General features: G+C 58.7%; 42 protein-coding genes (1 of these 42 running past the window's edge). 27 read left to right on the top strand and 15 right to left on the bottom strand.

The features are described 5' to 3' along the window. The 3 genes in view from glgB to VMA09_09625 are tightly spaced (at most 44 nt apart) and all read right to left on the bottom strand, a layout consistent with a single transcriptional unit that may run on beyond the window. A protein-coding gene (gene glgB / locus VMA09_09635; GenBank protein ID HUA33853.1) for a 1,4-alpha-glucan branching protein GlgB crosses the window boundary here: on the bottom strand, positions 1-593 show its 5' end (the start). It extends 1,645 nt beyond the left edge of the window; 593 of the gene's 2,238 nt are visible here — the first part of the coding sequence; it begins with the start codon at positions 591-593; the stop codon falls past the left edge of the window. A 44-nt stretch (positions 594-637) separates the two neighbouring features. Continuing rightward, a complete protein-coding gene (gene treS / locus VMA09_09630; GenBank protein ID HUA33852.1) occupies positions 638-3,982 on the bottom strand; it encodes a maltose alpha-D-glucosyltransferase in 3,345 nt (1,114 codons plus the stop codon). Positions 3,983-3,992: 10 nt separating this feature from the next. Continuing rightward, entirely contained in the window at positions 3,993-5,969 is a 1,977-nt protein-coding gene (locus tag VMA09_09625; protein HUA33851.1) for an alpha-1,4-glucan--maltose-1-phosphate maltosyltransferase, read from the bottom strand. A gap of 362 nt (positions 5,970-6,331) precedes the next feature. Between VMA09_09625 and VMA09_09620 the strand changes: the two genes are divergently transcribed. Beyond that, positions 6,332-9,754, top strand: coding sequence for a carboxyl transferase domain-containing protein (locus VMA09_09620; protein ID HUA33850.1), 3,423 nt, complete (start codon positions 6,332-6,334; stop codon positions 9,752-9,754). A 49-nt stretch (positions 9,755-9,803) separates the two neighbouring features. Here the strand turns inward: VMA09_09620 and VMA09_09615 are convergent, their stop codons facing one another. From VMA09_09615 to VMA09_09585, 7 genes are all read right to left on the bottom strand, one after another. Beyond that, the gene (locus VMA09_09615) at positions 9,804-11,138 is read right to left on the bottom strand and encodes a sigma-54 dependent transcriptional regulator (protein ID HUA33849.1); all 1,335 of its coding nucleotides are present in this window, start codon (positions 11,136-11,138) and stop codon (positions 9,804-9,806) included. 5 nt (positions 11,139-11,143) lie between these two features. After that, complete coding sequence (locus tag VMA09_09610; protein HUA33848.1) at positions 11,144-12,199, bottom strand: ATP-binding protein; 1,056 nt, start codon at positions 12,197-12,199, stop codon at positions 11,144-11,146. Between the two features lie 66 nt (positions 12,200-12,265). Further along, a complete protein-coding gene (locus VMA09_09605) occupies positions 12,266-13,282 on the bottom strand; it encodes a potassium-transporting ATPase subunit C (protein ID HUA33847.1) in 1,017 nt (338 codons plus the stop codon). Between the two features lie 23 nt (positions 13,283-13,305). Continuing rightward, positions 13,306-15,471 (bottom strand): potassium-transporting ATPase subunit KdpB, encoded by a 2,166-nt coding sequence (gene kdpB, locus VMA09_09600; GenBank protein HUA33846.1) that lies wholly within the window; start codon positions 15,469-15,471, stop codon positions 13,306-13,308. A 660-nt stretch (positions 15,472-16,131) separates the two neighbouring features. After that, positions 16,132-17,943 (bottom strand): potassium-transporting ATPase subunit KdpA, encoded by a 1,812-nt coding sequence (gene kdpA / locus VMA09_09595; protein ID HUA33845.1) that lies wholly within the window; start codon positions 17,941-17,943, stop codon positions 16,132-16,134. A 494-nt stretch (positions 17,944-18,437) separates the two neighbouring features. Then, positions 18,438-18,803 (bottom strand): P-II family nitrogen regulator, encoded by a 366-nt coding sequence (locus VMA09_09590; protein ID HUA33844.1) that lies wholly within the window; start codon positions 18,801-18,803, stop codon positions 18,438-18,440. A gap of 552 nt (positions 18,804-19,355) precedes the next feature. Next, positions 19,356-19,763 (bottom strand): hypothetical protein, encoded by a 408-nt coding sequence (locus VMA09_09585; GenBank protein ID HUA33843.1) that lies wholly within the window; start codon positions 19,761-19,763, stop codon positions 19,356-19,358. 3 nt (positions 19,764-19,766) lie between these two features. Here VMA09_09585 and VMA09_09580 point away from each other — a divergent pair, with 3 nt between their 5' ends. Both VMA09_09580 and VMA09_09575 read left to right on the top strand, forming a co-directional pair. Beyond that, positions 19,767-21,110 (top strand): cyclic nucleotide-binding domain-containing protein, encoded by a 1,344-nt coding sequence (locus tag VMA09_09580; protein HUA33842.1) that lies wholly within the window; start codon positions 19,767-19,769, stop codon positions 21,108-21,110. Positions 21,111-21,195: 85 nt separating this feature from the next. Further along, on the top strand, positions 21,196-22,647 hold the full coding sequence (locus VMA09_09575; protein HUA33841.1) for an NAD-dependent succinate-semialdehyde dehydrogenase: 1,452 nt from the start codon (positions 21,196-21,198) through the stop codon (positions 22,645-22,647). A gap of 354 nt (positions 22,648-23,001) precedes the next feature. Here VMA09_09575 and VMA09_09570 read toward each other — a convergent pair whose 3' ends face one another. Beyond that, positions 23,002-27,741 carry an SBBP repeat-containing protein gene (locus VMA09_09570; GenBank protein ID HUA33840.1) on the bottom strand — a complete coding sequence of 1,580 codons (4,740 nt, stop codon included), beginning with the start codon at positions 27,739-27,741 and terminating at the stop codon, positions 23,002-23,004. Positions 27,742-28,036: 295 nt separating this feature from the next. On the opposite strand from VMA09_09570, the gene VMA09_09565 reads away from it, so the two are divergent. Next, complete coding sequence (locus VMA09_09565) at positions 28,037-29,170, top strand: helix-turn-helix transcriptional regulator (GenBank protein ID HUA33839.1); 1,134 nt, start codon at positions 28,037-28,039, stop codon at positions 29,168-29,170. Between the two features lie 2 nt (positions 29,171-29,172). Here VMA09_09565 and VMA09_09560 read toward each other — a convergent pair whose 3' ends face one another. Together VMA09_09560 and VMA09_09555 are read right to left on the bottom strand one after the other, a co-directional pair. Beyond that, positions 29,173-30,300, bottom strand: coding sequence for a hypothetical protein (locus VMA09_09560; GenBank protein HUA33838.1), 1,128 nt, complete (start codon positions 30,298-30,300; stop codon positions 29,173-29,175). Positions 30,301-30,332: 32 nt separating this feature from the next. Then, on the bottom strand, positions 30,333-32,009 hold the full coding sequence (locus VMA09_09555; GenBank protein HUA33837.1) for an NAD(P)/FAD-dependent oxidoreductase: 1,677 nt from the start codon (positions 32,007-32,009) through the stop codon (positions 30,333-30,335). A 160-nt stretch (positions 32,010-32,169) separates the two neighbouring features. Here VMA09_09555 and VMA09_09550 point away from each other — a divergent pair, with 160 nt between their 5' ends. From VMA09_09550 to VMA09_09525, 6 genes are all read left to right on the top strand, one after another. Beyond that, a complete protein-coding gene (locus VMA09_09550) occupies positions 32,170-33,321 on the top strand; it encodes an aromatic ring-hydroxylating dioxygenase subunit alpha (GenBank protein ID HUA33836.1) in 1,152 nt (383 codons plus the stop codon). A 3-nt stretch (positions 33,322-33,324) separates the two neighbouring features. Next, on the top strand, positions 33,325-34,116 hold the full coding sequence (locus tag VMA09_09545) for an SDR family NAD(P)-dependent oxidoreductase (GenBank protein HUA33835.1): 792 nt from the start codon (positions 33,325-33,327) through the stop codon (positions 34,114-34,116). Between the two features lie 31 nt (positions 34,117-34,147). After that, positions 34,148-34,798: a TetR/AcrR family transcriptional regulator gene (locus VMA09_09540; protein ID HUA33834.1), complete on the top strand. Its 651-nt coding sequence runs from the start codon at positions 34,148-34,150 to the stop codon at positions 34,796-34,798. Between the two features lie 169 nt (positions 34,799-34,967). Further along, positions 34,968-35,699, top strand: a complete 732-nt coding sequence (locus VMA09_09535; protein ID HUA33833.1) for a glucose 1-dehydrogenase — start codon at positions 34,968-34,970, stop codon at positions 35,697-35,699. A 21-nt stretch (positions 35,700-35,720) separates the two neighbouring features. Continuing rightward, positions 35,721-36,950, top strand: a complete 1,230-nt coding sequence (locus tag VMA09_09530) for a hypothetical protein (GenBank protein HUA33832.1) — start codon at positions 35,721-35,723, stop codon at positions 36,948-36,950. A 14-nt stretch (positions 36,951-36,964) separates the two neighbouring features. Further along, on the top strand, positions 36,965-37,438 hold the full coding sequence (locus VMA09_09525) for an OB-fold domain-containing protein (GenBank protein ID HUA33831.1): 474 nt from the start codon (positions 36,965-36,967) through the stop codon (positions 37,436-37,438). Between the two features lie 15 nt (positions 37,439-37,453). On the opposite strand, the gene VMA09_09520 is transcribed toward VMA09_09525, so the two are convergent. After that, complete coding sequence (locus VMA09_09520) at positions 37,454-38,128, bottom strand: hypothetical protein (protein HUA33830.1); 675 nt, start codon at positions 38,126-38,128, stop codon at positions 37,454-37,456. A gap of 205 nt (positions 38,129-38,333) precedes the next feature. Between VMA09_09520 and VMA09_09515 the strand changes: the two genes are divergently transcribed. Both VMA09_09515 and VMA09_09510 read left to right on the top strand, forming a co-directional pair. Further along, complete coding sequence (locus tag VMA09_09515) at positions 38,334-39,014, top strand: TetR/AcrR family transcriptional regulator (protein ID HUA33829.1); 681 nt, start codon at positions 38,334-38,336, stop codon at positions 39,012-39,014. Further along, positions 38,996-40,603, top strand: coding sequence for an FAD-dependent monooxygenase (locus tag VMA09_09510; protein HUA33828.1), 1,608 nt, complete (start codon positions 38,996-38,998; stop codon positions 40,601-40,603). The genes VMA09_09515 and VMA09_09510 overlap by 19 nt, the downstream gene beginning before the upstream one ends. Before the next feature lie 13 nt (positions 40,604-40,616). On the opposite strand, the gene VMA09_09505 is transcribed toward VMA09_09510, so the two are convergent. Continuing rightward, positions 40,617-41,459, bottom strand: coding sequence for a phytanoyl-CoA dioxygenase family protein (locus VMA09_09505; GenBank protein ID HUA33827.1), 843 nt, complete (start codon positions 41,457-41,459; stop codon positions 40,617-40,619). Between the two features lie 158 nt (positions 41,460-41,617). Between VMA09_09505 and VMA09_09500 the strand changes: the two genes are divergently transcribed. From VMA09_09500 to VMA09_09430, 15 genes are all read left to right on the top strand, one after another. Next, positions 41,618-42,700: an aromatic ring-hydroxylating dioxygenase subunit alpha gene (locus VMA09_09500; GenBank protein HUA33826.1), complete on the top strand. Its 1,083-nt coding sequence runs from the start codon at positions 41,618-41,620 to the stop codon at positions 42,698-42,700. A gap of 5 nt (positions 42,701-42,705) precedes the next feature. After that, positions 42,706-43,386, top strand: a complete 681-nt coding sequence (locus VMA09_09495; protein HUA33825.1) for a TetR/AcrR family transcriptional regulator — start codon at positions 42,706-42,708, stop codon at positions 43,384-43,386. Between the two features lies 1 nt (position 43,387). After that, entirely contained in the window at positions 43,388-44,842 is a 1,455-nt protein-coding gene (locus VMA09_09490) for an aldehyde dehydrogenase (GenBank protein ID HUA33824.1), read from the top strand. A 26-nt stretch (positions 44,843-44,868) separates the two neighbouring features. Further along, complete coding sequence (locus VMA09_09485; protein ID HUA33823.1) at positions 44,869-45,768, top strand: VOC family protein; 900 nt, start codon at positions 44,869-44,871, stop codon at positions 45,766-45,768. 8 nt (positions 45,769-45,776) lie between these two features. Then, positions 45,777-46,643 carry an alpha/beta hydrolase gene (locus VMA09_09480; protein ID HUA33822.1) on the top strand — a complete coding sequence of 289 codons (867 nt, stop codon included), beginning with the start codon at positions 45,777-45,779 and terminating at the stop codon, positions 46,641-46,643. Between the two features lie 5 nt (positions 46,644-46,648). Continuing rightward, on the top strand, positions 46,649-47,425 hold the full coding sequence (locus VMA09_09475; protein HUA33821.1) for an SDR family oxidoreductase: 777 nt from the start codon (positions 46,649-46,651) through the stop codon (positions 47,423-47,425). 28 nt (positions 47,426-47,453) lie between these two features. Continuing rightward, positions 47,454-48,263, top strand: coding sequence for a 2-oxo-hepta-3-ene-1,7-dioic acid hydratase (gene hpaH, locus VMA09_09470; GenBank protein ID HUA33820.1), 810 nt, complete (start codon positions 47,454-47,456; stop codon positions 48,261-48,263). A gap of 1 nt (position 48,264) precedes the next feature. Continuing rightward, positions 48,265-49,041 carry a 4-hydroxy-2-oxoheptanedioate aldolase gene (hpaI, locus tag VMA09_09465; GenBank protein HUA33819.1) on the top strand — a complete coding sequence of 259 codons (777 nt, stop codon included), beginning with the start codon at positions 48,265-48,267 and terminating at the stop codon, positions 49,039-49,041. A 31-nt stretch (positions 49,042-49,072) separates the two neighbouring features. Further along, positions 49,073-49,516 (top strand): VOC family protein, encoded by a 444-nt coding sequence (locus VMA09_09460; GenBank protein ID HUA33818.1) that lies wholly within the window; start codon positions 49,073-49,075, stop codon positions 49,514-49,516. Between the two features lie 49 nt (positions 49,517-49,565). Continuing rightward, positions 49,566-50,879 (top strand): CoA transferase, encoded by a 1,314-nt coding sequence (locus tag VMA09_09455; GenBank protein HUA33817.1) that lies wholly within the window; start codon positions 49,566-49,568, stop codon positions 50,877-50,879. Then, positions 50,876-52,102, top strand: coding sequence for a CoA transferase (locus VMA09_09450; GenBank protein HUA33816.1), 1,227 nt, complete (start codon positions 50,876-50,878; stop codon positions 52,100-52,102). Before VMA09_09455 ends, VMA09_09450 begins: the two co-directional genes overlap by 4 nt. Before the next feature lie 32 nt (positions 52,103-52,134). Beyond that, positions 52,135-55,506, top strand: a complete 3,372-nt coding sequence (locus tag VMA09_09445; GenBank protein ID HUA33815.1) for a carboxyl transferase domain-containing protein — start codon at positions 52,135-52,137, stop codon at positions 55,504-55,506. 32 nt (positions 55,507-55,538) lie between these two features. Beyond that, the gene (locus VMA09_09440) at positions 55,539-56,846 is read left to right on the top strand and encodes a hypothetical protein (protein HUA33814.1); all 1,308 of its coding nucleotides are present in this window, start codon (positions 55,539-55,541) and stop codon (positions 56,844-56,846) included. 93 nt (positions 56,847-56,939) lie between these two features. Next, positions 56,940-57,197: a hypothetical protein gene (locus VMA09_09435; GenBank protein ID HUA33813.1), complete on the top strand. Its 258-nt coding sequence runs from the start codon at positions 56,940-56,942 to the stop codon at positions 57,195-57,197. A 17-nt stretch (positions 57,198-57,214) separates the two neighbouring features. Continuing rightward, complete coding sequence (locus VMA09_09430) at positions 57,215-57,412, top strand: Thivi_2564 family membrane protein (GenBank protein ID HUA33812.1); 198 nt, start codon at positions 57,215-57,217, stop codon at positions 57,410-57,412. Positions 57,413-57,671 lie beyond the last annotated feature (259 nt).

Genomic DNA, 57,671 nt, shown 5'->3' with positions numbered 1-57,671 from the left:
TGAACATCGGGAATGAATATTTCCCAGATTCCGGAACTGCCCAGTGACCGCATCATGTCGAGGCGCCCATCCCAGCCGTTGAAGTCGCCGACTACGCTCACGCCGGCGGCGCTCGGCGCCCAGACGGCGAAAGCTGTACCGGTAACTCCGTCCAGCATGAGGCTATGAGCCCCGAGTTTTTTCCAGATACCCTTGTGCGAATGCTCCGCCCACAGATAGAGGTCGACGTCGCCCAATGTCGGCGGAAATGAATACGGTTGCCGAATACTAACGATGTAATCGCCGGGATACTGAATCTCGAGTTGATAGCGCGGTATCTGCCGCAAATCGGTAAGCGTCAACTCGAAGAGCCCCTCTTCGGGGCGTTCGCTCATTTCGCGTGGGTCTTGCCCTTCGATCAGAAGCACGACACGTTGGGCGGCCGGACGAAACGCGCGAAAGACTACTCCGTTATTAGTGATATGAGCGCCCAGAATCGAATGCGGATCGCTATGCGTTAGCGACAGAAGCCGAGCCAGCTCTGTTTCGGCGATCTGACCGCCAGGCGCGGCGGCGGATTCCGGACCGCGCGGCTGTCTTCTGAACAAATTCATTATTTGTTCGGTTGTACTCATTGACTAACTCAACAACCTGTCGTTCAGGCCGTAACTGGAGCGGAACCGATCAATTGCTTGATCGCGAATAGCGGAACGATCAGCCAATCGGGCCGATTATTCAGTTCGTAGCCGAGTTCATAGATCGCCTTCTCCATCGTAAAGGCGTCGAGCAGCACCCGCAGCTCGTCGCGAGTTTCTGGAACCAGCGACGAAATGTCGTTTGCAATCTTTAGATAACCCTGCAGGAAGGACCACGAGGCCCATCGCCACCAGAACGAAGCCCATGGCTCCATTCGCGCGAAATTGACGCTTCCCAGGGCTTTGCTTTTGAGCTCTTCGGTCAAGGCCGTGAAAGCGGCGTAATGATACGAACGCAGCATGCCGGCGACGTCGCGCAGCGCCGCGCGTTTGTGACGGCGCTCGCTGATTGGCCTTCCTGGCTCGCCTTCGAAGTCGATGATCATGAAGTCCTTGCCAGTATGTAGCACCTGACCGAGGTGGAGGTCGCCGTGCGTGCGAACCCGGCTGACGCTGATTCTGGTGTTGAGGAATTTTTCGAATGGCTTGATGAGATCGCCCTGCCGGGACGTGATTGCGCGGAGTTCATCCTGATCTTCTTTTGCCATTGTGCGCCCGACGCCGTTTGCGAGCCGGAGCACTTGCGACAATTGGTTGCGCATCGACTGGTAGGCCGACCGCCGATACAAAGTCGTGTAAGGTTCCGGAGCGAAATCCGGATCGACCGTGGAGGAGCTGAGCGCGATATGCAGTTCCGCGACGCGTTGGCCCAGCAGCCGCGCAGAGGCGAGGTAGGGTGCCATCAACTCGGCGGCCAAAGGATCGGGTTCGCTTTTTTCGAGCATTTCGATGGGGCTCTTGTCCGCGCGGGGAGCGTCCTGGCGAGTCGCCGCGACTTCAAAGAAGCGCCGCAACTCACCGAGCGTGAATTCCCATGTATCACCCTCATTGGCAACGAAACTCTGAAGCAGCGCCAGCGTGCGCGGCGCCGCGTTGGAGGCGCGGTACTCAATCCAACCTTCGGTTCGCGGTGCGTGCTCGAAATGCGCACGTTCGGTAAGAAATCTGCCTACCTCGAGATCGGGATTCAGGCCATTATCGAGCCGCCGATATAGCTTCAAAATATAACGATCGGAATAGACAATCGAGTTATTGCTTTGCTCCACGCGCAGCAAATGAGAATCTAGCTTGCCCGAGCCATTACTCACATGCTCGTGCGTGCGTGTCGTCTGGCCTGCCAACTGACCCAGCCGGCCGCGATGCCTGCGGTGACGTTCGACGAGATCGAGCAGCGCTTGCGCGAGCGCAGAATCGACAACCGCATCATATAGAATGGCTTCGCTTCCATCATTTGAACTGGCGAGTTCCGCGAGCACACGTTCCGGTGAATTGGCACGGATTTCATTGACGCGATCGCCGGCGGCGATTGCGAGAGGAAGAAGGTATTGCTCGCTCTCAGCGTTCAGGTATTCCACTTCGATCAACAAGAGCTGCGGCGAACCCAATTCTTCGCCGAGCGGAAGGACATCCTTGATTGAAGCACTTTTCAGAATTCGAGCCTTTGACCGAAACCATCGGCAGTGGGGCAGGTAGAGAGGCAACGCGCGTTCCAGCGCCTCTCGCGGCGAACCTTGCAGCATTCCCTCAAAATCAGCGCTGACATCGATTCGCGGCGGGGCATACGGTGCCAGGCCAGTTGCGGCGGATGCCTGCGAAGCTTCCAGAGCGAACCAGACGAAAGCATGGGGCCCGAGGGTCAAAAGATACGGTAAGTCGCCAATCGCCGGAAACGGAGTGCGGCCGAACAGCTCGACCGGAGTCATTCCTTTATATTGGGCGAGGTCGAGTTCCACGTACTGAACAAACCTTGAGAGGTTCGCGACCACCAGAATTCGTTCGTTCTCAAAGCCGCGGATGAACGCGAGGACGTGAGGGTTGTGCGGACTGAGGAACTCCATCGAGCCGCGGCCCAGCGCCTTGTGTTCCTTGCGCAGGGCGATCAGGCGGCGCATCCACCACAACAACGAATGACGATTACTTTCCTGCGCTTCCACGTTGATCGTCTGGTAGTGGTATTCGTAGTCGATGTTGACCGGCAGGATCAGGCGCTGGGGATTCGCGGTTGAAAAACCGGCGTTGCGGTCGGCGCTCCATTGCATCGGCGTTCGCACGCCGTCCCGATCGCCAAGATATACATTATCGCCCATTCCTATTTCATCGCCATAGTAGATAATCGGCGTACCCGGTAGCGAGAATAGGAGGGCGTTGTTCAGCTCCATCGTGCGGCGATTGTTGCCGAGCAGCGGGGCGAGGCGCCTGCGGATGCCCAGGTTAATCCTCATGCGCGATTCCTGCGCAAACGCGCGATACATATAATCGCGCTCCTCGTCGGTGACCATCTCGAGGGTCAATTCGTCGTGGTTACGCAGGAACAATGCCCACTGGCATGACGGGCCAATCTCAGGCGTTTGCGCCCAAATGTCGGTAAGCGGATAGCGATCTTCCATTCGCACCGACATGAATATTCGCGGCATCAGTGGAAAATGGAAAGCCATATGACATTCCTTGCCTTCGGCGAGGTAGGTAACTGCGTCCTCAGGCCACTGATTCGCTTCAGCCAGCAGCATACGATTGGGAAATCGCTCGTCTATGTATTTCCTCAGTTCACTGAGAAAGGCGTGGGTCTCAGGCAGATTCTCGCAACTGGTTCCTTCTCGCTTGAATAGATATGGAACGGCGTCGAGCCGCAGCCCATCGACGCCCATGCCAAGCCAGAAGGAGACCACGCGGAAGATCTCGCGGCGGACTGCGGGGTTGTCATAATTGAGATCCGGTTGATGCGCATAGAAGCGATGAAAGTAGTATGCCTTTGCAACCGGGTCCCAGGTCCAGTTGGAGGGCTCGAAGTCCTGGAAAATTACTCTCGCCTCACGAAACTTCTCGGCGCTGTCGCTCCATAGATAGAAATCCCGATGATTGCCCGGAGCGGAGCGCCGCGCTCTCTGGAACCATCGGTGCTGATCCGACGTATGATTGAGAACCAGTTCAGTAATTACTCGAAGGCCGCGCTCGTGTGCCTCGCGCAGAAATGCCCTGAAATCGCGAAGTGTCCCGCAATCCGGATGTACACTGGTGTAGTCCGATATGTCGTAGCCGTCGTCGCGCATCGGCGATGGATAGAACGGGAGCAGCCACAGAGCGGTGACTCCGAGTGAACGTAGATAATCGAGCTTGCTCGTCAGGCCGGCGAAATCACCGACCCCGTCGCCGTTCCCGTCGTAAAACGATCGTACGCGAAGCTCGTAAAAAATCGCATCTTTGTACCAAAGAGGCGGCGGTCCACCGTTATTCGAGTGATTGCTTGGCATCGGTATGGACTCACAAGCGCTGTTCGATGCGGAGTATGTGACCCGGCTGCTGGGCGGGATCGAGGCGAACATAGTTGCGCTCCGACCAGTCGTAAGTAGCGCCAGTCAGAAGATCGCGAACGCGATAACGTGTTGAAGCGGATAAAGCCGGGGGAACGACGGCCGTGCAGATCTGGACATTGACGGGATCCAGGTTAACGGGCATCAACAATACGTTTGTCATGTCGGCGCTGGTCTTTGCGTAAAACAGGATCTGATCGTTGTCAGTGTCGAGAAAAGTGAGATCGACCAATTGCTGGAGCGCCGCATTGTCGCGACGGATCCGGTTCATCCGCGCGACAAATTCCTTGATATTGTTGGGCGCATTCCAGTCTCGAACCTTGAGCTCGTACTTCTCGGAATTCATGTATTCTTCGGTATTTGGCACGGCCTGGCTCTCGCACAGCTCGAATCCGCTGTAGATGCCGTAAGAGGACGAGAGGGTGGCCGCGAGGAACAAACGGAGCTTGAAGGCCGCCGGACTTCCGCTCTGAAGGATCGGCGGCAGAATATCAGGAGTATTGGTGAAAAAGTTAGGCCGAAGATAGTCGCATACCGGGCTCTCAGTGAGTTCTCTCATGTACTCAGTGAGCTCGTATTTGCTATTGCGCCAGGTGAAGTAGGTATACGACTGGGTAAAACCCGCTTTGGCCAGAACCTTCATCAATTTTGGGCGAGTGAAGGCTTCGGCCAGAAAGATCACTTCGGGATGTTGGTGCTGGATCCGGGCGATCAGCCATTCCCAGAAAGCGATCGGCTTGGTGTGAGGATTGTCGACCCGGAAAATATGGACGCCGTGGCCGATCCAGAAATCGACTACCCGGAAGAGTTCCTGCAGAAGTCCGCGCTGATCGTTGGTGTCGAAGTTTACAGGATAAATATCCTGATATTCTTTCGGAGGGTTCTCGGCATACTTAATCGAACCGTCGGGCCGCTTGCTGAACCATTCCGGATGCTCGCGGACCCACGGGTGGTCAGGAGAGGTCTGAATCGCGAAATCGAGCGCGACCTCGATTCCCAGTCGATTGGCGGCCGAAACGAAGCGGTCGAAATCGGCCAGCGTACCCAAGCCCGGATCGATTGCGGTATGGCCGCCGGCTTCATTTCCGATTGCCCACGGGCTTCCGACTGCGTGCGAGCCGCCATTCAATGAATTCCCCGGACCTTTGCGGTTGGTGCGTCCTATCGGATGAATCGGAGGCAGATAGAGAACGTCGAAGCCAAGATCGCGCACATAGGGTAGGCGACCTTCCGCGTCGCGAAACGTGCCGACCCGTCCAGGATCGTTCGACTGCGATCTTACGAAGAATTCGTACCAGGCACTGAACCGCGCCTTCGGACGATCAACGACGAGCTCGAGCAAGGGCTCCGATCGCACGTCACCGAAGCGATCGCTCACCCGCAGTGCAATGTCGGCGAGGCGCTCATCGGATAAAATGTCGAGAGCGCGATCGCGGTGTCCATTTTGTTGAAGCTTCCGGATCGCTGACTCGACGATTTCACGATCGGCGCCGTTTGCGTGCCGCACGATCGCACCCAAATAGTCGATGCCCTCGAGCAGGTCGGAACGTAGATCCCGGCCCGCGTGGGCCTTCTTGATAAAGTCCGCAAGCCAGGAGCCGAACACGTCGGTCCACGCTTCAACGGCATATACGTACCGCGTGTTCTCATTTGGTATGAATCGTCCGCGCCAACGATCGTCACCGATCGATTCCATTGGCGCTTCGAAAAAAGATTCATCTTCTTTGCGCCGCCAGCGCACGGAGGCTCGCAGGAGTTGATGTCCCTCGCGAAAAATGTCCGCCTCAACAACGCAGGGTTCGCCCACCACGCGCTTGACTGGATATCGACCCCCATCTATCGAAGGCGTGACGTCTTCGATGATGATGTGCCCGACACGCCAGTTTCCGGCGAGCGGCGGCAGATGACTCAGATCAATCGAAGACATCCGCATCCACCCCAAACACTGAACATTGCAAACCTTTGGTGTCTGGGTGGGTATGAACAGCAACCGATGTGCCGACGCGTACTCCGGGCGATTTGCGACTCAGCCTTACTAATTGCGATTTATTTTTCAGTGAACAATGAAGATTTTTCAGACGTGGACTTGCAGGAAGACGTAGCGCTGCAAGCCACGCGCGAAATATTGTCGAAGAATTAGGCCCTGACCGACTGCGGACTCAGCCTTGCAAGTTCGCAATAGCTGGGGGTATTCGTTCTCTGCGCGGTTGGTGGCCGTACTCAACATCGTTCGCAACTGCCGATCGGCGCTTACCGATTCAGCATTTTTGATCGCTTGGGAGCCAGGCTTTGTTCAAACGTGTATTGATTGCCAATCGAGGTGAGATCGCGATTCGAGTGGCTCGCGCCGCGGCCGCGCTCGGCATGGAATCCGTCAGCGTATATGCCCCGGCGGACGCTCTATCGCTTCATACTCGCGTTTCAACTGAATCGCGTGCCCTTAACACTTCGTTAGCGACCAGCGATCCGGTGAGCGCGTACCTCGATGTTGAAGCTTTGATCGAGGTTGCGAAGGCGAGCCGCTGCGATTGCGTGCATCCAGGCTACGGATTCCTCTCGGAGAACGCTGCGTTCGCGCAGCGTTGCCTCGAAGAGGGGATCGTCTTTATAGGACCTCGTCCCGCGACGCTCGCGCTGTTCGGTGACAAGACCAAAGCCCGCGAGCTCGCGCGATCGGTGGGGATCCCGATCATACCCGGAAGTCCTGGGGCGCTCTCGGGCGCGGAAGAGGCTGTGGCGATCGCGAAAAAGCTCGGCTATCCGGTGATGCTGAAAGCCGCGGCCGGAGGCGGTGGACGCGGGATGCGCGCGGTAGCGGGCGCGGGCGAGATGCCAGCGGCGTTTGCGCGCTGCCAGAGCGAGGCGCTCGCCGCGTTCGGCGATGGGTCGGTATTTATCGAGAAACTCCTCGCGCGTCCCCGCCATATCGAAGTTCAGATCCTGGGCGATGGCCACGGCAACATCATTCATCTATATGAGCGCGACTGCTCAGTGCAGTTGCGTAATCAGAAAGTTATCGAGATCGCGCCGGCGCCGAAGCTCGAGGCCGGACTGCGGCGGCGCGTCCACGATGATGCGATCCGTCTTGCCCGCGCCACCGAGTACGTCAACGCGGGTACGGTTGAATTCCTGATCACTCCGGACCGTGGCGAGCATTTCTTCATCGAGTGCAATCCACGAATCCAGGTTGAGCACACCGTGACCGAGCAGGTGACTGGCATTGACCTGGTCGAAGCGCAGTTCCGGATCGCCGCCGGCGAGTCGCTGGATGCGCTCGGAATTCGCGATCAGGCCGCGATAGAAGCGCCGCGCGGTTATGCAGTGCAGGCGCGCATCGTCGCGACCGGAAGCGGGGCACTGACGGGTTACAAAGAACCGACGGGCCCCGGAGTGCGCGTCGATTCGTGCGGCTACCTGGGATACGCGCCGCCGCCGCAATTCGATCCGATGTTCGCGAAGCTCATCTGCCAGTCGAACTCGACGAACTCCTTCGCGTCCGCGCTCGATCATACGTTGCGCGCGCTCGATGAATTCCACATCGCTGGCTTGCCGACGAATGTGCGCCAGCTGCGCGCGATTCTCTCGAGTTCGGAACTGCAGGCGGGGGACGCGCGAACCAGCTTCTTCGCCGAACATCCCGAGGTCGCGACCGCGACGGGACCGGCGCCCCTGGCTTCAGCCTCGCTCTCACTGCTCGAACAGCAGGCGACGGCGCTCCGCGGAGGCAAGGGCGCAAGTGCGATCTCCTCGTCACAGCCTGCGAAGGGACTGACCGTGCCCAGTGGCGAGGAAGGTGTTGCGAGCCCGATGGGCGGGACCATCATCGACATCCTGGTAAAGACCGGCGCCACTGTTGAAGCGGGTGCGACGCTGATGATCGTCAGCGCGATGAAAATGGAGACCGCGATCACTGCGCCGTGCGCAGGCGTCGTGATGCAGGTCAGTCCCGACGAAATAGGTGTCGCCGTTACTGTCGACCAGATCGTCGCGACGATCGCGCCAAGCGCACGCGGAGCTGATGCGGACACGCCGCGGCGCTATGGCAACGATACGTGGGCGCCGATGCTCGCCGAGGTGCAAGCGCTGCAGGCGATCGCACATAAGCGCTTTGCGCCGGACTCCAACGATCCCGGCGTTGTGCGGCAACGTCGGCGCGGCAAACTCACCTGTCGCGAGCGAATCGACTTGCTCCTCGACCCCGGCAGCTTTCGCGAAGTCGGCAGCCTCGCCGGCTTCGCAGACTATGATGCCGAAGGCCGCGTCAGCGGTTTCACGCCGGCTAATCATGTTGGCGGGTGGGGAAAAGTACACGGCCGAAACGTTGTGGTATGCGCCGACGATTTCACTTCGCGCGGGGGCCACGCCGACGGCGCGATCGGCGGCAAGAGCATCCATCTTGACAGGTTGTCACTCGACCTCCAGTGTCCGTCGGTGCGGCTGCTCGACGGCTCCTCCGGCGGGGGCAGTATCGCCGCGATGGTTCCGAAGCAACACAAAGCCGGCGAGAGCAGCGCGCAAGAAAGCTCGGGCACGATCGTCGCGGGCCGGCCGCGGGTGTCGGGCGAGGGCGGATCGTTTCTGCCGGGTCATCTCGGGAGCAGCATGTATGTGACGCAACTGGCCGAGGTTCCGGTGGTGAATCTGCTGCTCGGGAGCGTCGTCGGCATCGGCGCGGCGAAGGCCGTGCTCGGTCATTTCTCGGTCATGGTGCGCGACATCGGGCAGCTCTTTGTTGCGGGGCCTCCGGTGGTGAGTCACGCAATGGGCTACGATATCAGCAAGGAAGAATTGGGCGGCTGGCAAGTTCACTGCCGCAACGGTTCGGTCGACAACCTTGCCGAGACCGAGCAGGAAGCGGTCGCGATGACCAAGCGCTTCTTGTCGTATCTTCCGTCGAGCGTGTACCAGGCTCCGCCGGTGCTATCTGTCGATGCGAGCGATCCGATCGATCGCCGCGATGAAGAACTGTTTACGATTATTCCGCGCAAGCGGACGACAACGTTCGACATGCGCCGTGCGATTCGGCTCATGGCCGATCGCGATTCGTTCTTCGAGATCGGTCCTCTATGGGGTACCGACCAAATCGTGGGGCTGGTGCGCTTTGGCGGTTATCCGATGGGCGTGCTCGCGTCTGATTGCCGCCATATCAACGGCGGCGCCATGACGGCCGACGGATGCGACAAGCTGAAGCGACATCTCGACCTGTGCGACCTGTTCCATTTGCCGATCCTGAATCTGATCGATAGTCCCGGCTTTGCGGTCGGCCTCGAACATGAGATCGCGGGCACGATTCGCAAGGGCGGCGAATGGATGGTGGCGTATGCGCAGGTCGCGGTGCCGATCTTCACCGTAATCATGCGCCGTAGTTTTGGCGTTGCCGGCAACAACTTCGCGAGTCCCCGCAGCGGTGCCAGCGCACGCGTGGCTTGGCCCGCCGCCGATGTCGGGGGAATTCCACCTGAAGGCGGGATCGAGGCGGCCTACAAACGCCAGCTGGCCGAAGCCGCCGATCCCGCGGCGCTGCGCGCCGAGATCAACGCGCGCATCGAGAGCGCGCGGGGTCCGGTCGGTCCGCTCAATCGGTTCCAGATGGAGGAGATGATCGATCCACGCGATACGCGGCGCTGGATCTGTGAATGGGCGGAAAATGCCTATCGCATTGTTTCCCAGCCGGCATTGCTGGCGCCGCGCGCACTACAGTTCAGGCCCTAAGCCGCTGCAATGAGAGAGTGAGGGGCTGAGTATTGCGTCCGGCGCGCTGCTAATCGAGATGATAGCGGCGCCGCTTACGCCATAGCGTTGCGATACCTATTCCGAGCGTGGCCGCGGCATCTTCGAGCGTGGGGGCCAGCGCCAGCACGCGGCGAATATGTTCCTGCTCGATCTGCTCGAGGGTAGCGCTTTCCGGCGAGTCTCCCATCCTGGCAGTGCCCGGCTGAAACAGGATATCAGGCAGATCCTCGCGTCTCAGCGCCGTGCCGCGGCTGAGAACGACGGCGCGCTCGACCGCGTTGCGCAGCTCGCGAATATTCCCGGGCCAGGAATAGGCGACCAGCGCTTTGCGCGCGTCTTCGGAAAACTGCAGCCCCGGGCGGCGATTCCTCGCGGCCGCGCCCGCCAGGAGCATTTCGGCGAGCGGAAGAATATCCTCGGGTCTTTCGCGCAGGGCAGGTACTCTCAAATTGATAACATTCAATCGGTAATAAAGGTCGCTGCGGAATCTGCCTGCGCTGATTTCCTGCTGGAGATTGCGGTTGGTGGCGGCGATGATTCTCGCATCAACCTGGATAGTCTGTTCGCCGCCCACGCGCTCGAATCTTTCGTCCTGAAGGAAGCGCAGAAACTTGGTTTGCAGTGTCCCGGGAAGCTCGGCGATTTCGTCGAGAAAAACCGTGCCGTTGTTGGCAGCTTCAAGGCGCCCCGGCTTGTCCTTGATGGCACCGGTGAAAGAGCCCTTCATGTGTCCGAACAGCTCGCTCTCGAGCAGATTCTCGGAGAGAGTTGTACAATTGACAGTGACAAACGGCCGTTCGCGCCGCCGGCTCCACTCGTGGATTTGTCGTGCGAGGACGTTTTTGCCCGTTCCGCTCTCGCCGGTGAGAAGGATAGTTGCGTCGCTTGACGCCGCCGCGTAGGCGGTTTCGATCAGTGTGCGAAATTGCGAACTTTGCGAATTCAGCAGCGGGACGCCGTCGATCGAATTGCGCAGCGTCTGATTCTCGGAGCGTAACTCCAGAACCTCGAGCGCGCGATCTACAGCATGCTCGATTTCGTCCAGTGAAAAAGGCTTGGTGACATAGTCATAGGCCCCCGCCTTCATCGCCGCGACCGCGTTCTGAATCGTGCCGTAGGCGGTCATCAATATTACTATCGTGCGCGGAAACCTGGCCTTGATTTCCTTGAGCAGTTCAAGGCCGTTCATTTCCGCCATTCGCCAGTCACTCAGAACGAGATCGGCGCCGCCCGCGCGATTGAGCACGGAGAGCGCTTCGCTGCCGCTGGCGGCGGTCAGTACTTCATACTTTCGCGATTCGAAGAGGTGATGGAGCGCGTCACGAATGTTTTTTTCGTCATCGACGACGACCAGCCTCGCCATCGACTTCATCGGGAATGGGGCAGATCAACTCTAACGCTGCTGCCCGCGCTCGTGGTCTCAAAAAACATCCGGCCTCCGTGTGCTTCGACGATTTCCTTGGCGATCGCGAGATCGATAACCGTCAGTCCACTCTTGAGCTCGTCCTGCCAATGCTCGTCTTGTTCGAAGACTAATTCAACCAGATCGCGCGGGATACCCGACCCAGTGGCGGAGATCGAAAGCCGAGCCGTTGACCCGGCATGGATGGCAGAAACTTCCACAGACCCGCCCTCGGGAGTATAGCGCAGCGCGTTCGCGATTAAGTTCGATACCACCCATGCGAGCTTCATAGGATCGCCAAAAGATTCGAGTCCCTCATCGATGTGCACGTGAAACGCGATCTCTTTTTGCAACGCCTGGAGGGCGAACTTCTTCGCGACTGAAGCGACCAGCTTTCCGAGCTGAAACTTCGAGTTTTTGACGGTGATCGACAACGTTTCGTCGCGCGTCACATTGAGCAGGCCATCGGACAAGTCGCGAATGCGCTCGAGATCCTCGGAGACAGTATCGATAATCTGATGCTGCTTCGGATCTACGGTTTCGCGTTGAAGCAGTTCAATTCCAAGCGAGAGCGAGGTAAGAGGAGTTTTCAATTCGTTCGACAGTGCCGCGATAAGGTTAGTCTTCGCCCTTTCCTTGTCACGCAAGTAAGTCACGTCATGGAGCGTGACAATTGTACCGAAGGCGCCGACATCATCGATGCAGAGTGGCGCCGGTTTCAATATATACACGTGATCGCGCCCGCGGAGATGAAGGCGGACTTCGGCTTGCTGTTCGCCCGGAGGATAGGTAAGCGCGTGTGCCAGCGCCTCGCGGACGCGGACATAACGAAGATTGGTGTTATCGAGTGCGAAAAAGGACCGGCCGATTGCATCTCCCTTCGGAATATCCAGTATCAGTGCGGCAATCTCATTTAGGTGAGTTACGGTTTGCTCGAGGTCGAGAACTATTGCACCGACGTCGAGGGTTTCCAGAATCGCCGTGGTCCTGCCTTCTTCACCAGGGGCAGCTATGGCATCCATCTAGCGAACCTCGCCGGTAGCGTTTTGTAAGCCCGGGCCTGGAGACGGCCCGGGCGTGTCGGTAATCTATTGAGGTTGTCCGTAGCGTTGCCTGAGCGCGAGGTTAAGCTGCAGAACGTTCACGAACTTTTCGCCCACCAATCCGCCCAATGGCGCGTCGGAATCCTGCTGGAGCAGCGCCTCAATCTCACTTCGCACCTGCTTGGGATCGCGCTTGGTATCGGATGCCCACTTCTGAGAAACGCGATCGAGTTGATACTCAGCGTTGTCCAGGCTGATGTGGGGATCGAGGCCTGAACCTGACGCCATCACCATGTCGGCGGGAATATCCTGGAGCGGCGCATCGGCGTGTTCCTGGCGCCACATATCGAAGAAAATCGATTGAATGTCAGAGCCGGTCGCGACTGGCTCGATATCAGTCACCGATTTGCCATCCGCGCCAGTCTTTGTGACCGACGAGGGAAACTTCCCGGGATTGTCCTTCGAGAAGGTTTCGAAAAAGAGCACCGCAAGATCCGGCGCCTTGGGGTCGGGCGTGCCGGGATTGTCCTTTTTCCATTGCGCGACATCCTTCGGATGTATCTTAGTCCAGTCGTCGACGTAGCTGGCGTGCGTCGGGTCCGCGCTCACCCATCCGGTGGCGAGCTCGTTATGGGCGTCAGCCCATTGCGCCACCAGGTGCGGCTGTCCGCCGAACTTGTCCTGTTGAAACCAGACTTCGATGTCCGGCGCGACTGGCTGTCCCTTTTTGGGACCATCGCTGTAGGTAACGATCGGGCCAAGGGCGCGGGCCACGCGATCGCGTAGTGCGTAATTCGACGCTGACAGGTTGGAAGGGGCGGATGCGGACGCATCATATGAGGCAGCCGAAGGCCGAGGCTGGAAATACTCGTCCTTGGTAAAAGGCTGCGCTATCAGGAGCGAGCCGATCGCCTTGCCATCGGGTCCCTTTATGATGCTGCCGTTGGCCTGAAACGGAAAGAACACCTGGCCGATTACCCACAGTACCGCAGGATAGATTATGCAGACGGTGGGGATTACGAACAGGAAGAGTAGAAAGCTCTTTGAAAAATAGCGTGACATGGCTTTATACCTGAATTGTTCTCCTAAGAGATAAGATGGCCTGCGACCATAATCATGTCGATCAGCTTGATTCCGACGAAGGGCAGGATGACGCCGCCGAGGCCCCAGACCAGCAGATTGCGGCGAAGCAACGCGTCAGCACCAAGCGGTCGATAGCTAACTCCGCGCAACGCGATCGGAATGAGTAATGGAATGATGATCGCGTTGAAGATAACGGCCGACAGGATCGCCGAGGTCGGCGAATGCAAATGCATAACGTCCATCGCCTTGAGCCACGGCAGCGTACCCGCAAACAGCGCGGGAACAATCGCGAAGTACTTGGCTACGTCATTGGCTATTGAGAATGTAGTCAGTGCGCCGCGCGTCATCAGGAGCTGCTTGCCAATCTCAACCACCTCGAGGAGCTTGGTCGGATTGCTATCGAGATCGACCATGTTGCCCGCCTCTTTGGCGGCCTGGGTGCCCGAGTTCATCGCGAGGCCGACATCAGCCTGGGCCAGCGCGGGCGCGTCATTGGTGCCGTCGCCCACCATCGCGACGAGCTTGCCATCCGCCTGTTCCTTGCGGATGTAAGCAAGCTTCGATTCGGGAGTGCATTGCGCCACGAAATCGTCGACGCCCGCCTTGTGGGCGATGGTCGCCGCGGTGAGAGGGTTATCGCCGGTGATCATCACGCTCCGCACGCCCATCCGGCGCAGACGCTCGAGGCGCTCGCTGATGCCAGTTTTGAGGACATCCGAAAGCACCACGACACCAGCTATGTTCGCGCCGTCGGCCACCACCAGGGGAGTCGCGCCCTGGGAGCCAATCGCCTCGACGGCGGTTTTGAGCTCCGACGGGATCGATCCGGATTGACGTTCAACAAAGCGAATAACCGCATCCGGCGCGCCCTTGCGAATCTGGCGGCCATCGGGAAGGTCGATGCCGCTCATCCTGGTCTGGGCCGTGAACGCGACGAACTGTGAACCATTCGGAGCGGTGACGTCGCTGGGTGTCCCGCCACGATCGAAATGAAGTTTAACGATAGTCTTACCCTCGGGAGTTTCATCGGCGATCGATGCGAGCGCAGCTAAACGTCCGAGTTGTTGCGCAGTATATTTCCCTACGGGCAGGAAATCGGTTGCGTGACGATTGCCCATGGTGATGGTGCCGGTTTTGTCGAGCAGAACCGTATCGATGTCGCCGGCGGTCTCGACCGCCTTACCGCTTTTCGCGAGGATATTTGCCTGCAGCGCGCGATCCATCCCCGCGATACCAATTGCGGCCAGGAGTGCACCGATCGTCGTGGGGATAAGGCAGACCAGCAGTGCGACGAGAGTAGGCACATCGGTGCCGAGGCTCTTCAGCGATTCCGTGATGCCGAGATAGCCCATCATGTATATTTCGGCATTGAGGGCCATCGGCCACAGCGGCACGACTACGATTAGAAAGATCAGGGTGAAGGCCGTCAGCACGAGGCTGAGTGCGATTTCGTTGGGTGTGCGCTGACGCACCGCGCCTTCGACCAGAGCGATCATGCGATCGAGGAAGGACTCGCCGGCCGCCGCAGTGATTTTGACGACGATACGATCCGACAGAACGCGCGTACCGCCGGTTACCCCGGAGCGATCGCCGCCGGACTCGCGAATCACCGGCGCCGATTCACCGGTGATTGCCGATTCGTCGACCGAGGCCAAACCCTCAATGATTTCGCCATCGCCCGGTATGACCTGACCGGCTTCAATGGCCACGCGGTCGCCCGGCTTCAGATCGGCCGAGGAAACCTCTTCGATCATATCCTTGCCTTTGAGCCTGTAGGCAGGGGTGTCCTTGCGGGCCTTGCGAAGCGAATCGGCCTGGGCACGTCCACGCGCTTCGGCCAGGGCGGTCGCGAAATTTGCGAACAGGACTGTCAGCCATAGCCAGAAGTCAAGTGCGATGAAGTAGCTAATCGGCACCTGACTCACGGATTGGCTGACTGCCGCTTGAACCACGAAGAGCAGCGTCAGTACGGCGCCGATTTCGACCACGAACATGACCGGGTTGCGCCATTGAACATCGGGCCGCAGCATCAGGAAAGCGTCTTTGATCGCCGGCCGCACCAATTCCGGAGCGAACAATGCCTGAGCACGCGATCGGCGCGGTGGCACCGGCATCGGCGGCACGATGTTGATTTCGGGTGGCGTAGGAGTTTGTTTTACAGCTTCCATTCGAGGCTCCATTGATACTGAAATCGCGACTAAGTCCCTAGTAACTTTCCGTCAAAGGGCAGGGGCCCCGGGTGATCGGCTGCGGTCCGATGCCGCACTTACTGCTGCTGTTAGTTGTGGCACTGTCAACCAAGTTACCTCGCGCGGGATGGCCGCCGGACTTAGAACCACTCCGGCCGTACAAGCGCTACGGTCAAATAGATAAATAAGAAAGCGGAGACAGCGGCTGTGACGTAAATCATATTTGACCTCCTAGATTCGCTCGCACGCTGCGAGGAAAGCGAAGCACAGCGCCATAGTCGTGATGCCCAGTCCGAAAGTGAGTGGGATCCAGGTCCAGAGATCCATCGTGTTAACTCCTCCAAATGGCTATACAGCCGTCGACAATTAAAAAAACAATGTAATAAATGAGGGAGCAATTAATGTGCCCCGGCAAATCCGCCGGTAAAATAAAGGTATAATTGCGTCATTCTTTTCCAACCTTACAACCTGCATGCAACGTCGTTTTTCAATTTGAAACGATAACGAACAGGAGTTGAGGGGCGCGGACGGCTCCGAGGTATTGTAAGGGCCCATGTGGCGATGAATTCGATTTCACGAGCCGGGCGTGTTGTTTGGACACGCCCGGCTCCCGCGAATGCAAATTGGAAAGGATCGAGGCTATCCGCCAAATGGTAATGGACCCAGATGCTCGGCAACGGGACCCAGCGCTGCCACCGGCAGAAATAGCAGCGCGCCGATAATCACGATCGTTCCCATCAGAAGGAACGCGAAAGTGGGAGTATCGTCGCGCATCGTACCCAATCCGAATGGAGCGGACTTTTTCGCGCCCATCCCGGCCGCCAGTGCGATCGGTGCGATAATGGGGATGAAGCGGCTGATGCAAATGACTATTACTGTCGCAATATCCCAGGCCTGACTAGTGGGCGCGGGACTCGGATTATTGTTGAGTCCCCAAGTGTCGCCCAGGCCCTCAAAGCCCGAGCCATTGTTGGCCGACGCCGAGGAAAACTCGTACATAATTTCCGAGAAGCCGTGCGCGCCAGGATTGAATTCGGCCTTTTGACCCCAGCTCGTCGCGGCGAAGATCCCGGTCGGCCACAGGATCATGATCGGGTGAATCAAAAGGCCGATCATCGCCAATTTCATTTCTCGGCCGCCGATTTTTTTGCCCAGGTATTCGGGTGAGCGTCCAACCATCTGGCCCGCGATGAAGACCCCGATGATCAGAAAGACCAGCATGTTGATCATGCCGACGCCTTTGCCGCCGTATATGCAGTTGACCCACATTCCGGCCATTGGCGACACCGCCGCCATCGGATTGAGGCTGTCATGGGCGCAATTAACGGCGCCGCAGGTGACATCGACCGTCATCGCGGCGAAAGTCGCTCCGGCCGCGGTTCCAAAGCGCATTTCCTTGCTCTCGAGATTGCCGAGATGCTGATCGACGGGTAGCCCGGCGACGGCGGGCAGCACGACAGGTTTCTTTCCGGATGCGCTTTGAATTTCGAAATGTCGTTCCTGCGGATGAGCAGTTATTCCGGGGTTCGGCTTGTAGGTATCGAAGTAAATCGACCAAACTACAGTGACGATCATCAAGACCATCATTACTGAGAAAATAATCCAGGCGTGTTTCAACTTTCCCAGCATTCGCCCGTACATCAAGACCAGGGCCATCGGAAACAGCATCATCGCGACGCTTTCGAGAAAATTCGTGAGCGCGGTCGGATTCTCGAACGGATGGGCCGAATTGGCACCGTAGAATCCGCCGCCATTGGTGCCGAGCTGCTTCATCGGAATGAAGGCGGCGAGGGGGCCGAGGACAATAGTCTGCGGCTTGGCCTGACCATTATCGAGCGTGCCCATCGCAGTCGGTTCGAGCGTCTGGACAATTTCGGCGCTCTTGAAGGTCATCGGCATGCCCTGCTGGAGGCAGACCAGAGAAAAGACGAATCCGATCGGCAGGAACATATAAATCATGACCCGCCACATATCGATAAAGAACGAGCCGACCTTGTCGGGGCCGAACTTGAGCGCGCGGATAATTGCGGCCAGCGCGCAGAAGCCGATCGAGGCGGAAAAGAAGAAATTCGAAATCATCACGAAAATCTGGGTGAAGTTCGAAAAATGCACGTCACCCGACCAGTGCTGGAGGTCGGTGTTGGTACTCAGCGACATCGCCGCATGGGCCATCGTGGTGGGCGCCAACATCCCACGATGCAGCTCGTTGAGCGGCGTCAGGGGCTGAATTGCCATTATTATATAGCTGTAGGAAAACAGCAGGATGTTGAAGACCAGCAGCGCGACTGTATATTGCTTCCAGTTCTGATTGCCGGTATCCAGTCGAGCTTCGAACCATTTCAGCACGGCCGGAGGGTTATACTCGCCATTCATTATCCAGGCGAGGTAACGGCTTAGTGGGATCGCGAGCAGCGCAGTCGTAATCAGCATCGAAATAGGTAGGAGCCACATAGTCGAATCTTTTGTCTCCGTTATGCAGGCCTATTGGCCAATCGTCGAATGTTAAGCAAGTTCGATGCTGCGATAAAAACCTCACCAACACAGGGGTTGCGATTCAGGCGCCGTGCCGCGCGGCGCCTGAATCCGCCGCGATTGCACACACATTGGCCACCAATGATAACTAACAGTTCACAATGAAATGGTAAGTGTGATGAACGAGCGAGTGAAACCAGGAGCGGACTCAACTGGACAATTCAAAAACAAATGCGAGGAGCAGGAAGCGCGCCGAAATCTGCCGCCGTACATCGCTCAACCGATCATTTGTGATGATGGAGCGATTTGCGGTGGTGCGGGTGATGCTCGGGCGAGTCACCTGTATCGCTATCCAGGTAAAAAATGATTACAACGAAAATAGCTAGTAGGGCTGGAGCAATCAGCATACTAATCAACCGATACTATGCCGGAGCGATGAAAGATCGCTCCGGCATAATTGCCTCGGACGCTGATCAATGAAGGGCGGAAGCTGCACTCTCTCGAGGCGCCACGGGCGCGAGGTCGAGGGCTTGACGCTCCGTATATGGAGAGATCGGATCGAGCCGAAGGATCATGATCGACTCCGGGTTAACGCTCGTGAGCAGCGTGCGAGCGATTTTCTCGGCCTCGGTATCGGCGACGTTGAGGTCGACCTTGAGCCTGTCCACGAGATCGACCGCGTATTCATGACCGCGATAGAGGCGTTGACGATTTTGGCGTTGCGTTGACGGTGCCCGACGAACCTCGGTGACATCGAAGTCGTCCAGTTGAAGCGCTCGCGCCGCCTCGGTGAAGCGGTCGAGAGTGGCGTTTTCGATAACAATCTCAATTCGTTTCATACTCACAACTCATCCTGCCGGGTGAAGGGCCGGCTCCAGTAAGGCAGAGAGCATGGGACGTGCCGGAGCGAAAATGGGCGCTTTCGCTAGATTGTTCGCTTCGCCCGGCCTCGGAACACTTCGTTTTGAAAGGGGCTGAGCTTTCATTTTGAAAGGTCGCTCAATCGCGGGAATGCCGCGGAGGGTGCCGGTATCCTCTGTCGAATGAAAAAATGCCGGAAAAATCACGACTAAGTGGCAACTAAAAGAATGATTGCGATTTTCGCGGCGCTGGTGCGGAGGTTGCTGTTATGTGACTCGGGAGAGGATCAGTTCGCAGAGAACCTGGTTCGAACATCAGATGGCCAAACCTAGTGTCTATAGACGATGTCAAAGTCTCAGAACTGGTCCCAAGGCCGGGCGTCAAAGGCGCGTGCTGGTGGCATCGCGGCAGGCAGGAACAGGTCCAACGATTCTTCGCAGGTCAATAGTCGCAGCGATAGTTCGACTGCTTACGCCGCGAACTCACGGCCTGGTTTTTCCGAGTGCGATCGCTCCCCAGGACTTGCTCTTCTAGCACAAACCGTTTTCGGTCAAATCCTCGCCTTCAATATCAGTTATGAGAGTAGGCATAAGCTTATGAAACGAATAGAAGCAATAGTGACACGGGCGGCTATGTATGATCTGTGTAGATGCGCCAAGCAACTCGGCATCTTTGGATTTGACTTGTCTGAAGATCATTCGAAACAAGCCGATCGCCGAAGATCGGAATCGAACCGAAATGACGTCAGTTCCCGGCTGGTGGTAGATTTTGCGGTCCCGGATGAAGCGACTAAACCAACAATTCATGCACTCCTCGAATCCGTCCATCCCGAAAGTCTCGCGATTTACAAGATCGATCAAAACGCCAACACCGACCGCCGGCACATCTGAGATTTTTGCCAGCGTCCGGTCTCGCTCCTGCGTGGCTTCGTCGCGCACTGAATGGCGATGACCGGGCTCGACGAGATCGCGATCGTTGCTCTGCTCGGCCTGCTTACGACCTCGTCGTCGATCGCCGGCGCAGCGATGGGACTCTACGCGCCGCTTTCGAAGCGGATGCTGGCCTGCGTCCTGGCCTTCGCCGCGGGCGCGTTGATCAGTGCGCTGGCCATCGATCTAGCATTCGAAGGCGCGACCGAATTGCATCAGCAGGGGTTCCGCGCCAATGAAGCCTGGGCCTTTGTCGGGAGCGGCTTCGCCCTGGGTGCGATAATCTACTATTTCACTTCGTTGTTTCTCGATCAGAAGGGCGCGGCGATACGCAATCCAACACGATTTCGCGAATATGCTCTGGGCGTGAAACAGAAGGACGCGAAAGATACTATCCGGTTGCTGTCGAAGTGCGATCTGCTACGGCATTTGCCGCCTGAAGAGATCGAAAATCTATTGCCCTGCGTTCGCCCCCGGCATCTGGAACCGAATGAGATCCTGTTCCGTGCCGGCGACACTGGAGACGCGCTTTACATAGTCGCGCACGGGAAGGTGGAGGTCCTGTCCGCGGCTGAGAACGATCCGTCCGGGAAGGTAGTGCCCAGTCAGAAGCTCGCTGAGCTTGGCGAGGGGAAAGCATTCGGTGAAATGGCGCTGCTCAGCGGATTGCCTCGTACGGCGACGATTCAATCATCCGCGGAAACCGAGCTGCTCGAAATCGGAAAAGAAGATTTCGACAACCTTCTTAAGAATGACCACCAGTTGGCCAGCGCCGTGCGGCGGCTGAGTCACGAGCGAGCAATCAGCAACTTGAGCTCGGGCGGCTCCAACCCGTCGCGCTGGGTGCGGGTAGCGACGAGCAATCTCGATCATGTCAGCCGCGACGAAGCGGCCAAAATACTGGCTGAAGCTGGTCATGGAGCTGGATTGGCTATCGTACTGGGAAATATTCTCGATACGATTCCCGGATGCCTCGTGATCGGCGCGAAATTCGCCGGTCTGGCGACTATGTCGGTGACGCTGATCGTCGGAATGTTCGTGGGCGGAATTCCAGAAGCCGCGGCGAGCGCCGCGATGCTCAAGCGGGCCGGCTACAGCGCGCTATCAATCTTCGCGTTGTGGTCGACGGTCCTCGTCGCTGGAATGGTCGCGGCAGCTTTTGGAAAGGCATTCATAGGTTCAGGCTCCCACCTTGCAATCTTCTTCCAGGCGCTCGCCGGTGGCGCGGTGCTCGCACTCGTTGCGCATGCGATGATTCCCGAATCAATTCACGAGGGTGGATCCTTGATCGTCCTGCCGACAGTCGCTGGTTTCATATTCGCCTTGTGGCTCGCCCTTGCTCAGTCATTGACTTGATCGGTCTTCAGCTCTGTTGACCCGACCCGCGTATGATCGATTAACATTTCGACGGTCAGCTCCGAGGGAGCCCAGGAGAAGTGTGATGGTTCTTCGCGACAACGAGTTGTTGCGCCAGCGATGCTACATAAATGGAAAGTGGATCGCGGCGGATGGCGGTTCAATATCCGAAATTCAAAATCCTGCAAACGGAGAAACGCTAGGGACCGTACCAACTCTCGGCGCGTCCGAGACGCGAAGCGCAATTGCAGCGGCAGATGCGGCCTTCCCGGCTTGGCGCGCGAAGACCGCCAAGGAACGTTCGACGATCCTGCGCCGATGGTTCGAGCTGTGTTTGCAGAATCAAGAGGATCTCGCGACGATTATGACCTTGGAGCAGGGCAAACCGCTCGCGGAGGCGCGCGGCGAGGTCGCATACGGCGCCGCATTCATCGAATGGTTCGCCGAGGAGGCCCGGCGCATTTATGGCGATGTGATCCCGGCACCCAGTCGCGACCGCCGGATTGTCGTGCTCAAGGAGCCGATCGGCGTCGCGGCGGCGATTACGCCATGGAATTTTCCGATCGCGATGATCACGCGCAAGGCCGGGGCGGCGCTGGCCGCAGGATGCACAATAGTGATCAAGCCGGCGCCAGCTACGCCTTACTCGGCGCTGGCTCTCGCCGAGCTCGGGGATCGTGCCGGCTTGCCGGCGGGCACTCTCAACGTCATCACGGGCGATGAGATCGCGATTGGGCGCGAGCTGTGTGCCAGTCCCGTTGTGCGGAAACTTTCGTTCACCGGTTCAACTGAGGTTGGGCGCATTCTGATCCAGCAATCCGCGCCGACGATCAAGAAGCTCTCGCTCGAGCTTGGCGGTAACGCACCCTGCATCGTGTTCGACGACGCCGACCTCGAGCGCGCGGTCGCGGGAGTCATGGCCTCGAAATTCCGCAACGGCGGTCAGACCTGCGTCTGCGCCAATCGCATCCTGGTGCAACGAGGAATCTATGATCGTTTCGCGGCGAAGCTCCTCGAAGCAATCAAGGCCCTTGTGGTTGGCAACGGAATGGATGAGGGCACGACCATCGGGCCGCTGATCGACCGTGACGCCATCGAAAAGGTTGAACGTCACATCGCGGACGCGGTTCGTACTGGTGCGCGCATCGCCCATGGCGGCCAGCGTCATCCACTCGGCGGCACCTTCTTTCAGCCAACCCTGCTGCTTGACGTTCCGCTTAGCGCCCGTCTGATGAAGGAGGAGACCTTCGGCCCGGTCGCACCGCTTACCCCCTTCACTGATGAAAAAGATGCAATCACGATCGCCAATGATACTGAGTATGGGCTGGCCGCGTATTTCTATAGTCGTGATATCGGACGGATATGGCGAATTGCGGAAGCGCTTGAGTATGGAATGATCGGAATTAACGAGGGCATCATTTCAACCGAAGTGGCGCCATTTGGCGGTATGAAGCAGTCGGGTATCGGCCGCGAAGGGTCAAAGTACGGAATCGAGGAGTATCTCGAAATCAAGTATTTGTGTATGGGAGGCATTTGATTCCCGCCGTCACGAGATGGCATTAACTACGCATTGCATAACCAGGAAGGCAGCCGCGCGAGCCAATCGCGCAATATTCCTTCAGTGGTGAGAGGTTTTGAGCGCAGCTTAAATGGCCCAGGTGGCCGGCGACGCCACTTGTCACGGATATAATTCGACTTCCGAGGTGAGTGATGCATCGTAAGTTACTTTCGCGGCAAGCGCTTTCGCCATCGGCCTGATCGCCTCTAGTGCGCAGACTGCCGACGTATCAACGCTGCTAAACAAGTCGAAGGTCATCAATACGCAGAAGTATAATCGGCGAAAACTGCCAGCTCGAAGGCGGGCAATAATCAGCTCCGGTTCAAGCCGATTCTACCTGACTGTGATCGTGCCGAGATCGATCGGCAGACCGCTCACTCCCACCGGAACTTCATTTTCCGTGACTGCTAATAGCGTTATTTTCTGAGTCGAGGATTCCGATGTGGCTGGAGCGCCGCTCGATCCGCCGCATCCGGCGAGAGCGGCCGAGAGAACGATGAGCGAAGCCACCATGAAGGTGGCGCGCCGCCGAGTTCTGATGCCGAGCGGGAGGATCGCGAAGCCGAACATCGCGAGCGCAAGTGTAAGGCTGGTCTCCGAGCTGAATCTGCTCTTGCTGTTGAAGCTGGCGATGCCCGCGAGCCTCACGTTGTCTAGACTGCCGAGCTGATGCGGCGCGATCGTGCCGCTCAACTCGAAGCTCAGGGATATTCCACCGCCTGACGGAATAGTCAGTGGCGGCGAGAATGTAAACACAGTCGTCGAAGTGATATCCGGTACAGTTACGGTCGTGCTGCCAACTTGATTAACGCCGAGTGATGCCGTCAATGTCAGCGAAGTGAAAATGCCGGGCCGGCTCACCGATACCGTAGCCGACGACACTACCTGCTCGCCAGTATCCGAGGGTGAGTACTGAAAGGTGCCAAGATCGCTCGACGATCCCGGCGAGACGACGCTGCTACCTTTGTCGATTAAAGCGGCATCGCCGCCCAGTGCCGAAGTCGGAGTCGAGGTAGGAGTTGGGATCTGCGTCGGCCCTGTAGAAGAAGTTGCAGTGGGCGTTGGTGACGGACTGACTGTCGCAGTTGCCGTGGCGGTCGGCGACGACGAAGCAGTAGCAGTCGGCGTTTGCGTTGCGGATCGCGTTGGAGTTGCAGTCGCTGAAATAGTTGGTGTCGACGTCGCAGTTGCGCTGGCAGATGAAGTCGCAGTGGGCGTCGTACTTCCGGTCGCGGTCGCTGTCGCGGTGGGAGAAGGAGATCCAGTGGCGGTCGACGTCGGAGTTGGCGTCTCTGTTACTGCTCCCTGCGGCGCGAGTACCCCAAAATACCCATTGTACGCATCGAAAGTACATTGGTGGCATTGGTTCTGAAATGCATCGGCCGTGACTTGTAAAGCTGCCGACGCTGTGCCACCGGCAATGTAGATACTTGTGTCAAAGGGAACGACGGCGGAGCCAATAGCTGATGCCACTGCGAAATCCGTCGCGTTATCAAGGCAGCTTGAGAATACGAGTTGATTGGCCGGCGCCGTGTTGGGGTTCAGTTCTGTGACAAACGAACCGGGGCACGGATTGAAAGCATCGGCGGACAACGGGAAAGTATCTGAGTCCGAAATTCCTGAAACGACGATATTTCCCGAGGATGTCACTCCGATCCCGACGCCAACTTCCGAAGGATCCGCGATGCCGAGATACGGGTCCGAGGTTCCTCCGAGATATGTCGAATATATGAGTCCGCCAGCGGTTGGATTCAGCTCGCTGACGACGGCGCTCGTGCGCTCGTTGACGCAATCCGGGCATGTGCCCTGGTATCCGTTTTTGACCGGGTAATCGCTGGCAATCGAACCTCCCGTGACGTAGGCGTCGCCGGCGGAATCAACAGCCAGGCGTGCCAGGCTCGTTATCCCAGTCGAGCCGGTTAGCAGGGTCGAATATACCAGTGAACCAGCTCCGCTCTGCGTCGTATCGAACTTGGCGACGAAACCGCAGTCCGCGGCCGCGCACGGGCCGGTATTGAGGACACCGGTTGTTGTCGGTAAGTCACTCTCGTTGCTGGTGCCCGAAATATAAGGTTTGCCCTTCGAGTCGACCGCTAAGCCGATCGAACCGGTCAGCGGTTCATTTTCCGCGGCAGCGGCTGCTGAAGTGGCAGTGGTGCCGCTCATAAAACTCGAATAAACGAGCTGATCCGTAAGACTTGGATTCAGCTCGGCCAGGAAAGTTGAATTGCACGGACGGTCGGAGTCAACCAGCGCCGGACAGTTTGACTGGAATGCACTTGTGGTTGTTGGCAGGTCGGTTGCGTCCGTGCCGCCGGTGAAAAAGATATTGCCGTTGTTATCCAGCCCGATTGCTACTGCCGATGTGACGTTGGTAATTTCCGCTGAGATTGGGGTACCCGCGACACTTCCAAAATAAGTGGAATACAGGAGCCCATTTCCATTTGGGTTCAGTTCGGCGACATACCCGTCGGAGCCCGCCGGAGAATTTGCGCAGGCAGGGCAAGCCGACTGATATGCATTAACGAGGGGAAAGTGGCCAGTGGTCGATTCCGTGGCGCCGGCGATGTAGGCATCACCCAGGCCGTCGATCGCGATACTGTTGCCGCTGGTCTTCGCGTTGCCGCCCAGATACGTCGAGTAAACCAGAGTGAAATCCCCATTTCCTGCGGGAGCAAACTTCGCAACGAAGGCGGCGCCCGGACAATTCGACGTATCGCCGGGGCATACGCCCTGGTCGGCCGATGGCAATCCGCCCACCACTGGAAAATCAATTGAGTTGGTATCGCCTACGATAAATGCGTCGCCATTGTTGTCCACGGCCATCGACGTGGCGACCTCCGGTGGTCCGGGCGAGAAGTATTCCGGACGGCCACTGCCGCCGACGAACGAGGAATAGAGCAGAGACGCGCTGCCCGATGCCGCGGGATTGAGTTCGCTGACGAAGCCCGTGCTTCCACTGCCGGCGCATGCGACGCAGGTGGCATCCAACGCGTTGCTGCTGACCGGGAAATCGGAGGATCCGGTGCTGCCGGCGACATATGCATCACCATTGGAGTTAGTTGCAACCCAATAGCCATTCGAGCCATTAGATCCACCCAGGTATGTGCCGTAGTCGAGCGCGGTGCCGGTGGAATTGAGCACGAACACGACATCGTTTTCGTCGCTGCAGCCGTTGGGGCAGGAAGTCACCAAACCATTCGGTGTAGGGAAATCCGAGAAGCCGGTCGGGCCCGCAACGATCGCATTGTGATTCGAATCGACAGCGATGCCGGTATTCTGAGCAAAGTAGCCGCCCGTGTAGGGGAACGTCGTGCCGGCTACGTAGGTTGAATAGACAAGTTGATTCGCCGGAGTCCGCGTCAAGTCCATCTTGGTGACAAAGAAGCCGCAGTTAAATGCCGACGCGTTCGGACATGCAGCTTGAAACGCACCAGTCGTGGTTTGGATCGTGTTGGCACCGCCCGGGATCCCCGCGACGTAAACGTCATCGTTGGAATCCACTGCGATGCCGCCTGTCTGCGCATCGTTGAACAGATAGCTCGAGTACACGAGCGAGTTGGTACCTGACTCGCTCGGATCGATCAGCGAAATAAATGAAGTATTGCAGAAAGGACTTCCGCTACAGGTCGACTGAAATGCGTTCGCCGTCACAGGGAAATCCGTCTCGCCTGCGAACCCGGTTAAGTAGGCTCTGCCGCTACCATCAACTGCGACCGCGTATCCACTGTCATCAACTTCGGAAGTCTGGGATCCGCCGAGGTATGTCGAATAGATTAGCGATGCATTACCCGATTGAGTTGGATCGAGAACAGCAAGGAAAACTTCACCGTTTGGGCATCCATTCGCGCAACTCTGACTATATGCAGTCGAGGTAACCGGAAAACTTCCGCTTTGGGTTATCCCGGTCAAATATGCACGCTCGGTCGCGGGATCGACCGCCATCGCGTTTACGATGTCCTCGTTGTTGCCGTTGGAATTGCTGCCTCCAACGAAAGTTGCATACACGAGTTGATTTTGTCCGCTGAGCGATGGATCGATCACTGCGTATGCCGGAGACTTGCAGTTTTTGCCAACCTGCGGGCAGCTTCGCTGAAAAGCGTTGGCGCTAACTGGAAAGCCGCGGCTCGAGGCATTAGTCGCAAGATGGATGCGGCCCTTGGAATCGACGGCGATCGACGCTGTCTGAAGATTACCCGCGGTCAACTGTCCGTCGGCGGGAAAATAGCTTGAGTAAATGAGTTGGCTTGCCGCCGGCGCATTTGGGTTTATCTCGCTCACATAGATCGACGCCGAATAGGGCAACTGCGGCGTGTAGGCATTCGCGGTGACGGGCAGATCGAGCGAATACGTGCCGCCTGTTAGGTAAAGATTGCCCGACGAATCAGTTACGATTCCCGTCGCGCTGTTGCTGTCGTATCCGTCCTGGGTATGCGCTCCTGTGCCGCCAAGATACGTCAGGTAAGTGATGACGGGATCGATTACGAGAGCGCGTGCGCGATCGTAGTCGGCAACCTGGAAGGCGAGTTGATAGATGCCAGGCTTCCGGCGCCTAAGAAGGTATGAACCATCGACCCGATGCCGCATACCATCGATGGTCTGATAAACGACGGGCTTCAGCAGCCGCATCTCCCGCCCACGCGTTGAAATCGCGATACTGCCATCGCGCTCGGCGCGCGCCGAGTCTGCGCCTTCGATTGCAAGCTTGATCGCGCGCGGATCCGCGCCGGGCTGTAGCACGAAATCGCATTCGAGCTGTCCCTCGCTGCCGTACCAAACCAGATCGACACCACGCCAAACCTGCCGCTCTCGGACCTTCGCGTAGGTCGGAATGTCGGTATGCCAGTTCGCAGGATCGCGACCCATGAAATAGTTGACCCGCGCCCGCATCGGGTCTTCGCCGCGCATAGCGACGTGCGCATTTCTGCCTATGGGCCGCAGATGCAATACCGCCGAACCGATCTTCTGGTTGTGTGAACCCGGGTGGCGCGATGCCGAGCGAACCAGCCGCAGGATCGTGTCTTTGTCCGTCAGGAACAGCGCCAGGTTGCCGCTGTGGGCTACGAAGCGCACCGGGCGCGCGGTCTGTCCACGATTTGGTTCGAAGTGAAGAGGAACGGCGATTTTGACGCGATCACGCGGAGCTGGATGCGAGCGCGCAGCGACCTCCATACCAGGCGCGAGGACAGGGTCGCGCCAGTGGGCCCCAACCCTCAAAGCGAAAAGCGATGCAACAAGAAATAAGGCGAGTGTCCACGCAAAACGAAACCGATTTCGCGCAATCACAAATCAGACTCCCCGTTTCCGACCGCAGTCCCCTCAATTTGGGCAGAAGAAACGCGATTGCGTTGTTCGTTACAATACGCAAATGTACGTAAATCCCCGAATTCACATGCATATTTCGCGCATTGATTTCGATCGGTTCGTCAAGCTCCTGCCGGATTTTTATGTAACGCAGGACCTCGAATCGCTGCCGCGGCATTTGATCAGCCTCGTGCCGCAGCTGATTGCGGTCGACACTTGCGGCTACAACGAAATCAATATCGAGCAAGGCCGAATCAAGGTTCGGATTGAACCCTCGCCCGAATACTTCGGCGTGAAAGATTTCAACGCCACCGCGCGCGCAACCTTGCACGAACATCCATTAGTCGACCACTACGGGCGCACGAGAGACACCCGCGCGCTCAAATTATCGGACTTTGCGTCGCGCCGAAGTTTGCGCCGTCTGCGCCTCTACAACGAGATTTTTCGCCCGATGGGAATCGAGTACCTGATGACGGTGTCTGCCAAGACCGCGCAGACGGATGACCATATCGCGCTTTCGCTCAGTCGCGAGCGTAGCGACTTCTCCGAACGCGATGGGCAGATGCTCGAGATGCTGCGGCCGCATTTCCTGCAGGCGTTCCTCAACGCGAAAGCGGTGAGCGCTGCGCGTCAGGATCAGCAGGAGACTCAGGAAGCGTTGGAAGGTTGCCTGGGCGCAACCACGATCCGCGTGCGTGACGGCCAGATCATAAGCGCCTCGCCACGCGCGATCGATCTGCTCGAGAAGTACGCGGGCGCGATGTCGCCGGCGAATCGTTTGCCCGACGTGATCGCGCGCCGCTGGCGCTACTGGCAGGAGTCGCTCGCCGACAGACACTGCTGGCCGAGTCCAATTGCCCCGATGACGATAAAAGGCGCCGAAGGCGCGCACCTCATCGTGCGGATCTTGCCGCGGCGTTCGGAGGGTTACCTGTTGTTGTTGACTGAGCAGACCGAGCGCGACAACCCGGCGCTACTCGCGCGGCATCTCGGTCTATCGCCGCGCGAAGCCGAAGTATTGCTCTGGGTGGCGCGCGGCAAAACGAGCGCCGAAGTCGCATCGATCATGGATCTCAGCCGGCGCACCGTGGACAAGCATCTCGAGCGCATCTACCCGAAGCTCGGCGTCGAATCGCGCGTCGCAGCCGCGTCGGTTGCATGGGATGCCCTGCGCAGGACGAGCCGCGGCGGTATCTGAGGCTAGCCCTTTGCGCCGTCGACGAAATCCGTGAAACCTGCAGGAGCATAAGGGCCGAAGACGACTTGCTCGAGCACGCCGACGCCCTTGCGCTTGCCATCGCTCGCGCGCACGACCTGCTGGACGTGGATATTCTCCGGCGCCAGCAGATTCAGTTTTTGCGGATCGAACGATTCGCTGCCGATCGCCATCTCGCCTTTCCACATCCCCTGGCCCCATTCGGGATGAGCGTAGCCGAGCCCTTTCATCTGAAATCTCAGAATCGGTTCGAGCGCGATCGTGCGGCATGAGCCGTCGAGCTCGACGAGATCGATCTCGGCGGATTTGGCCAGCCGCGTGCCCGGCACGTATTTCACGCGATGACGCGCCGTGGCCATCCGCAGATCGCGTCCGTCCTGAACCGCGGGCACTTCAGCTTCGCTGGCATAGAGCGGCGCGACGATTCCCTCGCGAACCAGAGCCTCGCCACGAGAGCCGTCGAAGAAGATTCCGTGCGTGATGTGATCGTCCCAGAAAAGCGGCGCCCACAAAAAGAAGATGCCGCCTGGAACGGAGGGTGCGCCGCCGGTCTCGCGCTCGCCGACATTGCGCACGCCCCACGAGCGATCCTTGGTCGCGCGGCAGACCCGCTCGTCCACCTTGATCTCGCCGTCGGGATGGCTAATCGAGCCGCTCCAGCGGCCGAACTGATCGAAGCGCGTCGCGTCCATCGCGCGGCGCGTGCCGGACCATAGAATCTGGCGTCCTTCCTGGATCGCGGCGGTGCGCGCCGAGAAAGTCACGTCGCAGGTGATGCCGCTTTCGTTTTTGTCCAGCACCACTCGCGTCCGGCGCATCGGCTCGATGACTTCCATCCGGAACGGACCGACCTGCATCTCGGTGCGCTCGAGCGGCGCGCGGCGCGAGCCGAAAAAGCTATGCTGCCGGCCGCCGCGCGTGACGACGCTGAAGGCGCAGTCGAGAATCCCGCGATGCGGATACACCGCCATCCCGATGCCGAAGTAGTAGGAGCCATCCTCGGCGTAGCCGTTGTACCAGGTGCGATCGTAAACGTTGCGGTCGCTGCTCGCGGGATGCGCGATCGGTTCCGGAGTCTGGTGAATCGGAAAGTCGTCGAGCTTGTTCAGCATAGCCGTCTCCTCAGTCCATTCGCTCGAGGAATCTACTCGCCGACGCTCTCCGTTTCGAGTCCTTGACGCTGTCCGAGCAATGAACCCGGCGTGAAGTCGATGCCCTTGTAGTTGTTCCTTGCGACTTCGTTGATGTTGCTGACGTATTTCGGCGCGCCGCCATTGTAAACGAAGTAGCGGATCTTGCCGTGCTCGTGGCCCGGCACGTTCGAATTGTAACCCGTGAACCACGATTTCGCCTTGCGCATGAGCATCGCGGAGTACATCTCCTTGACGTGCGCCGCCCAGCGCTCTTGCGCTTCGAGCGCTGCGTCGGCGCGAACATAACCGTGCTCCCTCATGTACTTGAGCAGGTCCGTGCACCAGCTGACGCCGGTCTCGATTCCACGCGGATAGTTCGTCGAAGCCGACCCGCTCTGCGGTCCCGAGGGCATCAGGAAATTCGGGAAGCCGTGCACCATCATGCCGAGGAACGTCGATGGACCGTCGGCCCATTGGTCGCGCAGCCTGGCGCCGCCGACGCCCTGGATGTCGATATGATCGAAGGCGCCCGTGATCGCGTCGAAGCCCGTCGCGTACACGATGACGTCGAAGTCGTAGTCGCGCTCGGTCGTGCGCAGTCCCGTCTCGGTCACCTCGACGATCGGCGTCTCGCTGATGTCCACGAGATGCACGTTGTCGCGGTTGTACGCTTCGAAGTATCGCGTCTCCATTGGCACGCGCTGCACGCCGAAACCGTGATCGCGCGGGATGAGCTTCTCCGCGGTCGCCGGATCCTTCACGCGCTGGCGAATCCTGTCCGCGACGTAGGCGGAGAATTCGGCGTTCGCTTTCTCGTCGGTGAAAATCTCGCGGAAGTTGCGCAGCCAGATTGCAAATCCCGGTGAGTTGTAAAGCTTGTCCCACAGCGCTCGCCGCTCTTCGGGCGACACCTCGTAGAAGCCGCGCCGGTCGGGCTCATGCTCGAAGCCGCCGGGCGTGCGCGCGCAGGTTTTGAAGATTTGATCGTAGCGGGCGCGAATATCGGCCATTTCCGTCTCGGAGATCGGCCCATTGTTGAGCGGCGCGGACCAGTTGGGACGGCGCTGAAACACGGTCAGATCGCCGACCTTGTCAGCGATCTCCGCGATCACCTGGATACCGGTGGCGCCGGTCCCGATAACGGCGACTTTTTTGCCCGCCATTTCGACCGGCTCGTGCGGCCAGTGAAATGTGTGGAAAGAACGGCCCTTGAACTTCTCCATGCCCTTGAAGCGCGGTGGCGTCGGAATCGAAAGCAAACCGACTGCCATCACGACGAAACGGCATGTCAAGTCGCGGCCGTCGTTGAGATGGAGGCGCCACTGGTCGGTGGCCTCGTCGAAGCGCATCGATTCGACCTTGCAATTGAACTGCATGTATTTGCGCAGATCGAATTTGTCGGCGACGTAATTCAGATAGCGGAGGTTCTCGGGCTGGCTCGAGAAGCGCTCTTTCCAGTGCCATTCGTTGAGGAGTTCCTTCGAGAACGAGTAGCCGTAGGTGTAGCTCTCCGAGTCAAAACGTGCGCCGGGATAGCGATTGGCGTACCACGTGCCGCCGAGATCGCCAGCCGCGTCGAGCACGGTGGCGTCGACGCCGAGGTCCGACAGCAGCTTTATCTGATAGATCCCGGCAACGCCGGCGCCGATAACGATCACTTCGTAATTGGTCTTGGTTTTGTCGCTCATGGCTGGCTCCCGCTCTTCGTCTGTCGCCCGGCCGTTGCCTGGGCGCAATTCCACCGGCTATCCAAGTCTCTTAAAAAATATCTGCTCACACCATTGGAAAAAAGTCAAATCCTGTTTAGAATTAGGTTTACCTCAATTTAGCGAAGGAACCGATCGCCCGATGAAGCCCGAACGACAGCGCGCCTTGCTCGACAAGTACCTGCAATTCAAAACCGGCGAATGGAGCGACGTCGCCGACTCATGCATGCGCAACCCGGCCAGCGCCTACGTCGATCCCAAACGCTTCGAGTGCGAGATGCGGGTGTTGTTTCGCGAGCGCCCGGTTCCGGTCGGGCTTAGTTGCGAATGCAGCGAGCCCGGCTCCTATCTCACCGCCAATGTTGGCGGCCTTCCGATCGCCGTCGTGCGCCAGGGCGACGGCACTCTGCGCGGTCTCGTCAACGCATGCCGTCATCGCGGCGCGCCGGTCCTGAGCGGCAACGGCGGCGGCCTCAAGGCTCTCGTGTGCCCCTATCACGCGTGGAGCTACAAGCTCGACGGCACCGCGCTCGGCCGCCCGCAGGAATGGGGCTTCGATGATGTGCCGCGTTCCGAGTGCAATCTGTCCCAGGTCGCGGTCGCGGAGCAGTACGGTTTGATTTACGTCCAGCCGAATGCGCGCGGTCCGATTTCAATCGACAATGTGCTCGAAGGAATGCAGACTGAGATCGCCGAGTACGATCTGCCGAAGTATTCCCATTTCGAAACCCGCAGCCGCGAGTGGAACTTCAACTGGAAGTTGATCCTCGACACTTTCACCGAGAACTACCACATCCCGTCGCTGCATCGCCGCTCGATCGCGCCCTACTACGACGATCGCCATTCAATTTGGGATACCTACGGCCTGCATCAGCGCACCGTCAACTTCCGCCGCAGTATCGACCGCGAGCTCGAGAAGCCGCAGGCCGACCGCCTCATCCTGCCGCACACGACGATCGAATATTTCCTCCTGCCGAACGCGCTGCTCACGCATCAGCTCGATCACCTCGAACTGTGGCGCGTGACTCCACTGGCAGTTGATCGCTGCATCGTTTCGACCAGCCTGTATGCGCCGGAGCCGGTCACTTCCGATGCCGCGAAGAAGCACTGGAAGAAAAACCTCGACATGCTGCTGCAGGTTACCGAGACCGAGGACTTCCCGATGATGGCGAATATCCACGCCGCGCTCGCGTCAGGCGCGCTGAAGGAAGTCATCTACGGCAGGATCGAGCCCGCACTGTCGTTCTTTCACCAGTCGCTCAACCAGCTTGTCGAGCAGTCCGGAGAAGCTTGAGCGGTGGAGCTGGGACTTAGAGATAAGGCCGTTATTATCACCGGCGGTGCGTCGCATATCGGCCAGGCGATAAGTTTCGCCTTCGCATCCGAGGGCGCGCGTATCGCGATCATCGACAAGGATGCCGCCCAGGCGGAACGCACGGCGGTCGACGCGAAACGTCGCGGCGCGCCGCTTGCCATCGTCGTAAGTGCGGACCTGACCAATCACGATGCCGCCGCCGACGCATGCCAGCACGCGATGCGCGCGCTCGGTGGTGTCGATGTCCTCGCGGCGAACGTCGGTGCGAACTGGCCGAAGTTCTTTCTCGAGACTCCGCCCGAGAGCTGGGACCATCTGCTGCATCTGAATCTCGGCGCCGCGATGTCCTGCGTGAGGGCGGTGTTGCCGCGAATGATCGAGCAGCGGGGCGGATCGATCGTCGCGACCGCCTCGACGGCCGCATTCGGCGAGCCGCGGCAAAGCGTCTATGCCGCCGCAAAAGCTGGAGTCGTCGCGTTTATGAAAACGATCGCGCTCGAATACGGCCGCCACGGAATTCGCGCAAATCTGGTCGCGCCCGGGCTCGTTCTGCCGGACGAAAATGAAGAGTTAGGAGCTGATTCGATCTGGCGCGATCGTGAGTCGATCATGAATGATGCGCAGACCGAGTATGTCGTTCGCAACACGCCGCTGCGCCGGCTGTCGAAACCGGAAGATATTGCCAAATCGGTTTTGTTCCTCGCCTCGGAAGTAACTGGCCGCCAGCTCACCGGTCAGATGCTGACGGTGTCGGGCGGCTTCGCGATGCGCTGATCGCAATGCATGTGGGAGTAGGAGGGATCGCATGGCGGTGAAAGCAGCGCGGGCGTATGCGCACGCGAAACGTCCGCAGATGAGCTCGAAGGGCGAGCTCAAACGCAAGCAGATTCTCGACGCGGCCGCGAAGGTGCTCGCGCGGCGCGGATATATCGGCACGCAGCTTTCCGAAATCGCCGCCGAGGCTGGAACCCAGGCCGGCAGCCTCTACTATCACTTCGAGTCGCGCGAAGAATTGCTCGAAGAGGTTCTGCGCGAGGGCGTGCGGCAATCGTTCACGCATTCGCAAAGCGTGGTGGATAAATTGCCAGTCGGGCGCACCCCGCTCGAGCGTCTGTGCGCCGCGGTTTCTGCGCATCTCAGGTTCCAGCTCGTCGAGAGCGACTACGCGCGCGCGGCGGCCCACTCGACCGGCCAGGCGCCGGAAGACGTATGGAAACGGGTCAACGAGAGATTTCGCAAGTACGGCAAATTTTTCGATGACCTGATCGAGGCGGCGATGAAATCCGGCGAGCTCGATCCCAAGGTAAATCGCAGTGCGCTGAGGATGCTCATAATTGGCGCCGCGAACTATGCCCCTGAATGGTACCGCCAGACCGGCGCGCTCGACGTCGATCAACTTTCCGATCTGCTGGTGCGGCTGCTCGTCCGCGGCGTTGCAGCTGGCTCCTCGCGCTGACGCCGTATGTCTTGAACCGCTAACAACAAGTCATCTGGCATTGCGAACGATTTGCCGATAGCGCAAGCGCTCGCGGTTTTCGTCTGACCAGTGCTAGAGAGGCTGAGACTGTTCGGTTCGCAATTATGGAGCGATCCGCAATCACGCTCGTGTGCGTGGGGAGATATCGATGGGCACTCTTGATGGAAAAGTCGCGATCATTACTGGCGCCGCGCGCGGCCAGGGCGAAGCCGAGGCTCGACTCTTTGTGGCCGAAGGTGCGCGCGTCATGTTGACCGACGTTCTGCCCGAAGGCGACGACGTTGCGAAGTCGCTCGGCGATCTCGCGACGTTTTCAAAGCACGACGTGAGCAATGCGGCCGACTGGACGCACGTCGTCAACGCGACCAAGGATCGCTTCGGGCGCCTCGACGTGCTCGTCAACAATGCCGCGATCTACCGGATGCGATCGCTGCTCGATACGACTGACGAGGACTTCGACGAAATTACCCGCATTAACCAGCGCGGTCCTTTCCTTGGTATGCGAACCGTGGCGCCGGTGATGCGCGCGAGTGGCGGCGGTTCGATCGTCAACATCTCGTCAGGCGCGGGGCTTAAGGGTGTGCGGAACATGATCGCATACGCCACCAGCAAGTGGGCCGTTCGCGGCATGACCAAGTGTGCCGCGCTCGAGCTCGCGGCAGATGGAATCCGCGTGAACTCTATCCATCCGGGCGTGATCGAAACTCCGATGCTCAAGGGCAATCCCGACGCCCTCAATCAGGCGATGGTGCGCGCGACGCCGATCGCGCGCATCGGACAGCCTGAAGATATCGCGCGGATGGTGCTGTACCTTGCTTCGGACGCCGCCAGCTTCATCACGGGCGCCGAATTCACCGTCGACGGCGGCGCAACGGTCTGACGACTAACAGCGAGGATCGAAATGGGTGCGCTCACTGACAAATACTGCATCGTTGGGGTCGGCGAGACTCCGCATATGCGTCCGTCGAATCGCACGACGCTTTCGATGGCCTGCGAGTCCGTCAGCAAGGCGATGGCCGATGCGGGCCTGAAAGCATCGGACATCGACGGCATGACGAGCTACCAGGTGGGAGATTCGACGAGCTCGGGACATGTCGCGACCGCGCTCGGGCTGCGGCTCAACTACTGCCTCGATATCGTCGGTGGCGGCTCGAGTACTGAGGCGTTGGTCGCGCATGCGATCGGTCTCATCGAAGCGGGCTACGCGAAAACGATCGTATGCTTTCGCTCGATGAACGGGCGCTCCGGACGCCGCATGGGCGGCCAGATTCCGGGTGGTCCGATTCCGGTCGCGACTGCTGACGGTGACAATCAGTTTTACATGGGATGGGGCTGGACCACGCCCGCGCAATGGTTCGGTATGTCCGCGATGCGCTATCTGCGCGACACCGGATGCACCACCAAGGCGTTCGCCGAGATCGCGGTTGCGCACCGTTATCACGCGAGCCTCAATCCCAAGGCGAGACATCGCTCGCCAATCACGATCGAGGATCATCAGCGCTCGCGCTGGGTGGCGAAGCCGTTCCGCCTGCTCGATTGCTGCCAGGAAACTGACGTTTCTGCCGCGATCATCGTGACCTCGCGCGAGCGCGCTTACGATCTACGTCAGCCTCCTGTGTTTATTCTGGGCGGATACGCGCGCACGATGGCGGATAATCCGCAGTGGAACTACTCGCGTCCCGTGCTGCATCACGTTGCCGGAAACTATGGATGGAAGCGCTCGTTCGGCATGGCCGGGATTACTCACAGCGATGTCGATTTCGTTTCATGCTACGACGCGTTCACTTTCACGACGCTGATTCAGCTCGAGGCGAATGGCTTTTGCCGGCCGGGCGAGGCGGGCGATTTCGTCAAGGGCGGGCGTCTGCAAATCGATCATGAGCTGCCGAGCAACCTATCGGGTGGCCATCTGTCGGAAGGCTATACGCACGGCGTGCAGATGGTGATCGAAAATGTGCGCCAGCTAAGGCATCGCGCCGATGATGCCTGTGCAGGATGGCCCGACGGCAAGCATACTTACGATCGCGATAAGGGATGCCGTCAGCTACGCAAAGCAAGGATCTGCTGCGGCATGGCGTGGGGGACGGAAACGATGGCGAGCTCGCTGATTTTGCGCGGGATGACGGCGTAAGAGGAGTCACAACAATGGCGGTAACAATTGACTATTCGAAGCTGCGTATCCTGCCTAATCCCGATACCCATGAATGGTGGGCGGCCACGCGCCAGAACAAGTATCTCGTGCATCAATGCAGCAAGTGCGGTCACAAGTGGTTCCCGCCGACGATCCCGGCGTGCAGCAAGTGCATGTCGATGGACATCGGATGGTTCGAGACCGCCGGCACCGGGGTCATACACAGCTACATCGTCGTGACGCAGCCGATCGTCGGCGCGTTTATTGAAGCGGTGCCATATGTGGTTGCGATCATCGAACTCGACGATTGCAAAGAGGAAGACGGCACCGTCACTCGCGTCGCCGGCGTGCTAACCAACGATGAATCTGAAGTAGCTATTGGTCTGCCATGCAAGGTGATATTCGAGCCGACCAACGACGCAAAAATAGTGATGCCCCGCTGGCAAATAACCGGCACCGCCGAAAATACCTGGCGATTCAGCGAGTAGCACGAACGGGACTGGTTAGTGATACAGTCCTACTACCTGGATATTGACCAGCGCGTTCCGATCGTCAGTGAATACGTGGGTGACGCCGATGCCCAGGTTATCGGGCTCGCGCTCCAGCGAAGTCACACCGTAGAAAATCTGCTCGTCCTTGGCCTGCGAGAGGACTTTCGTGACGATTGTAAGGATCGACGTTCCCATCGCGACTGCGGTTCCCGCGATCGGATTGGCTCCCGTGACAATGGTCTTAAGCGCGGTCATGGCCGCTTGGCCCTCCGTGCTTTGCAGCGCCGCCTGGATCGCCTGCGCCACGTCGCGTTGATGCTGCAAGCTCCGCATCACCAGCACATGGATATCGAGGAAAGAGGGAATCGCGCCTAGCGATCGCTCCACGGTGAAGCCCGGATCGGCGATCGGAAGGTCATCGCCGTTGAAGATACCATTGAAAATTCCGGGCGAGCCTAGTTGCGCCGGCTGCTGACTCTGGTCGCTCGCGACCAGGATTATTGGGTATATGTCAGCGGGTTCCTTTCTTCCCAGCAGATCAGTCTTGTGATTGTTCTGTATCTGAATCTTGGTGGCACGAACGATCACCCCCTTCAGATTGTCGAGCGGCGCAGGACCCGCAGCTTGAGCTGATACTGCGGCTCGCGGTGGCTGGTAAACGGTATCGGGAACGAGTACTGAGGCCATTGCGAATTTCCCTTTGCCTCTCCCACTTTCGTGATAACGGCCACGCTCCGGGAGACGACGGGCGCCAATATCTCAATTCGGCGCTGGAATGACAAACAGGAACGAGAGGTCCGGATAAAAAACTATTTCAGGGTGAAGCTTCATTCGTGCCTTGACAGCCGTTTCTCATGATGCAATCAATCACTTGATTGATTGAGGCAGAGGGATGGGACGCGCAACCGCATCGGGAAAGGCCGCCACCAATCGCAGCGATGCGATTGTGCATGAAGCGTTGCGTTTGTTCGCCGAGCGCGGCCTGCATGCGGCGTCGATGCGCGATATCGCACGCGCAGTCGGGCTCACTGAAGGAACGCTCTACCACTACTACGCGAGCAAGGCCGATATTGTTGCGGCAATCGTCGAGCGCACCTTTTTTTCCGCTGACGAAGTGAGTGCGACGCTGGCCGACAACGCCGAGAGATCGCTTTCCGAACAACTTCTCGCAATAGCCGATTGGTTCTATGCCGTACTGAACGAGTATCGCGTCGTCACCGCGTTTTTTATGAGCGAGGCCTCCCGCCTCTCGCCAGACTCGCCAACGATAAAACTCGCGGCGCGCTTCGCTGCCCTGTTCCGCGGGCGCGTCGAGCGGCTGGCACTGCACTTGGCGAAACAGAAACCTGGCGGCGATCCCCGGCTGCTGGCGGCGCATTTCTTCGACTCGCTGGGAGGGTTCTGGATCATGGAAACGATCGTGGCCAAGAAAGCTCCGTCGGCGGCGAGATGGCGGAGCTACGCTGAATCGATCGTCGGCTTGATCGTGGCGAACTGCGCATCAACCGGCGCCGCCGGCTCGCGCTGCGTCAGATCGAAATCAAGGAGACCGCAATGGCGGACCAAATGGTGAACGAGACTTCCGTATTTATTGTCGGCGGCGGGCCGGTCGGTCTTTCGATGGCGCTGCTGCTCGGCCGCTTCGGAATCGATTGCGTGGTGGCTGAAAAGAGTCCCACGACGACGGATCATCCGAAATCGCGCGGATGCCTGGTGCGGACGATGGAGCTCTTTCGTCAATGGGGCGTCGAAGCCACGATTCGGACGCGCGGCCTGCCCCACAACTCCGATGTATTCGCCTTTGTCGAAAGCGTCGCGGGCAAGGAGTATGGCCGCACGATTCCGGAGCCGGACCTGGGACAGTCACCGACCTGGAAGTCTATCGTCGCGCAAGACGCGGTCGAAGAGGAAGTACTGAAAGCAATCAAATCGGCAGGGCGCGCCCGCGTTTTGTTCTCAACCGAAGTCAGTTCGGTAGTGGACGAGGGCGAGCGGGCCAGTGTCAAAGTCCGCTCGCTCAAGACCGGCGAAGAAACGAAGTGGCGGGCGCGTTATGTTATCGCGGCCGACGGCGCGGGCAGCCCCGTCCGGCGCGCGGTGGGAATCGAGATGGTCGGTCCGGCGGTGCTGGCCGTGATGGCCAACGAATACTGGCGAGGCGACCTCTCGCGCTTCGAAGCGGCGCGCAACACCACGGCGTTTTTCATTACTTCGAAAGAATCGGGTTCGGTGCCGTCCACTATTCTCAACACCAACGGACGCGATCGCTGGCTGACGATATTTTCGCTGGGCGCGGATGAGAATGCGCTCCCGCACAATGATCAACAACTTGTCGAGTTCATCAGGCGTCAGACCGGGGTGGCCGACCTCGGCGTGGAAGTGATCAGCCGCTCGGTATGGAGGATGAGCCGGCAGGTCGCCGCGGAGTTCAAGCGGGGCCGGGTGTTCCTCGTCGGCGACTCGGCCCATCGCTTTCCGCCGACTGGCGGCTTCGGCCTGAACACCGGCGTGCAGGATGCTCACAACCTGGCGTGGAAGATCGCCTTCGTGCTGAAGGGCTGGGCGTCGGAGACGCTGCTCGAAAGCTACAACCTCGAGCGCAAGCCGGTGGCGGAATCGAACGCCGATTTCAGTATCGGTAATTCAATTCGCTTTCCGCTGGCCGCCGAGGCGATCAAATCGGGTAACGCCGACCAGATCGCGTTCCGAATCAACGACGTCAACAACCATCTGCACAGCACCGGCCAGGGCCTCGGCTTCAGCTACGAACAAGGGGCGGTAATCCAGGATGGAACCGCGGCTCCCACCCATGACACTCGCCATTACCATCCGACGGACCGGCCGGGCTCGCGATTTCCGCACATATGGCTCGACCTCACGCGCAAAACCTCGACTCTCGATTGGTTTGACAAACAGTTTAGCGTGGTCGCGGGTCCGATGGGCGGGGAATGGATGGAGGCGGGTCGGCGCGTGGCCGACAAAATCGGCGTGCCGCTCGGATTGCATACGATGCCCTCGGTGAATCCCGAAGACGGCTACCAACTAGGTCTGCGCGGAGCGGTGCTGGTGCGGCCCGACGGCCACGTCGCGTGGCGGATGCCGTGGCTGCCGAGCGATCCCGATCGCGAGCTCGCGCAGGCACTGCGCGCGCTGCTGCACTGAAGCCGATGTCGCGCTAGCGCGGCCCGCGCCAGACGACGGGGAAGACTTCATCGTCATTTGCAGGCGCGCCGGGCTTGAGGCGCGAGACGTCGCACACTTTGAAGATCGCGTCGTCAACGCCTTTGCGCGGATCCCAGATCGCGTCTTCGCCAAGCCATCGTGTCGACAATGCTACGCGGCGCTGCGTTTTGGATCGATTCCCGCCTGATGCGTGGCAGGTGAGCGCATCGAAGATCAGCGCATCCCCCGCTTTCATGTCGAATGAGATGATGTCGTATTTGCCGGGCGTCGCGCTGAAGTCTGGACAATCTTCGCCGGTTCCTTCCTGCAGCCAGTCAGCTCCCTCGATTTTTGAGTAGAGCGGCTTGTACCATTTACCCCAGCGATGCGATCCGCGCACGAATTCGAGGCCGCTCGTTTCGCGATTGCAGTCCGTCGCGGCAATCCATATCGAGCAGATCTTGCCGCCCTTGAATGGCCAGTAGGGCAGATCCTGGTGCCAGAAGAATACTTCCGCGGTCTCAGGCTCCTTGATGAAGAGCTGGTCGAAAAAGATTCGCACCTGCGATGCTCCCATGGCTTGCGCTGCGAGCCCGGCGACGCCCGACTCAAATACGTAGTCGTGGAAGAACGGAACTGAACGATAGAGCATCCGATCGTTGTAGAAGCGGCCGTTCCCCGCCTTGCTCTTGATATTCATGGCCCAGCGGCTCGGGTGGGCCAGATTTTCGTCGGCCGCGGCCCTGATTCGCGGCAGCCACGAGGGATCGATCACGGAGCGCAGGCAGGCGACGCCGTCGCGATGAAACTCAGAAATCTCCTGCGGCGTCAGATCGCGATACGGTTGCATTCCCATGGCCAGGCACTCCTGTAGTAAAGAGTTGAGCAAGGGCGAAGAGATGCGCAACGAGGAGGTCTAACGAGTTTTCTGACCCACGTCCAGTCTTGACTGCGGTCAATATTCGCAGTAACAAAAGCCGATACACGCCAATTGCTAAGACCGGAGGCCGAGAGATGTTTCTGCGCAATTGCTGGTATGCGGCCGGATGGAGCAAGGACTTCGCTCCGGGACAGCTTTACCCGTTATCGATTATCAACGAGCCGATCGTCGTGTATCGCAAGGAGAACGGCGAGCCGGCCGCGCTCATCGATCGCTGTTGTCATCGGCTGGCGCCGCTTTCGCTGGGCCGCCTCGAGGGTGACGATCTGCGCTGCATGTATCATGGTCTCAAGTTCGCGTCTTCCGGCAAATGCGTCGAGATTCCCGGCGAATCGAAAATTCTCCCGCAAGTGCGCGTCCGCAGTTATCCGATTCGGGACAAGCATTCGATCGCGTGGATCTGGATGGGCGAGCTCGAACGCGCCGACGAAGCGTTGATTCCCGACTTCGTCGGCGTGGACGATCCAAACTGGGTCATGCGTCCCGGGCGGATGGACTACAAGGCCAACTACACACTTATTAATGAGAATCTGCTCGACCTGTCGCACATTGCGTTTTTGCATTGCCAGAGCCTGGGTGCGAGTCTCACGCCCGAAGGCACTGGACCAACCACAGTAACCAAACTCGAGCGTGGGGTCAGAATCCAGAACTGGCTAATCGGTGGAGAGCCTCCGGGCAAGAGCCAGAGCACCCGCGGCAAGCGCACCAACGTCTGGCAGACCTACGAATTCCTCGCGCCGGGCATCTTTCTCCTGGGGGCGGACGTTTATCCAGATGGCACGGCCGAGAAATTCGATCAAAAGGAACCTGATGGGATCGGCGTTGTACATCGACAGTTCACCTGCCAGGCAGTGACGCCGCTCACCGACAGGACCACTTGCTATTTCTTCGCATACGGACCATGGGCGAAAGAGCCTGAGCTGAAGGAACGGCTATACGAAGTCGGCGTCAAGGCATTTAACGAAGACCGCATGATGATCGAAGCGCAGCAGCGTAATATCGATCTCTCGCCCGAAACCAGGATGGTGAGGCTGTCGATCGATAGTGGCATTGCTCAGTTTTACCGGGTGATGGACGCGCTCATGCGTGCAGAGGCCAGCTCGGCAACCTCTACGAGCTTCACCGCATCAGAAATCGCAGCGTCGGCGGGTAAGTGAAAACGATGGCCGGAGCGGCGCAGGTCATAGAACTGGGACGCGCGGAGCGCAACAAACGCGAGAAACGCGAGCGTCTCATCCGCGCGGCGCGCGAGTTGTTCCGCACCAAGGGGTTCGCTGCGACCACGACTAGCGAAATTGCCGAGCTCGCTGACGTCGCGAAAGGCACGCTCTTTTTTCATGCAGGCTCGAAGGAAGAGTTGCTCGTCATGATGTTCCAGGAAGACATGGGACGGACAATCGAGCGGGCCTTCGCCATGATCAAAGGCGAGACATTTTACGATCAGATGATGTACGTCTTCCGCGCGATGATCGATCAGAATCGGCGCGACCTCGAGTTAGCGCGGATCTTCGTCAAGGAACTGCCGTTCGTAAAGGGCGATCGTCACGGCGTCGCCGCGACCGCACAAGACTTCTTCGACAAGATGAGCCTGCTGATCGAAGAAGCCAAGAAGCGCGGCGAAATCATCAAAGACGTTGACTCGCGGTTGCTCGCTCACAACTTGTTCGCACTTCACTATGTATTCACGCTGTTATGGCTTGGAAGCGGCGAAATTTCTCCGGAGGGCCGTTCTCCTTCGATGGGGGAGATTCTGGCTCTCGAGCTCAAGGGGTTCATGAAAAGCCCTGACCGTCAGCGGGCAACGGGTAAAACATCAAAAACCAGGAATCAGGCGAGGTCCTAATATGAGCAAGGTCAAAGTTGCGGGCGTCGAAGTTTCGACCGATCATTTCATCGACGGCAAGCGCGTCGAATCCAGGCGCAAGTTCCCGAACTGCTCGCCGATTAACAACAAACATATTGCTGATGTGAGCGCGGGGGCTGCCGACGAAGTCGATGCCGCCGTCTCCGCGGCGCGGCGTGCCTTTCCGCAATGGGCGGCGCTCGGACCCGAAGGACGTCATCCGATTCTCAGTCGATTTGCCAAAGCGATTCAGGATCATGCACAGGAAATCGCCGCCGTCGAAACTGAAGACAACGGGTCATTGCTAACTGGCAATGCCGCCCGGATGGTCCCGCGCGCAGCTCTCAATATCCAGTTCTTTGCCGATCGGGCGCTGAAGCTGAACGATGAAAAAATCGATTCGCCCGAAGTAGTCAATCATGTTCGATTCGATCCCGCCGGCGTCGCCGCGCTCATTACGCCGTGGAATGGACCATTCATGCTGACGACATGGAAGGTAGGTCCATGTCTGGCCGCGGGTGACACCGCGGTCGTGAAGCCGCCTGAATGGGCGCCGCTGACCTGCTCGTTGATGGCCGATCTTGCGACTGAGGCTGGAATTCCTCCCGGCGTGCTTAACGTAGTGCAGGGAATTGGCGAGGAGGCAGGCGCCGCACTATCTGCGCATTCCGATATCGATCGCCTCAGCTTCACTGGTTCGACCGACACCGCTCGGTTGATTGGCGCTTCGTGTGCGAAATCGCTCACACCGGTTGCCTTCGAGCTCGGCGGCAAGTCGCCGTTTATTATTTGCGCGGATGCCGATCTCGATGCGGCTGCGCAGACCGCGGCGGGGCAGTATTTCAACGCGGGTCAGGTCTGCCTTGCCGGTACGCGGCTCCTGGTCGATGCGAAAGTCGCCGACGAGTTTCAGGCCAAATTCCGCGCCGCCGCATCGCATATGACCGTCGGCGATCCGCGCGACAAGAACACTCGAATTGGTCCGCTTATCACGCCAGAGCACTACAAGCGCGTGGAAGGTTTCGTCGAGCGTGCCCTCAAAGCCGGGGTGAAGCCGGTCTGGGGAGGCCATCGCCACAGCGCCGGCGAACTATATTTTGAACCGACGCTGCTCGAAGGCGTGTCGCAGGAACAGGAGATCGTGCAGCGCGAGGTATTCGGTCCCGTTCTTACCTGGCAGACGTTCCGCGACGAGGACGAGGCAATCAAGCTCGCCAACGGAACCAGCTACGGTCTCGCCGCGACGATATTCAGCAAAAATGAAGAGCGCGCGATGCGCCTTGCGAAAAGCGTCGTTGCCGGGACTGTTTGGGTGAACTGCTTCTTCGTGCGTGAGCTTGGCGCACCGTTCGGCGGCAGCCGCAATTCGGGAATCGGCCGCGAAGGCGGCAACTGGAGTTTTGACTTCTATTGCGATGTGAAGAACATCGCGGCTATGAAAGGTTCATTCGCGTAAATCGTCCAGCGCGAGGAGGGAATGAGATGGTCCAGGTAACTGAGCTCGGATATATCGGATTCGGCGTTAAGGATCTCGAAGCGTGGAAGAAGTTCGCGAGCAACATCCTCGCGATGGAGGTAGTCGAAGAAGGCGAGAGCGATCGCTGCTACCTCAGGATGGACTATCAGCATCATCGCGTCGTCCTTCATTCTGATCCGTCGGATGACCTGATGTATCTGGGGTTTCGTGTCGCGGGCCCGGAAGAGTTCCGCGCGATGCAGACCCAGCTGAGGGAGGCCGGCCTCAAGTTCAGGCTTGGTGACGAGCGCGAAGCTACCGAGCGCCAGGTGCTCGAGGTGATGAAGCTCGAGGATCCGGATGGCAATCCGATCGAGATCTTTCATGGGCCTCACGTCCAGTTTTCAAAACCATTTCATCCCGGGCGCGCGATGCACGGCCGATTCAAGACCGGTTCAGGCGGCGTAGGTCACTGTATAATTCGCGAAAAGGATACCGACGCAGCCTATCGCTTCTATTCCGCGCTCGGTATGCGCGGGAGCGTCGAATACAAGATTCGCCTCGGCGATCGCACGCTGGCGCTGATGTTCATGCATTGCAACGATCGCGATCATAGTGTCGCCTTCGGAGTGCCGGGCGCGACCAAGCGTTTTAATCACATGATGATCGAGGTGGAAAACTTCGACGACGTTGGTCTCACTCACGAGCTCGTGCGGCGTGAGAAAATTCCGGTGCATATCACGCTCGGCAAACACTCCAACGATCATATGTTCTCTTTCTACTTCGAGACGCCGTCGGGATTCATGCTCGAATATGGTTACGGCGGGCGCGCGGCTACTTACCAGTCCGAATACTATTCGCAAGATATGTATGGTCACGCGCCCGAAGCGGGCGGATTCGGTCCGCCGCCTAAGGAACGCCGCTAGGCTGCATAGTGTCGTATTGGGTGAATCTGCTCGACTGCGAAACGCAATTCCTGAAGGGGCGCTATCGCACTCGGATCCTCGAGGCGGGAGAGGGATTTCCCTTTGTGCTCCTGCACGGGATGGGCGGCCATCTCGAGAATTTCGTCAACAACATTCCCGAATACGCAAAACATTTCCATGTCATCGCGATGGATTTTCTGTGGCATGGACGATCGCAGACTGCGGGTTTCGACGAAGCGGTGTTGCCGCCGCTGGTCGATCAGCTTCGCGATGTGCTCGATACGCTGAAACTCGACAAGGTTCACCTTGAAGGCCAATCGCTCGGAGGATGGGTCGCGGCACTATTCACGCTCAAGTACCCGGAGCGCGTAGAGAAGCTCGTGCTTACTACGGCGACTGGCTATGTACCCGATGAGGGCGCGATTCCCGGATACAGACGTCCGAACGCGGCGGCGACAGTCGATCAGGCGCTCACAGTATTTGACGATCCCAGCGATGCAAATATCCGCAAACGCCTTGAAGTAGTCGTTTTCGATAGTTCATTGATCAGCGACGAGACCGTTGCCCTTCGCGCAAGGATCTATCGCGATCCGGCCGTCAATCGAGTGCTGCGCGAGGTGATGCGAAACTATCTTGCCGGAGAAGGTCCCGCGCGAAATTCGATTACTGACTCACTTGCGAGGCAGATAAATCGCCCAACGTTGGTGTATTGGGGTGACAAGAATCGTCCGGGACCAGAGGTTGGCCAGCGTCTGGCGGCAATGATTCCAGGCGCGAAGTATCACGGTGCCAGCGATACCGGCCATTGGGCGCAGTTCGAGCACTGCGAAGAACATAATCGCGTTGTGCTGGATTTTCTTCTCGATCGAGGCTGAACGATATGGATCTGGGAATCAGCGGGCGAAAGGCCCTGGTGTGCGCTTCGAGCAGAGGATTGGGCCGCGCATGTGCCGAGGCGCTTGCGAAGGAAGGCGTCCACGTATTCATCAACGGCCGCGACGAGAAACGGCTTGCGCAGACGCTCGAAGAGTTCCGCAGCCTTGGCTTGCAGGCGACTGCGGTAACGGGCGACGTTACGACCGATACGGGTCGTAGCGCGTTGCTCGCAGCCTGCCCCGATCCGGACATACTAATCAACAATAACGCCGGGCCTTCGCCGCGCAGCTTCGTCGAAATCGATCACGAAGACTGGCTAGCCGGTCTCGAGGCCAACATGATCGCGCCGTTACTGTTGTTGCGGGCATTGTTACCGGGAATGAGAAAGCGGCAGTTCGGAAGAATAATCAATATCACGTCCGCGATGGTTAAGCTTCCTCATCCCAGTATGGCGCTGTCTTCGGGGGCTCGCGCAGGTTTGACCGCGGTTATGAAGGGCCAGTCGGTCGATTGTGCCCGCGACAATGTGACTGTTAACAATCTGTTGCCGTACATAATAGATACGGACCGGCAACGATGGCTGGCGCAGCGGCGCGTCGACCAGGAAAAGATCAGTTTTGAGCAGGCTCGCGCCGATCAGATCCGGGGTGTGGCGGCAAAACGAATGGGAGAACCGCGCGAGTTCGGCGCGATCTGCGCGTTCCTCTGTAGCGCGCACGCCGGATACATCTCAGGCCAGAGCATCCACGTTGATGGCGGATCCTATCCGGGATTGATCTGAGTCAGTTGCAGCGGCAGGAGAACATCTGATGGAACTAGCCACTATCGCGCGGATTGCAGGAGAGCTGCACGAGGCTGAGAAGAATCGAAAAGTAATCCGGTTCTTATCAGCCCAGTTTCCTGACATGACCGTCGCGGATGCCTATGCAATTCAGAAGGCATGGGTCGATATAAAACTCGGCGAAGGACGCAAGATAATCGGCCACAAGATCGGGTTGACCTCGCGCGCGATGCAATCGATGGCGAATATCAATGAGCCCGACTACGGCGTGCTGCTCGACGATATGCTCTACCACGACGGCGCCGAAATACCGGCGAATCGTTTTATAAGTGCAATGCTCGAAAATGAGCTCGCATTCGTTCTTGGCAAACCCCTAAAGGGTCCCAATTGCACTATATTCGACGTGTTGAACGCGACTGAGTATGTAATTCCGGCGCTCGAAATTGTCGATTTGCGCACGCGCGTCGACGATCCTGACACCAAGCGGCGCCGATGGGTCGTTGATACGATCGCCGACAACGCCGCCAACGCCGCGCTAGTGTTGGGCGGGCGTCCGATCCGGCCGCTGGATATTGATTTGCGGTGGGCGGGGGCTCTTTGCTATCGCAACGGAGTGATCGAGGAATCTGGTCTCGCGGCCGCGGTCCTGAATCATCCGGCGAACGGAATCGCATGGCTGGCAAATAAGCTCGCGCCGTTCGACGAGCGACTCGCAGCGGGCGAGATCGTGCTTGCGGGATCATTCACGCGCACCGTGGCTGTACGTGCCGGCGACGTGTTCCACGTCGACTACGGTCCTTTGGGATCGATTTCGTGCCGCTTCGTCGGGGAGCGTTGAAATGGACGTACCGGTTAATCGATTCAAGCGCGCGATCCGCGAGGGAAAAGCGCAAATCGGGCTGTGGCTCGCGCTCGCCGATCCGGGTGCGGCGGAACTCTGCGCGGGAGCGGGTTTCGACTGGCTATTGCTCGATGCTGAGCACGGCCCCAACGATCTGCGGACCCTTCTGGCGCAGTTCCAGGCGATCGCGCCATACCAGAGTCATCCGATTGTGCGGCTGCGCGTGGGCGATACGCACATGATTAAGCAGGTACTGGAGATCGGCGCGCAGTCGCTCTTGATACCGATGGTCGAAACCGCTGAACAGGCCGCCGCCCTGGTTGCGGCGATGCAATATCCTCCCGCCGGAGTGCGCGGCGTGGGCGCGGCGCTCGCGCGCTCGTCGCGATGGAATCGGATGCCGCAGTACCTCAAGCAGTCCGGCGACGAGATGTGTCTGCTGGTGCAGATCGAAACTCTGCGCGGTGTGGAAAACGCCAAGGCGATCGCCAATACCCCCGGCGTTGACGGTGTCTTTATCGGACCGTCCGATCTGTCCGCGTCGATGGGCCATCTCGGCAACCTGATGCATCCCGACGTGCTCTCCACGATCGAGCGGCTGATGGGCGAAATTCGCGCCGTGGGAAAAGCGCCCGGAATATTGACCGGCGACGAAAAGCTCGTGCAGCGCTACATAGAGCTCGGATGCAAGTTCATCGCGGTCAGCGCCGATACGCTACTGCTGGCGCAGAGTGCCGATCGCACTGCGGCTCGTTTCAAGGAGTTTGTGCGCTGAACGCAATCGCTTCCGCAGCAGGTGCATAGACATGGAAGTCAAAGAGCTTGGACACATTGTGCTCTACGTCAGGGACGTGGAAGTCTCGCGCCCCTTCTATCGCGACGTGCTGGGTTGGAAAGAAATCGTTCATGGTCCCGGCGTGGCCGCCTATTCGTCGGGCCGCACCCATCATGAACTGCTCCTGATTCAAGTCGGATCGGAAGCCGCGCCGATCCCGCATCGGCCGCGCGTGGGTCTCTATCACTTCGGACTCAAAGTCGGCGAAAGCGACGATGAATTGCGAGCCGCGATCGCGCGCCTGCGTGAAGCCGAGGTGGCAATCGTTGGGATGTCCGATCACGGTGTAACGCACAGCGTTTATCTGCTCGATCCCGACGGCAACGAAATCGAGATCTATATCGACGTGCAGCCGGCCGCGTGGCGCGACGATCCGGAGCGGGTTCAGATGTACACGCGGCCGCTCCGAATCTGATTTGATCGCGGACTTGATGGCAGGCCATGACTTCGAGTAGCGGATAGCTATGGGTAACTCGCAAGCGAATAGCAGGCGGGCTCTCGACGGTATCCGAGTAATCGATCTGACGTGGCTGCAGGTCGGACCGCAGGCGACGCGCCTGCTCGCGACCTTCGGCGCGCAGGTGATTCGCGTCGAATGGCGCGAGCGCAAGGCCATCGACTTTATTCGTTACAGTCCACCTTTCGCGCCCGACAATGCGCGTTCCGATGGCGGTCGAAGCCAGGGCGTGACGCGCGGCCATGGCATAGCCGGTAACGTTGACCGTGGTGCGTACTTCAACAACACCAACCCCGGCAAGCTCGGCATCACGCTCAACCTGAATCATCCCAAGGGCCGCGATCTGTTGCGGCGCCTGGTGCGCGACGCGAACGTGATTTGCGAGAACTTCAGTCCGCGCCAAATGGAGAAGTGGAATCTCGATTACAGCGAGCTTCGCAAGATCAATCCCGGCATTATCTACATACAGACGACCGGCGTGGGTAAAGCCGGTGTCTACCAGGATTACGTCAGCTATGGGCCGACAGCGCAGGCGTTCTCCGGCTTGACGTATCTTTCGGGTCTTCCCGAGCCGCATCTTCCCGCCGGCTGGGGGTACTCCTACCTCGATCATTCGCCGGGATACTTCGGCGCGATCATGTTGATGGCCGCGATTCGCCGCCAACGCGCCAAGGGTATCGGATGCTACATCGACATGTCGCAGTCCGAGACCGGCCTGATGCTGTCGGGGACTTCCATACTGGAACATCAGATCACGGGAAAACCGACTCAGCGTTACGGGAATCGAATGCCATTTCTCGATTGGGCGCCGCACGGCGCCTATCGATGCGCTGGCGATGACAATTGGATCGCGATCTCAGTTCAATCCGATGAGCAATGGTGCGCATTGGTCGAGGAAATGGGATCGCCGGCGTGGGCGCTCGAAACTCATTTCGCGACTGCCATCGGCCGCAAGCAGTATGAGGATGAACTCGACGAAAAGCTTACGCGCTTCACGATAGGCTGTGATCGATACGATTTGATGGAGCGATTGCAGAGCCGTGGAGTTCCAGCCGGAGTAGTGCAGAAAGCTCCTGATCGATTTGACCGCGATCCGCAGCTCAAGGCGCGCGATTACTACGTCGATCTGCCGAGCAGCGAAATCGGCACCTGGCCGGTTGAGGGGTTTCCCGCCAAGCTCTCGCGCTCGCCGGCCAATGTTGGTGGAACCACGGGGCGCGCGGCGCCGAAGCTCGGCGAAGACAACGAATTCGTCTATCGGAAACTGCTCGGGCTCGGTTCAAACGAGATAGCGGCACTCACCGAGGAGAGTGTGATTTGATCGACGACGGCAATCTGAGTAATTCGCTCGCCGATCTGTCGATACTCGAGATCGGCGATCAATCCGGCGACTACGCCGGAATGCTGCTCGCTGGCCTCGGTGCGGAAGTAATCAAGATCGAGCCGCCGGAAGGATCACCATCGCGAAAGATCGGCCCATTCGCAGCGAGCGGCGACGATCGCGAGCGCAGTCTCTATTTCTGGCGCTACAACCTCAACAAGAAGAGCGCGGTGTTCGAGGTTGACGATCCTGCGGCCCATTCCATTCTTGCCACTTTGGCATCGAAGGTTGATATTGTCCTACTGGCAGGCGAGTACGAAACCGTCAACAAACAAGTTGCAATCTGGCGCCAACTCGTGGCGACCAATCCGCGCCTGATAGTATGTTCCATTACTCCGTTCGGTCTCGATGGACCGTATCGCGCGCTCAAGGCGACCGACCTTGTTCAAATGGCATTGGGCGGGATCATGGCGGTGTGTGGCTACGATCCCGATCGCGACGGCCACTACGATACTCCGCCGATCGCGCCCGCGATGTGGCATTCGTATCACCTGGGTGGCGAGTACGCGGCGGTCGCGCTCATGGCGGCGGTCAATTTTCGCGAATTGACGGGCGAAGGCCAATTCATCGATCTCTCAATTCATGAAGCAGTGAACACCTGCACCGAGGTGGCAATTCCGACTTATGTGTACAGCGGCCTGGTGGTGAAACGGCAGACTGCCCGCCATGCGGCGCCGAATGTCACGCGCGCGAGGCTTTCCAAAAGTGCCGATGGAATTTTGATGCTGGCGAATCTCAGTCCATTCGAACGCGAGCAGCGAGCATTGGCTAATCTCGCCGACCAGGTCGAGATCGGTCACATACTAGGAACCCCGGAATTTGCCCAGCTCGAGAAAGACGATCGGACGGCTGCGGCAATATACAGAAATGACCTGCTCGAGGAAGTTGTCGGAAGCCTGCCGGCAAATGAGATTTTCACGCGAGCGCAGGCGCAGGGACTCGCCTGGTCGCCCATTCGCCGGCCCGAAGACAATCTCAATGATCCGCACTTTGCCGCGCGCGGAAGTTTCGCGGCGATTCATCAAGAACAGATCGGAAAGGATCTGCGTTATCCAAATACAGTCGCGAATGACGGACGCGCGCCGCACTTTTCCTATTCACGCCGGGCCCCGCGTCTCGGCGAGCACACCGGCGAAATACTCGCTCGTATCGCCACCAAATAGTGTCTGCGACAGCCGACGTTAAGTGAGATTCGATGAACGGAAAGACCCTTCTCATCGCGAATCGCGGTGAGATCGCGATTCGGATAATTGAAGCGGCCGCCGCGCTGAGCATGCGCACGGTCGCAATTTATTCCGAAGATGACGCCAACTCGCTGCATGTGGTCCGCGCCGACGAGGCCCGGCGAATCTCAGGCACTGGTGCAGCGGCATATCTCGACGCGGATCAGATCGTTGCGCTCGGGAAAGATGCCGCAGCCGATGCGATCCATCCAGGTTACGGTTTTCTCAGCGAGAACGCAGCGTTTGCTCGCAAGTGTATCGACGCAGGAATCGTTTTCGTTGGTCCGTCGCCGGAGATGCTCGAGTTGTTTGGCGACAAGGTCAAGGCGCGCGAGCTCGCTCATCGATGCGCTGTTCCTGTACTTGGTGGAACCGGCGGCGCAACCAGCCTCAGCGACGCTAAAGCATTTTTTCTGGCTGGCGATTCGAAGCCGGTTGTCATCAAGGCGCTCGCCGGCGGCGGCGGGCGCGGGATGCGAGTCGTTCGGAACATTGATGAGATCGATGAAGCATATCCGCGCTGCCAATCGGAGGCGCGCGCCGCGTTTGGAATCGGCGACGTCTACGTCGAACAGTTGATGCCGCTGGCGCGTCACGTCGAGGTGCAGATTCTCGGCGACCGCGCGGGCAACGTGATCCATCTGTGGGAACGCGAGTGCACGGTTCAGCGCCGGCATCAGAAGCTGATCGAGATCGCGCCCAGCCCGAGCATCGACGAGTCGCTGCGCAACCAGCTTCTCAACGCCGCGATCAAAATGGCGCAGTCCGTGCGATACGAGACGCTCGGCACCTTCGAATTTCTCGTTGGCCGTGACGGCGCCTTCGCCTTCATCGAGGCCAATCCGCGTTTGCAGGTCGAGCACACCGTCACCGAAATGGTAACCGGCGTTGACCTGGTCAAGGCGCAGATCGAGCTCGCATTCGGTGCGACGCTCGATAGTCTCGATCTTGGACGCAACGAAATTCCGAAGCCGCACGGCTATGCAATTCAACTTCGTATCAACGCAGAATCGATGAAGGCGGACGGGTCGGCGCGTCCGTCGAGCGGCACCCTCAGCGTGTTCGAACCGCCCAGTGGGCCGGGCATTCGCACCGATTCGTTCGCGTATGCCGGTTACGCGACGAATCCCCGCTTCGATTCGCTGCTCGGCAAGCTCATCGTACATTCGGCCTCGCCTGATTTCACGGTTGCGATCGCAAAAGCGTCGCGCGCCCTGAGTCAGTTGCGAATCGATGGTCTCCCGACCAACGCTGCTTTTCTGCAGGCCGTGCTTGAGCATGCGGATTTCAAGGCAAATCGCATCCATACCGGATTCATCGAGGAGAAGATCGCCGAACTGACCGCGAGCTCAGCGCATCGGCGGATGTTCTTTGATCGCGCCGCGACCCGAACGACGGTCGGCGCGAAAATCGATCAGATCGATCCGCTCGCCGTTCTCGATCACGGAAAATCCTCGTCCGACAATCTGGCTTCGACGCAGCCGCGCGGCGCGCCGGACCTCGCCAGCTTCGACGCCGCCGGGCCTGATGGCACTACCGCAGTCCGCTCACCGATGCAGGGGACAATCGTTTCGATCGACGTCAACGAAGATGACGTGGTGACTGCGAGTCAGCAACTCGTGATTATCGAAGCGATGAAGATGGAGCACGTTATCCAGGCGCCGGCGAGCGGTATCGTGCGCCGCATCGCGGTGGCAAAGGGTGATACCGTTCCCGAAGGATGCCCGCTGCTATTTATCGAAGAGACCGAGGTCGACGCAGCGGCGGCCTCAAAGTCGATCGCGGTCGATCTCGAATACGTACGGCCCGATCTGGCCGAGGTGATGGCGCGTCACGAGCTGACGCTCGACGCGGCTCGACCCGAATCAGTCGCGCGTCGTCGCAAAACGAATCAACGAACCGCGCGCGAAAATATCGAAGACCTCTGCGATCCCGGATCGTTTGTCGAATATGGCGCATTGGCTATTGCGGCACAGCGGCGTCGCCGCACCGTCGAAGACTTGATCAAGAACACGCCGGCCGACGGCTTTATTACGGGGCACGCCACGATCAATGCCGATAAGTTCGGCCCCGAGCGCGCGCATTCAGTCGTGATGGCATATGACTTCACGGTCCTCGCCGGCACCCAGGGCCATCTCAACCATCGCAAAACTGACAGGATGATCGAGTTCGCGCGCGATTTCGGACTTCCCGTTGTGCTGTTCGCCGAGGGCGGCGGTGGTCGTCCCGGCGACACCGACGGTCATTTCAACACGCGCACGTTTCACGATTTCCCCAAGCTCAGCGCGCTTGTGCCCCTGATCGGGATCGTCTCGGGGCGATGCTTCGCCGGCAATGCGTCGATGCTCGGATGCTGCGACGTGGTAATCGCGTGCCGCAATTCGAATATCGGCATGGGCGGTCCGGCGATGATCGAAAGTGGCGGACTTGGCATCTTCCGTCCCGAGCAGGTCGGTCCGATCGATGTTCAGGTGCCGAGCGGTGTCGTCGACATCGAAGTTACCGACGAAGTTGAAGCGGTCAGCGTCACGCGGAAATATCTGTCCTATTTTCAGGGCTCGCTCGATTCTTATGAATGCGCCGATCAGCGCTTGCTAAGAAGTATAATTCCGGAAAACCGGCTTCGCGGTTACGATCTTCGAAGTGTGATCGGCACTTTGGCGGACACCGATTCCGTGCTCGAATTGCGGCCGCACTTCGGGCGCACCACGATCACAGCATTGGTCAGAATTGAAGGACGTGCGATTGGTATCGTCGCCAACAATCCTATGCATCTGGCGGGAGCAATCGACAGCGACGGCGCTGACAAGGCCGCCCGGTTTATCATGCTCTGCGACGCATTTGACATCCCGCTTGTTTATTTGGCTGACACGCCCGGAATCATGGTTGGGCCGGAAATAGAAAAGACCGCGCTCGTGCGCCACTCATCGCGGATGTTCCTGGCGGGCGCCAATGCACAAGTGCCCTTTCTGACTATTGTACTTCGCAAGTCGTACGGCCTCGGCGCTAACGCGATGCAGGGCGGATCGCCCGACGTCCCGGCCGCGATGGTTTCGTGGCCGACGGGAGAGTTCGGCCCGATGGCTTTGGAAGGGGCCGCCAAGCTTGGCTATCGCAAGGAACTCGCGGCGATCGCCGATCCTGTCGAACGCAAGAAGCTGTTCGACGAGATGGTGGCCAAGATGTATCGCGGTGGCAAAGCGCTCAACAATGCGTCTCACTTCTTCCTTGACGACGTGATCGATCCGGCAGATACGCGGCGCTGGATCACCTCGATACTGCGATCGACGCCAGCGCCCTCCCGTCGTAAGACAAAGAAATATCCATTCATTGACAGTTGGTGATTCGAATCAGCTAGCTTGGCAGGGAATTGACTATGTCAGATTCAACTTTCGCAGCTCCTTTAGCGACGCCTTTTTACAAGGATCATGTTCTCTACCATGCGATCGATGCTGCTGGTGTTCCACCGGTTCGCGCGTGGACCTTCAACGGGTGGCAAGCCGAGAGCATGTCATGGAAGAAGGGTTGTTACATCCATGCCGGCCTGTCCAATACCGGTCCACTTTCCTTCAAGGGACCCGACGCTGAGAAATTCCTCGAAAGCATCTGCATCAACAGCTTCAGGAAGTTTCCCATTGGGAGCATGAAGCATGCGGTCATGTGCAACGAAGATGGCCTGATTGCCAATCACGCGATCACGGAACGAAAAGGGGAAGGCGAGTTCGAAGTGTTCGCAGGAACCCCTTGGCCGCTCCAAAAACTCGAGGCGAGTTCTTACAAGGTTGAAGCGCGCCGCCGCAGCGATTACCTGTTCCAGATTGCGGGTCCGACGTCGCTCAAGACGCTGGAGAAGGCTACGGGCGAGAGCCTGAGAGAGCTCCGCTTCCTACGATTTCGGAATAGTCAGATCGACGGCACGCGAGTCGAGGTCGCACGCATCGGCATGAGCGGCAACCTCGCGTATGAACTGCATGGTCCGATGGAGGAAGGACCCAGGATATACGATGCCGTTTATCGCGCCGGCCAGGAATTCGGCATCGAGCGGCTGGGCTGGGGAACCTATCTCGTAAATCATGTCGAAGGAGGATTCCCCCAGGAAACCTGGACCTTTATTCCCGTGCCGGGCATGCCCGATGAAATAGCCAGATCGTTTATCGGCCAGTTCTTCAAGGTCTCGGGCAGCGTTGATCCGGCGAATCTGCGCGCGCGATTTCGCACGCCTGTCGAAGTCGGATGGCATCAGATGTGTAAGTTCGACCACGACTTTATCGGGCGCGCCGCGCTCGAGGCCGAAGTCGCAAAGCCGAAGCGAACCGTAGTCACGCTGCGATGGAATCCCGAGGATGTGCTCGATATCTACGCTTCGCTGCTCAGGCCCGGCGACGCGTATAAGCCGCTCGATTTGCCGTATGCGCCGAACGTCTGGCCGCAGGCGCATGCCGATCACGTCCTGAGGGATGGTGGTGAGGCGGGGATCTCGTCGGGAACGACTTATAGCTATTACTTCCGTGAAGTGATCTCGATGGGCTGCATCGATATCGACGCATCGAAGATCGGCACTGAAGTCGTCGTGCAGTGGGGCGACTACGGCGGCAAGATCAAGAATGTTCGCGCGACGGTCGCGCGGTTTCCGTACCTGACCGAGGCGCGGAACAGCGATCTCGACGTCAAGTCGCTCGGGTAGCGAGGCGGATTTCGCAGCTTCTTCTCATTTGCGGCGGCTGTGCGGGGATGAAAGTCTTAAAGCAGGCCGGTGCAGGCTTAAAGGAGAAGCGAGGTGGACGAAAAAATCGCGGTTGGATTTCAAACTTTTCTCGCTGATGGCGCCCAGGAATTCGGAGCGGTCCGCGAGGTCAAGCCGGGCGGCCGTTCTGAGATATTGGTGTACGTAGAAAACGCGGGCGACTTCACCGTTCCGCTCAGCGCCGTCGAAGCTGTTCATTCAGAGAAAGTCATCTTGAACTGCGCCAAGCTGAGCAAGGATCTGCTTCGGGCAATTGGCCATGCGCACGATCGCGAAGTTCCTGGGGCGTGAAGAGCGATGGGCTGAATATGACCCTGCTGAACATCGTTGTCATTCTTGTGATCGTCGGACTCGTGATGTGGCTGATCAACACCTACATCCCAATGGCGGCAGCAATCAAAAGCCTGCTCAATATCGTTGTCTTTATTGTGATGCTCGTATGGGTCCTTCAAGCCTTTGGGCTAATTGGAAACATTCCCGGATTACATATTCCACCGCTGAAGTGACTAACGCCGTTATCGCGAAGTGTACATTCCGGATTGATCAGCGGAAGCCAGGTTCGCGCCGGACAGCTTTCCCTAGCATTCCTTTGCAAGAGCAACGTTGCTGATCCTTGCAGCGATGTGATTAACTGCGCGAACTTTCATCATTGCAGTTCCTCTCGCTGATTCATCGATCCTAAGCGAATTTAGGGGTCTATCAACTAGCGCGCTGGCATTGCCGCCGGGATCTGGGCCAAACTCAGATGGATCGCAATTGGAGCAG

The organism is Candidatus Binataceae bacterium, assembly GCA_035508495.1.
Lineage (GTDB): Bacteria > Desulfobacterota > Binatia > Binatales > Binataceae > JASHPB01.
This window is presented reverse-complemented; position numbering and strand designations above follow the sequence as displayed.

Excerpts from the sequence above, each read along its gene's own strand:
- VMA09_09500 (HUA33826.1), top strand. The coding sequence starts at position 41,618 with ATGTTTCTGCGCAATTGCTGGTATGCGGCCGGATGGAGCAAGGACTTC.
- VMA09_09610 (HUA33848.1), bottom strand. The coding sequence starts at position 12,199 with ATGGATGCCATAGCTGCCCCTGGTGAAGAAGGCAGGACCACGGCGATT.
- VMA09_09510 (HUA33828.1), top strand. The coding sequence starts at position 38,996 with ATGGCGGACCAAATGGTGAACGAGACTTCCGTATTTATTGTCGGCGGC.
- VMA09_09495 (HUA33825.1), top strand. The coding sequence starts at position 42,706 with ATGGCCGGAGCGGCGCAGGTCATAGAACTGGGACGCGCGGAGCGCAAC.
- VMA09_09440 (HUA33814.1), top strand. The coding sequence starts at position 55,539 with ATGTCAGATTCAACTTTCGCAGCTCCTTTAGCGACGCCTTTTTACAAG.
- treS (HUA33852.1), bottom strand. The coding sequence starts at position 3,982 with ATGCCAAGCAATCACTCGAATAACGGTGGACCGCCGCCTCTTTGGTAC.
- VMA09_09550 (HUA33836.1), top strand. The coding sequence starts at position 32,170 with ATGAAGCCCGAACGACAGCGCGCCTTGCTCGACAAGTACCTGCAATTC.
- VMA09_09485 (HUA33823.1), top strand. The coding sequence starts at position 44,869 with ATGGTCCAGGTAACTGAGCTCGGATATATCGGATTCGGCGTTAAGGAT.
- VMA09_09560 (HUA33838.1), bottom strand. The coding sequence starts at position 30,300 with ATGCTGAACAAGCTCGACGACTTTCCGATTCACCAGACTCCGGAACCG.
- hpaI (HUA33819.1), top strand. The coding sequence starts at position 48,265 with ATGGACGTACCGGTTAATCGATTCAAGCGCGCGATCCGCGAGGGAAAA.
- kdpB (HUA33846.1), bottom strand. The coding sequence starts at position 15,471 with ATGGAAGCTGTAAAACAAACTCCTACGCCACCCGAAATCAACATCGTG.
- VMA09_09445 (HUA33815.1), top strand. The coding sequence starts at position 52,135 with ATGAACGGAAAGACCCTTCTCATCGCGAATCGCGGTGAGATCGCGATT.
- VMA09_09515 (HUA33829.1), top strand. The coding sequence starts at position 38,334 with ATGGGACGCGCAACCGCATCGGGAAAGGCCGCCACCAATCGCAGCGAT.
- VMA09_09460 (HUA33818.1), top strand. The coding sequence starts at position 49,073 with ATGGAAGTCAAAGAGCTTGGACACATTGTGCTCTACGTCAGGGACGTG.
- VMA09_09590 (HUA33844.1), bottom strand. The coding sequence starts at position 18,803 with ATGAAACGAATTGAGATTGTTATCGAAAACGCCACTCTCGACCGCTTC.
- VMA09_09505 (HUA33827.1), bottom strand. The coding sequence starts at position 41,459 with ATGGGAATGCAACCGTATCGCGATCTGACGCCGCAGGAGATTTCTGAG.
- VMA09_09475 (HUA33821.1), top strand. The coding sequence starts at position 46,649 with ATGGATCTGGGAATCAGCGGGCGAAAGGCCCTGGTGTGCGCTTCGAGC.
- VMA09_09615 (HUA33849.1), bottom strand. The coding sequence starts at position 11,138 with ATGGCGAGGCTGGTCGTCGTCGATGACGAAAAAAACATTCGTGACGCG.
- VMA09_09580 (HUA33842.1), top strand. The coding sequence starts at position 19,767 with ATGGCGATGACCGGGCTCGACGAGATCGCGATCGTTGCTCTGCTCGGC.
- VMA09_09605 (HUA33847.1), bottom strand. The coding sequence starts at position 13,282 with ATGTCACGCTATTTTTCAAAGAGCTTTCTACTCTTCCTGTTCGTAATC.
- VMA09_09530 (HUA33832.1), top strand. The coding sequence starts at position 35,721 with ATGGGTGCGCTCACTGACAAATACTGCATCGTTGGGGTCGGCGAGACT.
- VMA09_09565 (HUA33839.1), top strand. The coding sequence starts at position 28,037 with ATGTACGTAAATCCCCGAATTCACATGCATATTTCGCGCATTGATTTC.
- VMA09_09520 (HUA33830.1), bottom strand. The coding sequence starts at position 38,128 with ATGGCCTCAGTACTCGTTCCCGATACCGTTTACCAGCCACCGCGAGCC.
- VMA09_09555 (HUA33837.1), bottom strand. The coding sequence starts at position 32,009 with ATGAGCGACAAAACCAAGACCAATTACGAAGTGATCGTTATCGGCGCC.
- VMA09_09525 (HUA33831.1), top strand. The coding sequence starts at position 36,965 with ATGGCGGTAACAATTGACTATTCGAAGCTGCGTATCCTGCCTAATCCC.
- VMA09_09455 (HUA33817.1), top strand. The coding sequence starts at position 49,566 with ATGGGTAACTCGCAAGCGAATAGCAGGCGGGCTCTCGACGGTATCCGA.
- VMA09_09430 (HUA33812.1), top strand. The coding sequence starts at position 57,215 with ATGACCCTGCTGAACATCGTTGTCATTCTTGTGATCGTCGGACTCGTG.
- VMA09_09540 (HUA33834.1), top strand. The coding sequence starts at position 34,148 with ATGGCGGTGAAAGCAGCGCGGGCGTATGCGCACGCGAAACGTCCGCAG.
- VMA09_09535 (HUA33833.1), top strand. The coding sequence starts at position 34,968 with ATGGGCACTCTTGATGGAAAAGTCGCGATCATTACTGGCGCCGCGCGC.
- kdpA (HUA33845.1), bottom strand. The coding sequence starts at position 17,943 with ATGTGGCTCCTACCTATTTCGATGCTGATTACGACTGCGCTGCTCGCG.
- VMA09_09625 (HUA33851.1), bottom strand. The coding sequence starts at position 5,969 with ATGTCTTCGATTGATCTGAGTCATCTGCCGCCGCTCGCCGGAAACTGG.
- VMA09_09490 (HUA33824.1), top strand. The coding sequence starts at position 43,388 with ATGAGCAAGGTCAAAGTTGCGGGCGTCGAAGTTTCGACCGATCATTTC.
- VMA09_09575 (HUA33841.1), top strand. The coding sequence starts at position 21,196 with ATGGTTCTTCGCGACAACGAGTTGTTGCGCCAGCGATGCTACATAAAT.
- hpaH (HUA33820.1), top strand. The coding sequence starts at position 47,454 with ATGGAACTAGCCACTATCGCGCGGATTGCAGGAGAGCTGCACGAGGCT.